Annotated in this window: 56 protein-coding genes (2 of these 56 only partly in view); 32 read left to right on the forward strand and 24 right to left on the reverse strand. The window is 73.8% G+C overall.

The features are described from left to right. Positions 1 to 125, forward strand: the final stretch of a protein-coding gene (gene draG, locus HWY08_RS18380; RefSeq protein ID WP_235969704.1) for an ADP-ribosyl-[dinitrogen reductase] hydrolase. 763 nt of this gene lie to the left of the window's left edge; only the last 125 of its 888 coding nucleotides appear in the window; its start codon lies off the left edge, out of view; the stop codon is at positions 123 to 125. On the opposite strand, the gene HWY08_RS18385 is transcribed toward draG, so the two are convergent. Continuing rightward, positions 100 to 906 carry an NAD(+)--dinitrogen-reductase ADP-D-ribosyltransferase gene (locus tag HWY08_RS18385; RefSeq protein WP_176067906.1) on the reverse strand — a complete coding sequence of 269 codons (807 nt, stop codon included), beginning with the start codon at positions 904 to 906 and terminating at the stop codon, positions 100 to 102. The two genes, draG and HWY08_RS18385, sit on opposite strands and share 26 nt — an antisense overlap. A 10-nt stretch (positions 907 to 916) precedes the next feature. Then, entirely contained in the window at positions 917 to 2404 is a 1488-nt protein-coding gene (nifB, locus tag HWY08_RS18390) for a nitrogenase cofactor biosynthesis protein NifB (RefSeq protein WP_176067908.1), read from the reverse strand. 294 nt (positions 2405 to 2698) lie between these two features. Between nifB and nifH the strand changes: the two genes are divergently transcribed. The 8 genes from nifH to HWY08_RS18430 all read left to right on the forward strand — a co-directional run bounded on the left by nifH (position 2699) and on the right by HWY08_RS18430 (position 10794). Further along, positions 2699 to 3562: a nitrogenase iron protein gene (gene nifH / locus HWY08_RS18395; RefSeq protein WP_176067910.1), complete on the forward strand. Its 864-nt coding sequence runs from the start codon at positions 2699 to 2701 to the stop codon at positions 3560 to 3562. A 40-nt stretch (positions 3563 to 3602) separates the two neighbouring features. Then, a complete protein-coding gene (gene nifD / locus HWY08_RS18400; protein ID WP_176067912.1) occupies positions 3603 to 5048 on the forward strand; it encodes a nitrogenase molybdenum-iron protein alpha chain in 1446 nt (481 codons plus the stop codon). A 68-nt stretch (positions 5049 to 5116) separates the two neighbouring features. Next, positions 5117 to 6586, forward strand: a complete 1470-nt coding sequence (nifK, locus tag HWY08_RS18405; RefSeq protein ID WP_176067914.1) for a nitrogenase molybdenum-iron protein subunit beta — start codon at positions 5117 to 5119, stop codon at positions 6584 to 6586. A 12-nt stretch (positions 6587 to 6598) separates the two neighbouring features. Then, the gene (locus HWY08_RS18410) at positions 6599 to 9352 is read left to right on the forward strand and encodes a bifunctional nitrogenase iron-molybdenum cofactor biosynthesis protein NifEN (protein WP_176067916.1); all 2754 of its coding nucleotides are present in this window, start codon (positions 6599 to 6601) and stop codon (positions 9350 to 9352) included. Position 9353: 1 nt separating this feature from the next. Then, on the forward strand, positions 9354 to 9719 hold the full coding sequence (gene nifX, locus HWY08_RS18415; protein ID WP_176067918.1) for a nitrogen fixation protein NifX: 366 nt from the start codon (positions 9354 to 9356) through the stop codon (positions 9717 to 9719). A 2-nt stretch (positions 9720 to 9721) separates the two neighbouring features. After that, positions 9722 to 9985, forward strand: a complete 264-nt coding sequence (fdxB, locus tag HWY08_RS18420; protein WP_176067920.1) for a ferredoxin III, nif-specific — start codon at positions 9722 to 9724, stop codon at positions 9983 to 9985. 12 nt (positions 9986 to 9997) lie between these two features. Beyond that, positions 9998 to 10336, forward strand: coding sequence for a nitrogenase-stabilizing/protective protein NifW (locus tag HWY08_RS18425; RefSeq protein WP_176067922.1), 339 nt, complete (start codon positions 9998 to 10000; stop codon positions 10334 to 10336). After that, positions 10333 to 10794: a GNAT family N-acetyltransferase gene (locus tag HWY08_RS18430; protein ID WP_176067924.1), complete on the forward strand. Its 462-nt coding sequence runs from the start codon at positions 10333 to 10335 to the stop codon at positions 10792 to 10794. Before HWY08_RS18425 ends, HWY08_RS18430 begins: the two co-directional genes overlap by 4 nt. A gap of 28 nt (positions 10795 to 10822) precedes the next feature. Here HWY08_RS18430 and nifA read toward each other — a convergent pair whose 3' ends face one another. Next, positions 10823 to 12406: a nif-specific transcriptional activator NifA gene (gene nifA, locus HWY08_RS18435; protein ID WP_176067926.1), complete on the reverse strand. Its 1584-nt coding sequence runs from the start codon at positions 12404 to 12406 to the stop codon at positions 10823 to 10825. Positions 12407 to 12619: 213 nt separating this feature from the next. Here nifA and HWY08_RS18440 point away from each other — a divergent pair, with 213 nt between their 5' ends. The 12 genes from HWY08_RS18440 to HWY08_RS18495 all read left to right on the forward strand — a co-directional run bounded on the left by HWY08_RS18440 (position 12620) and on the right by HWY08_RS18495 (position 25058). Continuing rightward, positions 12620 to 13201, forward strand: coding sequence for a DUF4337 domain-containing protein (locus tag HWY08_RS18440; protein WP_176067928.1), 582 nt, complete (start codon positions 12620 to 12622; stop codon positions 13199 to 13201). 52 nt (positions 13202 to 13253) lie between these two features. Beyond that, entirely contained in the window at positions 13254 to 13655 is a 402-nt protein-coding gene (locus tag HWY08_RS18445) for a thiol-disulfide oxidoreductase DCC family protein (RefSeq protein WP_235969700.1), read from the forward strand. 263 nt (positions 13656 to 13918) lie between these two features. Further along, the gene (locus tag HWY08_RS18450) at positions 13919 to 15340 is read left to right on the forward strand and encodes a hypothetical protein (RefSeq protein WP_176067932.1); all 1422 of its coding nucleotides are present in this window, start codon (positions 13919 to 13921) and stop codon (positions 15338 to 15340) included. Between the two features lie 20 nt (positions 15341 to 15360). Further along, positions 15361 to 15957 carry a cupredoxin domain-containing protein gene (locus tag HWY08_RS18455; protein ID WP_176067934.1) on the forward strand — a complete coding sequence of 199 codons (597 nt, stop codon included), beginning with the start codon at positions 15361 to 15363 and terminating at the stop codon, positions 15955 to 15957. Between the two features lie 7 nt (positions 15958 to 15964). After that, the gene (locus HWY08_RS18460) at positions 15965 to 16489 is read left to right on the forward strand and encodes a cytochrome c3 family protein (RefSeq protein ID WP_176067936.1); all 525 of its coding nucleotides are present in this window, start codon (positions 15965 to 15967) and stop codon (positions 16487 to 16489) included. A 7-nt stretch (positions 16490 to 16496) separates the two neighbouring features. Further along, entirely contained in the window at positions 16497 to 19397 is a 2901-nt protein-coding gene (locus tag HWY08_RS18465) for a 4Fe-4S dicluster domain-containing protein (RefSeq protein ID WP_176067937.1), read from the forward strand. After that, positions 19394 to 20755 carry an NrfD/PsrC family molybdoenzyme membrane anchor subunit gene (nrfD, locus tag HWY08_RS18470; protein ID WP_176067939.1) on the forward strand — a complete coding sequence of 454 codons (1362 nt, stop codon included), beginning with the start codon at positions 19394 to 19396 and terminating at the stop codon, positions 20753 to 20755. The genes HWY08_RS18465 and nrfD overlap by 4 nt, the downstream gene beginning before the upstream one ends. Next, complete coding sequence (locus HWY08_RS18475) at positions 20745 to 21236, forward strand: quinol:electron acceptor oxidoreductase subunit ActD (protein ID WP_176067941.1); 492 nt, start codon at positions 20745 to 20747, stop codon at positions 21234 to 21236. The genes nrfD and HWY08_RS18475 overlap by 11 nt, the downstream gene beginning before the upstream one ends. Beyond that, entirely contained in the window at positions 21229 to 21774 is a 546-nt protein-coding gene (locus HWY08_RS18480) for a c-type cytochrome (RefSeq protein WP_176067943.1), read from the forward strand. Before HWY08_RS18475 ends, HWY08_RS18480 begins: the two co-directional genes overlap by 8 nt. After that, positions 21771 to 22862, forward strand: a complete 1092-nt coding sequence (locus HWY08_RS18485; RefSeq protein ID WP_176067945.1) for a hypothetical protein — start codon at positions 21771 to 21773, stop codon at positions 22860 to 22862. Before HWY08_RS18480 ends, HWY08_RS18485 begins: the two co-directional genes overlap by 4 nt. Before the next feature lie 92 nt (positions 22863 to 22954). Further along, the gene (locus HWY08_RS18490) at positions 22955 to 23911 is read left to right on the forward strand and encodes a hypothetical protein (protein ID WP_176067947.1); all 957 of its coding nucleotides are present in this window, start codon (positions 22955 to 22957) and stop codon (positions 23909 to 23911) included. A 115-nt stretch (positions 23912 to 24026) separates the two neighbouring features. Further along, positions 24027 to 25058 carry a sulfate ABC transporter substrate-binding protein gene (locus tag HWY08_RS18495; RefSeq protein WP_176067949.1) on the forward strand — a complete coding sequence of 344 codons (1032 nt, stop codon included), beginning with the start codon at positions 24027 to 24029 and terminating at the stop codon, positions 25056 to 25058. A gap of 47 nt (positions 25059 to 25105) precedes the next feature. Here HWY08_RS18495 and HWY08_RS18500 read toward each other — a convergent pair whose 3' ends face one another. The 7 genes from HWY08_RS18500 to HWY08_RS18530 form a co-directional block, all read right to left on the reverse strand. Next, positions 25106 to 26182 carry a sulfate/molybdate ABC transporter ATP-binding protein gene (locus tag HWY08_RS18500; RefSeq protein ID WP_176067951.1) on the reverse strand — a complete coding sequence of 359 codons (1077 nt, stop codon included), beginning with the start codon at positions 26180 to 26182 and terminating at the stop codon, positions 25106 to 25108. Further along, entirely contained in the window at positions 26179 to 27057 is an 879-nt protein-coding gene (cysW, locus tag HWY08_RS18505; protein ID WP_176068077.1) for a sulfate ABC transporter permease subunit CysW, read from the reverse strand. Before cysW ends, HWY08_RS18500 begins: the two co-directional genes overlap by 4 nt. Positions 27058 to 27116: 59 nt before the next feature. Then, complete coding sequence (gene cysT / locus HWY08_RS18510) at positions 27117 to 27965, reverse strand: sulfate ABC transporter permease subunit CysT (RefSeq protein WP_176067953.1); 849 nt, start codon at positions 27963 to 27965, stop codon at positions 27117 to 27119. Further along, on the reverse strand, positions 27962 to 28672 hold the full coding sequence (locus HWY08_RS18515; protein WP_176067955.1) for a phosphoadenylyl-sulfate reductase: 711 nt from the start codon (positions 28670 to 28672) through the stop codon (positions 27962 to 27964). The genes cysT and HWY08_RS18515 overlap by 4 nt, the downstream gene beginning before the upstream one ends. Continuing rightward, entirely contained in the window at positions 28669 to 29946 is a 1278-nt protein-coding gene (locus HWY08_RS18520) for a sulfate adenylyltransferase subunit 1 (RefSeq protein ID WP_176067957.1), read from the reverse strand. The genes HWY08_RS18515 and HWY08_RS18520 overlap by 4 nt, the downstream gene beginning before the upstream one ends. Continuing rightward, positions 29947 to 30861 (reverse strand): sulfate adenylyltransferase subunit CysD, encoded by a 915-nt coding sequence (gene cysD / locus HWY08_RS18525; protein ID WP_176067959.1) that lies wholly within the window; start codon positions 30859 to 30861, stop codon positions 29947 to 29949. It abuts the gene before it with no gap. A 108-nt stretch (positions 30862 to 30969) separates the two neighbouring features. Then, positions 30970 to 31848, reverse strand: coding sequence for a LysR family transcriptional regulator (locus HWY08_RS18530; RefSeq protein WP_176067962.1), 879 nt, complete (start codon positions 31846 to 31848; stop codon positions 30970 to 30972). Positions 31849 to 31943: 95 nt separating this feature from the next. Here HWY08_RS18530 and HWY08_RS18535 point away from each other — a divergent pair, with 95 nt between their 5' ends. Beyond that, complete coding sequence (locus tag HWY08_RS18535) at positions 31944 to 33221, forward strand: MFS transporter (RefSeq protein WP_176067964.1); 1278 nt, start codon at positions 31944 to 31946, stop codon at positions 33219 to 33221. 19 nt (positions 33222 to 33240) lie between these two features. Here HWY08_RS18535 and HWY08_RS18540 read toward each other — a convergent pair whose 3' ends face one another. Further along, complete coding sequence (locus HWY08_RS18540; RefSeq protein ID WP_176067966.1) at positions 33241 to 34041, reverse strand: prohibitin family protein; 801 nt, start codon at positions 34039 to 34041, stop codon at positions 33241 to 33243. A 213-nt stretch (positions 34042 to 34254) separates the two neighbouring features. Here HWY08_RS18540 and HWY08_RS18545 point away from each other — a divergent pair, with 213 nt between their 5' ends. Both HWY08_RS18545 and HWY08_RS18550 read left to right on the forward strand, forming a co-directional pair. Beyond that, entirely contained in the window at positions 34255 to 34464 is a 210-nt protein-coding gene (locus tag HWY08_RS18545) for a (2Fe-2S)-binding protein (protein WP_176067968.1), read from the forward strand. Between the two features lie 154 nt (positions 34465 to 34618). Continuing rightward, positions 34619 to 36055: a carbohydrate porin gene (locus HWY08_RS18550; RefSeq protein ID WP_176067970.1), complete on the forward strand. Its 1437-nt coding sequence runs from the start codon at positions 34619 to 34621 to the stop codon at positions 36053 to 36055. Between the two features lie 74 nt (positions 36056 to 36129). On the opposite strand, the gene HWY08_RS18555 is transcribed toward HWY08_RS18550, so the two are convergent. After that, positions 36130 to 36966, reverse strand: a complete 837-nt coding sequence (locus HWY08_RS18555) for a 1,4-dihydroxy-6-naphtoate synthase (RefSeq protein ID WP_176067972.1) — start codon at positions 36964 to 36966, stop codon at positions 36130 to 36132. 14 nt (positions 36967 to 36980) lie between these two features. Then, the gene (locus tag HWY08_RS18560) at positions 36981 to 38912 is read right to left on the reverse strand and encodes a multicopper oxidase family protein (protein ID WP_176067974.1); all 1932 of its coding nucleotides are present in this window, start codon (positions 38910 to 38912) and stop codon (positions 36981 to 36983) included. Between the two features lie 182 nt (positions 38913 to 39094). Here HWY08_RS18560 and HWY08_RS18565 point away from each other — a divergent pair, with 182 nt between their 5' ends. From HWY08_RS18565 to HWY08_RS18575, 3 genes are all read left to right on the forward strand, one after another. Continuing rightward, positions 39095 to 39460: a hypothetical protein gene (locus HWY08_RS18565; protein ID WP_176067976.1), complete on the forward strand. Its 366-nt coding sequence runs from the start codon at positions 39095 to 39097 to the stop codon at positions 39458 to 39460. Positions 39461 to 39658: 198 nt separating this feature from the next. Then, positions 39659 to 41029: a tryptophanase gene (locus HWY08_RS18570; protein WP_176067979.1), complete on the forward strand. Its 1371-nt coding sequence runs from the start codon at positions 39659 to 39661 to the stop codon at positions 41027 to 41029. Between the two features lie 110 nt (positions 41030 to 41139). Next, positions 41140 to 42420, forward strand: a complete 1281-nt coding sequence (locus tag HWY08_RS18575; protein ID WP_176067981.1) for a trans-sulfuration enzyme family protein — start codon at positions 41140 to 41142, stop codon at positions 42418 to 42420. On the opposite strand, the gene HWY08_RS18580 is transcribed toward HWY08_RS18575, so the two are convergent. From HWY08_RS18580 to HWY08_RS18610, 7 genes are all read right to left on the reverse strand, one after another. Beyond that, the gene (locus HWY08_RS18580; RefSeq protein ID WP_176067983.1) at positions 42417 to 43889 is read right to left on the reverse strand and encodes a sensor histidine kinase; all 1473 of its coding nucleotides are present in this window, start codon (positions 43887 to 43889) and stop codon (positions 42417 to 42419) included. The two genes, HWY08_RS18575 and HWY08_RS18580, sit on opposite strands and share 4 nt — an antisense overlap. Then, entirely contained in the window at positions 43873 to 44277 is a 405-nt protein-coding gene (locus tag HWY08_RS18585) for an anti-sigma regulatory factor (RefSeq protein WP_176067985.1), read from the reverse strand. The genes HWY08_RS18580 and HWY08_RS18585 overlap by 17 nt, the downstream gene beginning before the upstream one ends. Then, positions 44274 to 44897 carry a SpoIIE family protein phosphatase gene (locus HWY08_RS18590; RefSeq protein WP_176067987.1) on the reverse strand — a complete coding sequence of 208 codons (624 nt, stop codon included), beginning with the start codon at positions 44895 to 44897 and terminating at the stop codon, positions 44274 to 44276. The genes HWY08_RS18585 and HWY08_RS18590 overlap by 4 nt, the downstream gene beginning before the upstream one ends. Further along, positions 44894 to 45298, reverse strand: a complete 405-nt coding sequence (locus tag HWY08_RS18595; protein ID WP_176067990.1) for an anti-sigma regulatory factor — start codon at positions 45296 to 45298, stop codon at positions 44894 to 44896. Before HWY08_RS18595 ends, HWY08_RS18590 begins: the two co-directional genes overlap by 4 nt. Then, entirely contained in the window at positions 45285 to 45662 is a 378-nt protein-coding gene (locus tag HWY08_RS18600) for an STAS domain-containing protein (protein WP_176067992.1), read from the reverse strand. Before HWY08_RS18600 ends, HWY08_RS18595 begins: the two co-directional genes overlap by 14 nt. A gap of 9 nt (positions 45663 to 45671) precedes the next feature. Next, positions 45672 to 46631: a protoglobin domain-containing protein gene (locus HWY08_RS18605; protein ID WP_209005186.1), complete on the reverse strand. Its 960-nt coding sequence runs from the start codon at positions 46629 to 46631 to the stop codon at positions 45672 to 45674. Positions 46632 to 46809: 178 nt separating this feature from the next. Next, on the reverse strand, positions 46810 to 47532 hold the full coding sequence (locus HWY08_RS18610) for a YebC/PmpR family DNA-binding transcriptional regulator (RefSeq protein ID WP_176067994.1): 723 nt from the start codon (positions 47530 to 47532) through the stop codon (positions 46810 to 46812). A gap of 221 nt (positions 47533 to 47753) precedes the next feature. Here HWY08_RS18610 and HWY08_RS18615 point away from each other — a divergent pair, with 221 nt between their 5' ends. The 4 genes from HWY08_RS18615 to HWY08_RS18630 all read left to right on the forward strand — a co-directional run bounded on the left by HWY08_RS18615 (position 47754) and on the right by HWY08_RS18630 (position 51615). After that, entirely contained in the window at positions 47754 to 48062 is a 309-nt protein-coding gene (locus HWY08_RS18615; protein WP_176067996.1) for a hypothetical protein, read from the forward strand. Between the two features lie 107 nt (positions 48063 to 48169). Beyond that, positions 48170 to 48949 carry a ferritin-like domain-containing protein gene (locus HWY08_RS18620; RefSeq protein ID WP_176067998.1) on the forward strand — a complete coding sequence of 260 codons (780 nt, stop codon included), beginning with the start codon at positions 48170 to 48172 and terminating at the stop codon, positions 48947 to 48949. Positions 48950 to 49093: 144 nt separating this feature from the next. Further along, the gene (locus tag HWY08_RS18625; protein WP_176068000.1) at positions 49094 to 49600 is read left to right on the forward strand and encodes a DUF3015 family protein; all 507 of its coding nucleotides are present in this window, start codon (positions 49094 to 49096) and stop codon (positions 49598 to 49600) included. Positions 49601 to 49671: 71 nt separating this feature from the next. Further along, a complete protein-coding gene (locus tag HWY08_RS18630) occupies positions 49672 to 51615 on the forward strand; it encodes an Lnb N-terminal periplasmic domain-containing protein (protein WP_176068003.1) in 1944 nt (647 codons plus the stop codon). Positions 51616 to 51622: 7 nt separating this feature from the next. On the opposite strand, the gene HWY08_RS18635 is transcribed toward HWY08_RS18630, so the two are convergent. Beyond that, on the reverse strand, positions 51623 to 52399 hold the full coding sequence (locus HWY08_RS18635) for an SDR family NAD(P)-dependent oxidoreductase (protein ID WP_176068005.1): 777 nt from the start codon (positions 52397 to 52399) through the stop codon (positions 51623 to 51625). A 29-nt stretch (positions 52400 to 52428) separates the two neighbouring features. Further along, a complete protein-coding gene (locus tag HWY08_RS18640; RefSeq protein WP_176068007.1) occupies positions 52429 to 52590 on the reverse strand; it encodes a hypothetical protein in 162 nt (53 codons plus the stop codon). Between the two features lie 114 nt (positions 52591 to 52704). Here HWY08_RS18640 and HWY08_RS18645 point away from each other — a divergent pair, with 114 nt between their 5' ends. After that, positions 52705 to 53532: a MetQ/NlpA family ABC transporter substrate-binding protein gene (locus HWY08_RS18645; protein WP_176068009.1), complete on the forward strand. Its 828-nt coding sequence runs from the start codon at positions 52705 to 52707 to the stop codon at positions 53530 to 53532. A 26-nt stretch (positions 53533 to 53558) separates the two neighbouring features. Here HWY08_RS18645 and HWY08_RS18650 read toward each other — a convergent pair whose 3' ends face one another. Then, complete coding sequence (locus HWY08_RS18650) at positions 53559 to 54230, reverse strand: methionine ABC transporter permease (RefSeq protein ID WP_176068011.1); 672 nt, start codon at positions 54228 to 54230, stop codon at positions 53559 to 53561. Further along, a protein-coding gene (locus tag HWY08_RS18655) for a methionine ABC transporter ATP-binding protein (RefSeq protein WP_176068081.1) crosses the window boundary here: on the reverse strand, positions 54211 to 54465 show its 3' portion. It continues 789 nt past the right edge of the window; the window shows 255 of its 1044 coding nt (coding positions 790-1044); its start codon lies off the right edge, out of view; it ends in the stop codon at positions 54211 to 54213. Before HWY08_RS18655 ends, HWY08_RS18650 begins: the two co-directional genes overlap by 20 nt.

Genomic DNA, 54465 nt, shown 5'->3' on the forward strand with positions numbered 1-54465 from the left:
CGGGCCTGCCCCCGCGCTGGCTCCGCCGCCTCGACCCGCGGCTCCTGGCCGAGCTGGCGGCGCTGGCGGACGGGCTGGTGGACCTCTCGCCGCTCGCGGTCAGGCAGCGAGCACCTTCACCCTGAGCTCGCCTCCCACGACGAGCACCTCGCGCTCGCCCTTGAGGATGCTGTGCGGGAGGAGCTCGCTCGCGAAGAAGACGCGCGGCACCGGCACCCGCGCCTCGAAGACGGTCGAGCCGAACTCCCACGCCCGCTCGCGATCCTGCGTGAACGACGACAGGTTGTTCATGCGGACGAGCCAGTCGCGGCGGCCGGTCCGCTCCAGCACCTCGTGCTCCTGCACGTCGTGGACGCCGCGCCACAGGGTCAGCCAGCGCTCGCCCGGGCTCCGCCGCCCGAGCTCGTACTGGGTGAACGTGTAGAGGAGGTCGAGCTGGGAGTCGATGGCGTTGGTCCGGGCGTGACCCCGGACGCGGTCGGCGGCGTAGCCCTGGTACGCCTCCGAGTCCGGCCCGTCGATCCGGCCGCGGTGCCAGGTCGGCGGGAGGCCCATCCGGCTCTCCACCCACCCCTTCAGCACCGCCCCCTCCACCGAGCTCGAGTCCACACCCCAGCCGCGCAGGAAGCGCAGGTAGCTGTTCTTGAGGCTGCGCCGCGCGCTGTCGGTCGCCTCCCGCTGCCACTGGTGGAGCTGGAACTTCACCGTGACGAAGCTGTCGAAGCGGCGGGCGCGCTCGTCGGGATCGGCGAGGCCATCGAGCATCTCGAAGAGGAACCGGTTTCCCCCGCGGACGCCCTGGACCTCGATCGGCCGCGGGTCGGCCGCGAACTCCCGCGACGCGATGGCCCACGGCGGCAGGTTGCAGAGGTTGAAGGAGGTGCCCGGGTCGCGCGGCTCGCCCATGGACGGCTCGTCAAGGGGCGCCGAGCGCGCGCTCGCCGCCCACCGCCCGCTCGCGCTCTGCCAGGCCCCCGAACCAGGCCAGCAGGGCCGCCTCGATGGGCTGGAAGGCGTGCTCCACCACCGGGGTGATCCCCGCGCCGGCGAGGCGCTCCCGCGGGCAGCGACCGACCTTCGCCACCAGCACGGCGCGGCAGTCGGAGAGGGCGGCCAGGACCTGCTCCAGCTCCGCGTCGTCGCCGTCGCCGCCCGCGCAGTACTGGCCCACCTTGCGGTGCCCCACCAGGCGCGCGCCCCGGCGATCCACGTCGTAGACGAGGAACTCGCGGGCGTGCCCGAAGTGCTGGTTCACGAGGCCACCGCCCTTGCTGGCGACGGCGACGCGCGCCGCGCGCGCGGGCGCAGCGACCGCCAGCCGGGCCAGCGCCTCCGCGCGCGCCGCGGCCTCCCCGCGGCGCGCCCGCTCCACCGCGCCCCGGTGCGCCGCCCGCGCGGCGCTCGCGTCCGCGGCCGGCGCCGCCGGCAGCGCGGCCAGCGCGAACTCCGCGTGGCGATCCTGCCCGAGGAGCCCCACCGCGTCGGCGCGACACTGCCGGCAGTGCTTCATCACCCTCGCCCCGCCCTCGCAGGCGCGCTGCACCGCCTCCAGCTCGGCCGCCGTCGGCCCGCGCTGGCCGGTGAGCCCGTAGTGCGTACCGTGCTCCGGCGCGGAGAGGAGCGGCATCACGTTGTGGAGGAAGGCCCCGAGCCGCCGGACGGTCCGCCCCACCTCGACCAGGTGCTCGCCGTTCACGCCCGGCACGAGCACCGAGTTCACCTTGCACAGGATGCCCCGGCCGGCGAGCGCCGCCAGCCCCTCGAGCTGCCGCTCCGAGAGGAGCCGCGCCCCGTCCTCCCCCCGCACCTTGCGGCCCCTCCACAGCACCCACGGGTGGATGCGCGCCCCGACCTCCGCGTCGATCATGTTGACCGTGACCGTCACGTGATCGACGCCGAGCGCGGCGAGGCGCTCCACGTGCTCGGGCAGCGCGAGGCCGTTGGTCGAGAGGCAGAGGCGCAGGTCCGGCGCGGCCCGGCGCACGAGCTCCAGCGTCTCGAACGTCGGGCCGGGGTTCGCGAGCGGGTCGCCGGGGCCGGCGATGCCCACCACCGAGAGCTGGGGCACCTCGGCCGCCACCGCCAGCACCTTGCGCAGCGCCTGCTCGGGCGTGAGGCGCTCGCTCACCACCCCCGGGCGGCTCTCGCTGGCGCAGTCGTACCTCCGGTTGCAGTAGTGGCACTGGATGTTGCACGCCGGCGCGACCGCCACGTGCATGCGCGCGAAGTGATGGTGCGCCTCCTCGCTGTAGCAGGGGTGGTTCGCGATCTTCGCCTGCACCTCCGGCGGAAGCGGCGCCGGCTCCCCGCACCCGCCGCCGAACCGGCAGTTGGCGGGCGCCGGCCTGGCCGCTCCTGCGAGGTCCGCGATCGGAAGGGCTGGGCGGGCGCGCGCGATCGTCATGGGGCGCTCCTTTGCAGCGAGCGTTCCAGCGCCGGGCACGCCCGCCCGGCGCGGCGGCACACGCCCGCGCGCCGCGGGCGCGGCGGGCGGGCGCGCTGGGTTTGCGCCGATTGTCCGGTTCCTCACCTGAGCCGTGTCGGGTTCCGGACGCGGCCGGCGGCGCCAGCGCGCGGCGCGCCGCCGGCCACCGCGCTGGAAGCGCTGCGCCCCAGGGCCGGGGGCGCGGTCCTTCGCGGGCGGTACGCCCCTTGCTGAGGGAGCATGGAGTCGAAGCCACGCACTCGAAAGGAAGCCATGCGACAGATCGCGATTTACGGGAAGGGCGGCATCGGCAAGTCGACGACGACGCAGAACACCGTCGCCGGACTCGCCTCGCTCGGGAAGAAGGTGATGATCGTCGGCTGCGACCCGAAGGCCGACTCCACCCGCCTCATCCTGCACGCGAAGGCGCAGGCGACCGTGATGGACCTCGTGCGCGAGCGCGGGACGGTCGAGGACCTCGAGGTCGCCGACGTGATGAAGACCGGCTACGGCGAGGTGAAGTGCGTCGAGTCGGGCGGCCCGGAGCCGGGGGTCGGCTGCGCCGGCCGCGGCGTCATCACCGCCATCAACTTCCTGGAGGAGAACGGGGCCTACACGCCCGACCTCGACTTCGTCTTCTACGACGTCCTCGGCGACGTGGTGTGCGGCGGCTTCGCCATGCCCATCCGCGAGAACAAGGCGGAGGAGATCTACATCGTCTGCTCCGGCGAGATGATGGCCATGTACGCGGCCAACAACATTGCCAAGGGCATCCTCAAGTACGCCACCTCGGGCAAGGTCCGGCTGGCGGGCCTCATCTGCAACTCGCGCAACACGGACCGCGAGGCCGACCTCATCGAGGCGCTCGCGCGCCGGCTCGGGACCCAGATGATCCACTTCGTCCCGCGCGACAACGAGGTGCAGCGCGCCGAGCTGCGCCGGATGACCGTCATCGAGTACGCCCCGAAGCACAAGCAGGCCGAGGAGTACCGGACGCTCGCCCGCAAGATCGCCGAGAACAAGAAGCTGGTCATCCCGACGCCGCTCGCGATGGAGGAGCTCGAGGAGCTGCTGATGGAGTTCGGGATCATGGCGCCCGAGGACGAGGCCACCGTCGGGGTCGCCGCGGCAGGGTAGTCCGCTCGTCGTTCAACGCAGGGAGAGAAGGAGCCGCGGCATGGGACGCGAGGTCAAGAAGGTCGAGGGCATCACCAAGGAGTCGACGCAGCAGATGATCGACGAGGCCCTCCAGGCCTACCCGGAGAAGGGCAAGAAGAAGCGCGCCCCTCACCTGGCCCCCAACGACCCGGCGGGCGCCAGCGCCTGCGTGCGGTCGAACCGAAAGACGGTCCCCGGCGTGATGAGCGCGCGCGGCTGCGCCTACGCCGGGGCCAAGGGGGTGGTGTGGGGGCCCATCCGCGACATGGTCCACGTCTCCCACGGCCCGGTCGGCTGCGGCTGGTACTCGTGGGGCACCCGCCGCAACCTCATGTCCGGCAAGAACGGCGTCACGAACTTCGCGATGCAGTTCACCTCCGACTTCCAGGAGAAGGACATCGTCTACGGCGGGGACAAGAAGCTGGCGGTGCTCCTCAAGGAGGCGAAGGAGCTCTTCCCGCTCGCCAAGGGCATCTCGGTCCTGTCCGAGTGCCCGGTCGGCCTCATCGGCGACGACATCAACGCGGTCGCGAAGAAGATGACGAAGGAGCTCGAGCTGCCGGTCATCCCCTGCAACTGCGAGGGCTTCCGCGGCGTCTCGCAGTCCCTCGGGCACCACATCTCGAACGACACCATCCGCGACTACATCATCGAGACGCGCACCTTCGCCGAGCCCGCCGGCCCGTACGACATCGCGCTCATCGGCGACTACAACATCGGCGGCGACGTGTGGTCCGCCAAGGCGCTCCTCTCGGAGATCGGCCTCAACGTGAAGGCCACCTGGACGGGCGACGGCGAGATGGAGCGGATCGCCGCCACGCACGAGGTGAAGCTCAACCTCATCCACTGCTACCGGTCGATGAACTACATGTGCAAGGTGATGGAGGAGAAGTACGGGATCCCCTGGCTCGAGTTCAACTTCTTCGGACCGACCAAGATCCGCGAGAGCCTCCGCAAGATCGCCGAGCGGTTCGACGATCGCATCCGGGAGAACGTCGAGAAGGTCATCGCCAAGTACGACGTGCAGATGAAGGCCGTCGTCGACCAGTACCGGCCCCGCCTGGAGGGCAAGAAGGTCATGCTGTACGTCGGCGGCCTCCGCCCCCGCCACACCGTCGGCGCCTACGAGGACCTCGGGATGGTGGTGGTGGGCTCCGGCTACGAGTTCGCGCACGGCGACGACTACGAGCGCACCATGCCGGAGATGCCCGAGGCGACCGTCATCTACGACGACGCGTCGGAGCACGAGCTGGAGCGCTTCGTGCACCAGCTCAAGCCGGACCTCATCGGCAGCGGCATCAAGGAGAAGTACGTCTTCCAGAAGATGGGGCTGCCCTTCCGGCAGATGCACAGCTGGGACTACTCCGGCCCGTACCACGCGTACCAGGGCTTCCCGATCTTCGCGCGGGACATCGACATGGCCGTGAACAGCCCCACCTGGAAGCTCGTGAAGCCGCCGTTCTAGCCAGCCTCAGCCTCAGCCTCGCCTCACCACCGTGGGCCAGCTTGGGCCCCGGACAGGAGACGTCCGTCATGTCGAACAACCTCGGCCTCACCGTGAAGCCGGTCACCCCCACCTCGCCGGAGGAGGAGGCGCGCGTCGCCGCCTGGATCGACACCCAGGAGTACCGGGAGAAGAACTTCGCCCGGCAGGCCCTCGTCGTGAACCCGGTGCACTGCTGCCAGCCGCTCGGCGCCGAGCTGGCGGCGCACGGCTTCCAGGGCACCCTCCCCTTCGTCCACGGCTCCCAGGGCTGCGCCTCGTACTACCGGTCGACCCTGAACCGGCACTTCCGGGAGCCGGCGCCGGCCGTCTCCGACGCCATGACCGAGGACGGCGCGGTCTTCGGCGGGCAGGCCAACCTCCACGAGGCGCTCGAGAACGCCTACGCGCTCTACAAGCCCAAGATGATGGCCATCTTCACCTCCTGCATGCCGGAGGTGATCGGCGACGACCTCGGCGCCTTCCTCAAGAACGCCCGGGCGAAGGGGCACATCCCCAAGGACTACCCGCTCCCCTACGCCAACACGCCCAGCTTCAGCGGCTCGCACATCACCGGCTACGACGCGATGGTGCTCGCGATCCTGCAGGTCCTCACCGAGGGCAAGAAGGTGGAGGGGCGCTGCACCGGGAAGCTGAACCTGCTCCCGGGCTTCGACACCAACACCGGCGACTACCGGGAGTACAAGCGCATCCTGGACGCCTTCGGGATCCCGCACACCGTCCTGGCCGACATCTCCGAGACCTTCGACTCGCCCAACGACGGCACCTACCGCCAGTATCCCGGCGGCACGCCGCTCGACGAAGCGGCCGACTCGATCAACGGCAAGGTGACGATCACCGTCGGCCCCTACGCGACGGCGAAGACGTTCGCCTGGGTGAAGGAGAGCTACGCGGGCCGCCACGCCGCGCTGCCCTTGCCCATGGGGATCGCGAAGACCGACGCGTTCCTGATGAAGCTCTCCGAGCTCTTCGAAAAGCCGGTCCCCGCCGCGCTGCGCGCCGAGCGCGGCCGGGCGGTGGACGCGATGACGGACGCCCAGCAGTACCTGCACGGCAAGCGGTTCGCGGTCTACGGCGACCCGGACCTGCTCCTCGGCTACGTCTCGTTCCTGCTGGAGATGGGCGCCACGCCGCACCACGTGCTGTGCAGCAAGGGGTCGAAGAAGCTGGAGAAGGAGCTGCAGGCGCTCCTCGACGGCTCTCCCTACGGCCGCGGCGCGGGCATCTACATGAACCGCGACCTGTGGCACCTGCGCAGCCTGCTCATGACGGACCCCGTCGACGCGATCCTGGGCGACACGCACGGCAAGTTCGCCGCCCGCGACGCGAAGATCCCGCTCTTCCGCTTCGGCTTCCCCATCTTCGACCGGGTGAACAAGCACCGCCTGCCGCTCATCGGGTACCAGGGCGTCATCCACATGCTCACCGAGATCTGCAACCGGTTCCTCGACCTCCGGGACGACACCTGCGAGGACCGCTTCTTCGAGATGATGCGGTAGGCGAGGAGCGCCATGGCTCGCCCCGACTTCTACGACGCCCCCGACTGCGACACCCACGAGCGGGGCGCGCCCAAGTTCTGCAAGAAGTCCGAGCCGGGCGAGGGCGCGGAGCGCAGCTGCGCCTACGACGGGGCGCGGGTGGTGCTCATGCCCGTCACCGACGCCATCCACCTCGTACACGGGCCCATCGCCTGCGCGGGCAACTCCTGGGACAACCGCGGCGCGCGCTCCTCCGGGGCGCAGCTCTTCCGTCGCGGCTTCACCACCGAGATGCTGGAGAACGACGTGGTGTTCGGCGGGGAGAAGAAGCTCCACCGCGCCATCGTCGAGCTCGCCCAGCGCTACCGCGGCGAGGCGAAGGCCATCTTCGTCTATGCCACCTGCGTCACCGCCATGACCGGCGACGACGTGGCGGCGGTGTGCCGGGCCGCCGGGCCGGAGGTGGACATCCCGGTCATCCCGGTCAACACGCCCGGCTTCGTCGGCGACAAGAACATCGGCAACCGGCTGGCGGGCGAGATCCTGCTCGAGCACGTGATCGGCACCGCCGAGCCCGCGACGACCACGCCCTACGACGTGAACCTCATCGGCGAGTACAACATCGCCGGCGACCTGTGGGGCATCCTCCCGCTCTTCGAGCGGCTCGGGATCCGCCTCCTCTCCTGCATCAGCGGCGACGCCAGGTTCGAGGAGCTGCGCTGGGCCCACCGCGCCCGCCTCAACGTCATCATCTGCTCGAAGAGCCTCACCAACCTCGCCCGCAAGCTGCGGAGGCAGTACGGCATCCCGTACCTGGAGGAGTCGTTCTACGGGATGACCGACACCGCCCGGGCGCTGCGCGACATGGCGCGCGAGCTCGACCTCGCGAACGGCGGTCCGCCCGTCATGCAGGAGCGGGTCGAGCGGCTGGTGGAGGAGGAGGAGGCGCGCTGCCGCGCGCGGCTCGCGCCGTACCGGGCGCGCCTCGAGGGCAAGCGGGCGGTGCTCTTCACCGGCGGCGTGAAGACCTGGTCGATGGTGAACGCCCTCCGCGAGCTGGGGGTGGAGATCCTCGCCGCCGGCACCCAGAACTCCACGCTGGAGGACTTCCACCGGATGAAGGCGCTGATGCACCGCGACGCGCGCGTCATCGAGGACACCTCCACCGCCGGACTGCTCGGCGTCATGGCCGAGAAGCAGCCCGACCTCGTCGTCGCCGGCGGCAAGACCAAGTTCCTCGCGCTCAAGACGCTGACGCCCTTCCTCGACATCAACCACGGCCGCGCCCACCCCTACGCCGGGTACGAGGGGATGGTCACCTTCGCCCGGCAGCTCGATCTCACCGTCAACAACCCCATCTGGCCGGCCCTCCACGCCCCGGCGCCCTGGGAGCTCTCACCCGCGGCGCGGGAGGAGGCGCGCGCCGCCGCCGCCGGCCACGCCCGGACCTTCCTCGCCGAGGACCTCTCTCGCTCGCGGGTCAAGGTGCCGGCCAAGGCGGCGACCGTGAACCCGCAGAAGAACTCGCCCGCGCTGGGCGCGACGCTCGCCTACCTCGGCGTCGACGGGATGCTGGCGCTCCTCCACGGCGCGCAGGGCTGCTCCACCTTCATCCGGCTGCAGCTCTCCCGGCACTTCAAGGAGTCGATCGCGCTCAACTCGACCGCGATGAGCGAGGACGCCGCCATCTTCGGCGGCTGGGAGAACCTCCAGGCGGGCGTGAAGCGCGTCATCGAGAAGTTCCACCCCGGCGTCGTGGGCGTCATGACCTCCGGGCTCACCGAGACCATGGGCGACGACGTGCAGAGCGCGATCGCCCACTTCCGGAAGGCGAACCCCGCGCTGGCGGGGACGCCCATCGTCTGGGCCGCAACGCCCGACTACTGCGGCTCGCTGCAGGAGGGGTACGCCGCCGCGGTCGAGGCCCTGGTGGGCACGCTGGCCGAGGGTGGCGCGACCATCCCGGGGCAGGTGAACCTGCTGCCGGGCGCCCACCTCACGCCGGCCGACGTGGAGGAGGTGAAGGGGCTCGTCGAGTCCTTCGGCCTGACCGCCCTCACCATCCCGGACCTGGCCAACGCGCTCGACGGCCACATCGACGAGGAGGTCTCGCCGCTCTCCACCGGCGGCGTGGCGCTCGGCGAGCTCCGCCGGGCCGGGCGGAGCGCCGCCACCTTCTACGTCGGCGACTCCCTCGCCAGGGCGGCGCTGCGGCTCGAGGCGTCGTTCGGGGTCCCGGCCTACGGGTTCGGCTCCCTCACCGGACTCGCCGAGGTGGACCGCTTCGTGGCGACGCTCTCCGCGCTCTCCGGCCGGCCCGTGCCGCCCGCGCAGCGCCGCTGGCGGAGCCGCCTCGCCGACGCGATGGTGGACTGCCATTACCAGTTCGGCGGGAAGAAGGTCGCGCTGGCGCTGGAGGCGGACCACCTCGCGGGGATGACCCGCTTCCTGGCCGGGATGGGGTGCGAGATCCAGGTCGCGCTCGCCGCCACCCGAACCCGCGGCCTCGACGCGCTGCCCTGCGCGACGGTGGCGGTGGGGGACCTCGAGGACCTCGAGTCCGCCGCGTCCGGCGCCGATCTGCTGGTGGCGAACTCGAACGGCCGCCAGGCAGCGGCCCGCCTCGGCGTGAAGGCGCACCTGCGCACCGGGCTGCCCGTCTTCGACCGGCTCGGCGCGCACCACAAGACCTGGGTCGGCTACCGCGGGACGACGAACCTCGTCTTCGAGGTGGCGAACCTGTTCCAGGCGACGTCCTCGGAGGCGCAGAAGCTCGCGCACAACTGAAATGAAGATCGCGTTCACGAGCAGCGACGGCACGCAGGTCGACCAGCACTTCGGCAAGGCCTCGCACTTCGACGTCTGGGAGGTGGGGCCGGCCGAGGCGCGCTTCCTGGAGCGGGTCCCCGCCCCCGTCCTCGTCGGCGACGAGGAGGATCGGACCACCGCCCGCGCCGAGGCGCTCGCCGGCTGCGCCGTCGTCTACACGGTGCAGATCGGCGGCCCGGCCGCGGCGAAGCTCGTCGCGCGGCGCATCCATCCCATGAAGACGCAGACCGAGGTGCCGGTGGCGGACCTCGTCGGCCGGCTCCAGGCGGTGCTGAAGGAGCGGCCACCCCCCTGGCTCAAGAAGGCGATGAACGGAGGAGCATGACCATGGCGTACCTGACCGGCCTCACGCGCGGCAAGCGCGCGTGGACCCCGAAGTTCGTGAAGTCCATCGACGACGAGCGCTGCATCGGCTGCGGCCGCTGCATCAAGATCTGCGCGCACGGCGTCCTCGCACCCAAGGAGGTGGACGAGGAGGAGTCCGCCAAGATGTTCGTCACGGTGGCGAACCCCGAGGACTGCATCGGCTGCGAGGCGTGCGGGCGCACCTGCAAGAAGGACTCGTTCACCTTCGAGGCGCTCGTCGCCTGAGCAGGGGGACCGATGCGACACCCTCCCCAGGAGGACGCGCCGGGGCGCACGCTCGAGCAGCTCGCGCACCTCTCCCGCGCCGAGGACTTCTTCCGCTTCTTCGGGCTCGACTACGACCCGCGGGTGCTGGCGGTGCACCGGCTGCAAGTGCTGAAGCGCTTCGGCCTCGACGTGGCGGCGCTCGAGGAGCAGCGCCCGCTCCCCTCCGAGGAGGAGCGGCTGCGCCTCTACGGTCAGGCGCTGCGGCGCGCGCACGACCTCTTCGCCGGGCCGCCCGCGCCCGCGCAGCGGGTGTTCCGGCTGCTGCAGGGCGGCCTCGTCCAGCTCGGGCCTCCCCGGCCGGCGCGATGACGTCCGGCCTCAACGTCCGCCGCGCCGCGGAGGCGGACCTCGACGCGCTGGTCGCGCTGCTCGGCGCGCTGTTCTCGATCGAGGCCGACTTCCAGCCGGCACCCGAGCGGCAGCGGCGCGGCCTGGCGCTCCTGCTCGGCTGCGGGGCGCGGGCGGCCGTGCTGGTCGCCGAGCGGCAGGGCGCGGTGGTGGGGATGGTCACCGCCCAGCTGGTCGTGTCCACCGCCGAGGGCGGCCTCTCCGCCTGGCTCGAGGACCTGGTGGTCCTCGCGACCGAGCGGGGCCGCGGTGCAGGCCGGGCGCTCGTCGAGGCCGCCCGGGCCTGGGCGGCGGAGCGCGGCGCGGCCCGCCTGCAGCTCCTGGCCGACCGCGAGAACACCCCAGCGCTCGCGTTCTACCGGCGGCTGGGGTGGGCGGGCACGCAGCTCGTCTGCCTGCGGGCACGGGCCCATCCGTAGGCGGAGCTCCTCCCCCGCCGCGGCGCCATCAGAGCCGCTGGAGCTCGATGCCGTACTTCCGCACCCGGTACCCGAGCTGCCGCACCGTCATCCCGAGCAGGCGCGCCGCCTTCGCCTGCACGTAGCCGGCGCGCTCGAGGGCGGCGCGCACGCGCTCCCGCTCTCCCGCCTCGCCCTCCGCCGCGAGCAGCGGACCGGCCGCGGTCGCGGGGGGCGCGCGCTCGGCGAGCCGCGCGAGCTCCGCCTCCGGCGGCGGCGCGGCGCGCTCGAGGAGGCAGGTCGAGCCGCCCGGCCACTGACACGGGAGGTGGACCGGCGCGAGCACGTCCGCGTCCGTCACCACCACCAGCCGCTCGAGGCAGTTGCGGAGCTGGCGCACGTTGCCGGTCCACCGACAGCGGGTGAGGACCTCCAGCGCCGCCGGGGTGAGCTCCGCGCTTCGCGCGTTCTCCTCGTTGAGCACCCGCAGGAAGTGGCCCGCCAGCCGCGGGATGTCGTCGCGGCGCTCCCGGAGCGGCGGCACCACCACCGCCACCACCGAGAGCCGGTGGTAGAGGTCGAGCCGGAACGCGCCCTGCCGCACCATCTCCTCCATGTCGCGGTTGGTCGCCGCCACCAGGCGGACGTCCACCGTCACGGTGCGCTTCCCGCCCACGCGCTCGAACTGCCGCTCCTGGACCGCGCGCAGCAGCTTCGCCTGCGCCGCGGGCGAGAGCTCCCCCACCTCGTCGAGGAAGAGCGTGCCGCCGTCCGCCTGCTCGAACCGGCCGACGTGCGCCTGCGCCGCACCGGTGAACGAGCCCTTCTCGTGGCCGAAGAGCTCGCTCTCGAGGAGCGTCTCGGGGATGGCGGCGCAGTTCACGGTCACGAACGGCCGCTCGGCCCGGGGGCTCGCGTCGTGCACGGCGCGCGCGATGAGCTCCTTACCGGTGCCGCTCTCGCCGCGCAGGAGCACGGTGGCCCGGCTCTGGGCCACCCGCCCGATGAGCTCGAGCATGTCGCGGAAGGGCGCGCTCGCCCCCACGATGCCGGGGAAGCGCTCCGGCGAGGGTGACAGGGCCGGCACGTCCTGCGCCGCGCGGTGGTGCGTGTTCTCGAGGTGCGAGAGCCGCACCCGCACCGCCACCAGGCCCGCCACGATGGTGAGGAAGCGCACGTCACGGCCGAGCTGGGTCGGACCGGTGCGGTAGGGACGGTCGGCGGTGAGTACCCCCAGCACCGCCCGGCCGTCCTGGAGCGGCACCCCCACGAACGCGCGCCGGTCCTCCTCCAGGTTCTGCCAGGTCCCGGTGCGGTTGAGGAAGAGCGGCTCCTCCGCGATGTCCGGCACCACCATGGGCATCCCGGTGGCGAAGATGCGGCCGACGATGCCCTCCCCGGGCCTGAGCCGCCCGAGGATGCGGTCCTCGTCGCGCATGTGCGGCGCCGCCTCGACGAAGACCTCGCCGGTGACCGGGTCGAACAGCGAGATGGTGCCGTTCTCGAGCCCGAGGACGAGGTCGATGAGCGTCAGCGTCGAGGTGAAGGCCTTGTTGAGGTCGGTCGAGAGGGACAGGACCCTGCTGATCTCGTAGAGGGCCTCCGTCTCCAGCTCGGCGCGACTGCCATTCACGGTGAAGGCAGGAGCAAGGCGAGTGCCATCCCGGTGGTGGCGGTCCAGCGCCGCGAAGGCCTCCGGGCGCGCCCCACCCGCCGGCGCCCCGGGTCACCTGCGTCCCCACCCTCCGCGCGTGCACGGGGGCGAGGCACGGCCCTGCCCATTCGATCGGCACGCCCCACCCCGGCCGGGCCCGGGCCGAGGTGCGCCCGTGGTATCTGGAGCCGCATGCCCGAAGGACCCGAGGTCGAGACCGAGAAGCTGCACGAGGCCATCCACGAGGAGCTGGAGCGGGAGGGGGGCGGGTTCCTGCGCAACATCGCGCTCACCACCGCGCTGCTGGCGGCGCTGGCCGCCATCGCCTCGCTGCGCGCGGGCGGCACCGTCAACGAGGCGCTCCGCCTCGAGACGGCCGCCACGCGGCTCCAGGCGGAGGCGTCCGACCAGTGGGCGTACTACCAGGCGAAGGGCGTGAAGGGCGCGGTGGCCGAGGCCGCCCGCGCCGCCTGGCTGGCCGCCGGCAAGGAGCCGCCGGAGGAGCACGGCGCGCGCAAGGACCGCTACGCCGAGGAGCAGCAGGAGATCCAGGACAAGGCTCGCGAGCTGGAGCGGGAGCGCGACGCGAAGGAGCGCGAGGCCGAGCACCTCATGCACCTCCACCACCGCTTCGCCGGGGCGGTGGCGCTGTTCCAGGTGGCCATCGCGCTCGGGGCGGTCGCGGCGCTCACCCGCAAGCGGCTCGTCTGGCTGGCCTCCGTCCTCCTGGGCGCCGGCGGCGCCGTCTACTTCGCGGTGGCGCTGCTGGGCTGAGGCGGCTCGCCCGCGCATGCCTCGCCGGTTATGCGTGGCCGGGGAGGTCCCCGTGGCGAGCGAGATCGAGGTCTTCTACGACGGCGCCTGCCCGGTCTGCTCCCGCGAGATGGCCGCCGTCCGGCGGCGCGACCGCCGCGGGCGCATCCGCTTCGCCGACTTCACCGCCGAGGGGTTCGACCCCGCCGCGGTGGGCGTCACGCGCGAGGCGCTCATGGACCGCATCCACGCCCGCCTGCCCGACGGCTCGCTCGTCGAGGGCGTGGAGGTGTTCCGGCGGATCTACGCCGCGATCGGCTTCGGCCCGCTCGTCGCGCTGACGCGGCTCCCTGGCGTCGCGCACCTCCTCGACGTCGGGTACCGCCTCTTCGCCCGGAACCGGTTGCGCCTCACCGGGCGATGCCACGACGGCGCCTGCGAGCTCCCGCCTCCGCCGGCGTCGCGGCACGCCTGACCCGCTGGTGGGCCAGCGCTCCGTCCCGACCGAGCCCGTCCGGAACCCCCACCCCGACGGCCGACCACGAACCCAACCGGGCGCGCATGCCGGGTTGCGGGTGATCGCGGTCCGGGCGTACGGTCTGACCTGGATCAATTGCTGGTGGACAGGGGAGATCGTTGACTCACCGTCGCAGACGCTCCTGGTCGCGGCACCTCGACTGATTGCACTGATCCGGCTCTCCGCGCCCTGCTGCAGCCCACGAACGGCAGGAGGCGCACATGACTCGCAGGACTCTCCGGGCCGCCGCGGCGCTCGTCGCCGCGTCGGTCCTCGCCGTCGCGCCGCGCGCGCTGGCCATCCCGGCGTTTGCCCGCAAGTACGGCACGAGCTGCGTCACCTGCCACACCGTCTACCCGCGCCTCACGCCCTTCGGAGAGGCCTTCCGCCGGAACGGTTACCTGTTCCCCGGGGTCGACTCCGACTTCATCAAGCAGGAGACGGTCCCCCTCGGCCAGGACGCCGCCAAGAAGGCGTTTCCCAACGCCGTCTGGCCGGCCTGGGTGCCGTCCATCCCCGGCCTCGCCATCGGCGCCAACGGGACCGTCGTCACCCATCCGACCAAGGGCTCCGACGCGGCCAGGGCCGACAGCAACGGTCAGTTCCAGCTCGACAACCTCGTCGCCGAGGGGCACCTGTGGGGCGGCTGGTCCATCGACGACAGCACCACGCTCTGGTTCGAGTTCACGGTCGCCCCCGGCACGGCCGACCTCGAACGCGCGCAGATCCTCTTCAACAGCCTGTTCGGCCCGAAGCACGCGTTCAACCTGGTGGTCGGCCGCGGCATCCCCACCCTCTCCAGCTTCGGCCCCCACTCCTCGTACCTGTCGGACACGCAGTTCGTGTCGTTCGCCGTGAGCGACGTCTACGGCGGGACGGGCGCGAGCTGGCAGCTCGTCGACAACTTCAGCATGGTCGAGCTGAACGGCGTCCTCGCCGGCCGCCTCGAGTACGGGGTGGGCATGAACGCCGGCAGCCACCTCACGCCGCGCGGGACCGAGAACGTCTACGGTCACCTCGGCGTGAAGCTGGGCGGCATGCGCCTCGACGGCGAGGGCTCCACCGGCTCGACCGACACGGCGGCGCCGTGGGCCGAGACGGCGCTCACCGTCCACGGCTTCGCCTCGCACGCCAACTCGCAGTTCAACAACGCCGCCTTCGTCGACGCGGCCGGCGCCCCGCGCAGCCTGCAGGACGTGTCCAACACCTTCGGGGTGGGCGCGCGCGCCCAGTACGGCTCGCTGGAGCTCAACGCCGAGGCCTACTGGGACAAGCACGATCACGCCACGGCGGTGGCCGGCGCCGACGGCCGGCCCGGCGAGGTGAAGGCGACGGTGGTGTGGGGTGAGCTCTCCTACATCCTCTACCCCTGGCTCGTGCCGGCGGTCCGGGTCGAGCACGTCGTCCTCGATCCGACCGGGGGCGTCAGCACGAACTACACCCGCCTCCTCCCGGGCGCCGCCCTCCTGATCCGGCCGAACGTGAAGCTGGTGCTGGTGGCCACCTTCGAGACCGCCAGCGGCGCGCCCGATCAGGGCGGCAGCTGGGCCGGCGTGGGCAGCGCGCTCGTCCCGCCCGACCCCAACACCTCGGAGTCGCTCCAGTTCGCCTCGCTCAACGCCGTGCTCGGCTTCGTCTTCTAGCTCCGCCCACGAGGACTCCCATGCGCGCGCAGCCCACCCGGCAGCTCCGTCTCACCCTCGCGCTGGCCGCGCTCGCCGCGGCCGGCCTCGCCCGCGCCGAGGGCGGCACCATCAAGGGCAAGGTCGACGCCACGCCGCCCAAGTGGCTCGAGGAGACGGTCGTCTACCTGAAGGAGGTGCCCGGCACCTACCCGCCCAAGTCGCACGCGCTCGACCAGAAGGGCATGCGGTTCGTCCCCCACGTCATGACCGTCGTGGTGGGAGACACCGTCAAGTTCCTCAACCACGACAGCCTGGTCCACAACGTGTACTCGCCCGACGGCGAGGGCTACAACCTCGGCTCCTTCAAGCAGGACGAGGAGCGCACCTACACCTTCAGCAAACCGGGGGTCTACTCGCAGCTCTGCAGCATCCACCCCGAGATGCTGGGCTACGTGTTCGTGGGGCAGAACCCGTACGCCTCCCCGGTCGACAAGAAGGGCGCCTACGAGATCAAGGGCGTGCCGCCCGGCACGTACAAGCTCTCGGTGTGGAACTCGCACCTCAAGGCGCCCGACAAGACGGTCGCGGTGGCGGCGGGGAAGACGCTCGACGAGAGCTTCTCGGTCAAGCGCTGAGGCGGAGATGCGCCTCCCGTTCCCCCGCCCGGCCGCGATCGCTGGCGCGGTGGCGGCGCTCGCGCTCGGCTGCGCGGCCGCGGCGCCGCCCGAGCAGCCGTTTCGCTTCAGCCACAAGGTGCACGCGGGGGACGCGCGCATCGGCTGCACCGCGTGCCACGCCTACGCGGAGCGCGGGCCGGTGGCGGGCGTGCCCTCCATGGCGCGCTGCCAGGGCTGTCACAAGTTCGTGAAGGAGGACAAGGAGAACCCCCAGCTCGACCAGGAGCTCAAGGCCCTGCGCAAGGTCCTCGACGAGGGGAAGCCGGTCGCGTGGGCGCGCGTGCACCGCGTGCCCGACCACGTGTTCTTCACGCACCAGCGCCACGTCGTGACGGCCGCGCTCGCCTGCCGGGAGTGCCACGGCGAGGTGGAGAAGATGGAGGTGGTGCGCCAGGTCGCGCCGCTGACGATGGGCTGGTGCCTCCAGTGCCACCAGCTCCCGAAGAACCGGGGCAGGGCGCCCACCGACTGCTGGGCCTGCCACAAGTGAGGACCGCGTGCCCGACCTGAGCCGCCGCACGTTCCTGCGCTTCGCCGCCGCCAGCGTCGCCGGCGCCGCCTGCTCGCCCCGGGCGCTGCCGCAGAAGCTCATCCCGTTCCTCGTCCCGCCGGACGAGATCGTCCCCGGCCGCCCGCTCTTCTACCGCACCGTCTGCCGCGCCTGCCCCGCCGGCTGCGGCGTCACCGCGCGGACGCGCGAGGGCCGGGCCGTGAAGCTGGAGGGGAACCCGGAGGACCCCATCGGCCGGGGCGCCCTCTGCGCGCGCGGCCAGGCCGAGCTCCAGCACCTCTACGCGCCCGACCGCCTCGCCGGACCGCGCCGGCGCGGAGCGGACGGCCAGCTCGCGCCGGTCGGCTGGGACGAGGCCGAGGACGCGCTCGCCGCCGCCCTCTCCGCCGCCGCCGCCAAGGGGCCGGGGCGCATCCGGATGCTCACCCGCGCCGAGCCGGGCAGCGCCGGCGCGGTGCAGAAGGCGCTGCTGCGCGCGCTGGGCGGGCGCGACGAGGACCGCCTGGTGTTCGAGCCGCTCGACCCCATGCCGCTGCGCGCCGCCGAGGAGGCGCTGTTCGGCGCGCCGCAGCTCCCGGTGCACGATCTCTCCGCCGCCCGCACCGTGGTCGCCTTCGGGGCGGACTTCCTCGAGACCTGGCTGTCGCCGGTGGAGCTGACCCGGCAGCTCGCCGAGGGGCGCGGCCGGGCCGGCCCCGAGCGGACGCGCCTGTGGTGGGTGGGGCCGCGGCTCTCCGCCACCGGCATGAGCGCCGACCGCTGGCTGCGCGCCCGGTCCGGGGGCGAGCTCGCGCTGGCGCTGGCGCTCCTGCGCTGGCTGTTCGAGCCGGGGCACCTGGCGGCGCTCCCGCCCGAGCTGGCGCCGCTGGCGGGGCGGGTGGCCGCCCTCGACGCCGCCGCCCTGCTGCGGCGCGCCGGCCTCGCCCGCGAGGACCTCGAGGCCCTCGGCCGCGAGCTCGCCGCCCGGCGCCCGTCGGCGCTGCTCGGGCCCGGCGCCGCGAGCCAGGGGGGCGACGCGACGCAGCTCGCGGCGGTGCTGCTCCTCTGCAACCTCGCCCTCGGCAACCTGGGCCGGACGGTGCTGCACGGCCTCGATCCGCTCGAGGACCCGCCCGCCCCCTTCGCGGAGGTGAACGGGCTGCTCGGCGAGTGCGCCGCCGGCGCGGTGGACGTGCTGCTCCTCCACCACGCCGACCCGGTGGGCGCCCTGCCCGCCGCGCTCCGCGCCGGCGACGCGCTCGCCAGGGTCCCGCTCGTCGTCACCTTCGCCAGCCGCCCGGACGCGAGCGGCGCCCGCGCTCACCTCCACCTCCCGGATCACCACCCGCTGGAGGCGTTCGGCGAGATCACGCCGCGGCGCGGGGTGGTGGCGCTGGGGCAGCCGGCCATGACGCCGGTCGGCGACACGCGGGCCGCGGCGCAGGTGCTGCTCGAGCTCGGCGGCCGCCTCCCCCAGCCGGCGGCGCACTTCCCCTTCGGCGATCTCTGGGAGCTGCTGCAGGCGCGCGCCGAGCTGTTCCTCCGCCCCGTCGCCGCCGGCGCCACCGACCTCGGGCCGGTGCTGCACGCCGCCCAGGAGCGCGGGGGCGTCTACTCCGAGGCGTCGCCCGCCCCGGTGACGCTCGACGCGGCCGCCGCCGCCCGCTTCCTGACCGCGCCGGCCGAGCCGCCGGCCGCCGCCGCGGCGGGCGCAGGCGCGCTCGACCTGGTGCTCTTCCCCACCGCCTTGCGCGGCGACGGGCAGGGGCCGCGGCCGCCCTGGCTCGACGAGGTCTCCGACACCGTCACCACCCTCTCGTGGACGGCCTGGGCCGAGCTCTCGCCGGCCACCGCGGCGAGGCTCGGGCTCGCCGCGGGCGACCTCGTCGCCGTCTCGACCGGCGCCGGCCGCGCGGAGCTGCCGGTCTACCTGTACCCCGGCCTGCGCGACGACGCGGTGGCCGTCCCGCTGGGAGGCGCGGAGGCGCTGGCGCTCCTCCCCGCCGGCGTCGACGCCGCCTCGGGGGCGCTCGCCTTCGCGGGGCAGCGCGCGGCGGTGGCGCGGGCCGGCCGCCGGGTGGCGCTGCCGGTGCTGGAGGGCAGCCCCTACCAGGAGGGCCGCGCCATCGTGAAGAACGTCAGCGCGGCCGCGCCGGCCGTGAAGCGGCCCGACCTCTCGGCGACGATGTACGAGGAGCCGAAGCACCCGGTGCACCGCTGGGCCCTGGCGGTGGACCTCGACAAGTGCACCGGCTGCGACGCCTGCGTGGTGGCCTGCTACGCCGAGAACAACGTGCCGGTCATGGGGCGCGAGGCGGCGGTGATGGGCCGGCAGATGGGCTGGATCCGGATCGAGCGCTACCTGGGCGAGGTGCGCGGCGGCCGGCTCCGCATCGACCTCATGCCCATGATGTGCCAGCAGTGCACCAACGCGCCGTGCGAGCCGGTCTGCCCGGTCTACGCCACCTACCACACGCCCGAGGGCCTCAACGCGCAGGTCTACAACCGCTGCGTGGGGACCCGCTACTGCTCCAACAACTGCCCGTACAAGGTGCGCACCTTCAACTGGCGCGACGCCCAGTTCGCGCGCCCCCTCGACTGGCAGCTCAACCCGGACGTCACCGTCCGCTCCAAGGGCGTGATGGAGAAGTGCACCTTCTGCGTGCAGCGGATCCGCTACGCCGAGGGCGTCGCGAAGGACGAAGGCCGCCCGGTACGCGACGGCGAGATCACGCCCGCCTGCGCCCAGACCTGCCCCGCCCAGGCCATCGTCTTCGGCGACGCGAACGACCCCACCTCGCGGGTCTCGCGGCTGGCGGCGGCGCCGCGCGGCTTCGCGGCGCTGGAGGAGGTGAACACCCTCCCCGCCGTCACCTACCTGGCGCGGGTGCGCGAGGAGGACCTGTGAGCGCCGCTCCCCCCGTCACCATGGGCCGGCTCCAGGAGGCGGTGGCGGCGGTCCCGCGCCGCCTCGGGCGCGGCTACTGGCTCCTCGTCGCGCTGGCCGGCGCCTTCGTCCTCTTCGGCGGCTTCTGCTACACCCTCATCATCCGCAACGGGCTGGTCATGACCGGCCTGCGTCGCCCGGTGATGTGGGGCAACCTCATCACCGACTTCGTCTTCTGGGTCGGCATCGCCCACTCCGGCACGCTCATCAGCGCGGTGCTGTTCCTGTTCCGGGCCCGCTTCCGCACCGCGGTCTACCGGGTGGCGGAGATGATGACCGTGTTCGGCGTGCTGACCGCGGGCCTGTTCCCCATCTTCCACCTCGGGCGGCCCTGGTTCGCCTACTGGCTGTTCCCGTATCCCAACCAGCGTCAGCTCTGGGTCAACTTCCGCTCGCCGCTGGTCTGGGACGTCTTCGCGGTCTCCACCTACCTCACCGTCTCCACCATCTTCCTGCTGGTGGGCATCGCGCCCGACGCGGCCGCCCTGCGCGACGCCGCCAGCGGCTGGCGGCGGCGCGCGCTCTCCCTGCTCTCCCTCGGCTGGCGGGGCACCGACCTCCAGTGGCGCCACTACACCCGCGCCTACCTGTTCTTCGCGGCCTTCGCCACGCCGCTGGTCGTGTCGGTGCACAGCGTGGTGTCCTGGGACTTCGCCGTCTCGATCACGCCCGGCTGGCACTCGACGCTCTTCCCGCCCTACTTCGTGGCGGGCGCCATCCTCTCCGGCGTGGCGATGGTGATCACGCTCGTCATCCCGCTGCGCAAGGCGCTCGGGCTCGAGGCCCTCATCACCCCCCACCACCTCGACATGCTGGCGCGGCTGGTCCTGTTCGTCTCGCTCATCGTGGCCTACGCCTACGCGGCCGAGATCGTCCTCTCCCTGCGCGCCCCGCCCTCCGACCCGGAGCGCTCGACGCTCCTCTGGCGCGCCACCGGCCCGTACGCCCCGCTCTTCTGGACCATGATCACCTGCAACTGCGCCGGGCCCATGCTCCTCGCGCTCCGCCGCGTGCGCGCCTCCGTGCCCGCCCTGCTCGCCATCTGCCTGGCGGTGAACGTGGGCATGTGGCTCGAGCGCTTCAACATCGTGGTCACCTCGCTCGCCCACGATCGGCTCCCCTTCTCCTGGCGCCTCTACGCGCCGACCTGGGTGGAGTGGGGGATGACCTTCGGCTCCTTCGGCTGGTTCTTCTTCTGGTTCCTGCTCTCGCTCAAGCTCTTGCCGGTGGTCTCGGTGGCCGAGATGAAGGAGGAGCTGGCGCACGCGGCGCGCGCCCTGCACGGCGGGCGCGGCGGGGAGGCCGTCCATGCCGGCTGAGGTGCTCGGGACGTTCGCCGATCCGGCCGCCGCGGCGGCCGCCATCCGCGCCCTGCGCGGCGCCGGCTGCCGGGTGCGCGCCGCGATGCCGGCGCCCTTCCCGGAGGTGGTGGCGGCGCTGGGCCTCCGGCGGAGCCGGCTCGGCTTCGCCACCTGGCCCGGCGCGCTCCTGGGCCTGTGCGTCGGGGTGGCGCTGCCGGTGGCCACCTCGCTGGCCTGGCCGCTGGTGGTGGGGGGCAAGCCGGTCGTGTCGCTGCCGGCCTTCGTCGTCATCATCTTCGAGCTGACCGTGCTCGTCGGCTCGCTCACGAACCTGGTGGCCTCGATCGCGCTCGGCTGGACGCGGGGAGGCCTCCGTCCGCTGCCGGGGGGACGCAGCTTCCACGGCGACCGCATCGGCGTGCTCGCCAGCGCGGAGGACGGCGCCCTCGCCGAGCGGCTCCTCGCGGCGGCGGGGGCGGAGGAGGTGTCGCGTGCCTGAAGGCCGCCGCCCTCGGTCGCGCGCTCCGGCCGTGCTCGCCGCCGCGGCTCTCGCCGCGCTCCTCGCCGGCTGCGACAACTCCTGGCGCACGGACATGTGGTACCAGCCGTCGCGGCGGCCGGAGGACCTGCCGCGCCCCGAGCCTGAGCACGCGGTCCCGCTCGGCGCCGCGCCCCGCTACGAGAGCCGCGACGACACCGAGGACCTCCGGAACCCCGTCGCCGCCGCCCCCGCCTCGCTCGAGCGTGGGAAGGCGATCTTCACCGCCCGCTGCGCGCCCTGCCACGGCCCCGAGGGCCACGGCGGCGGTCCGGTCTCGCGGTTCTTCCCGGAGGCGCCCGACTTCGCCTACTCGACCATCCGCCGGCGGAGCGACGGCTTCATCTGGGGCACCATCAGCTACGGCGGGAAGGCCATGCCGCCGCAGCGCGAGGGCCTCACGGCGCAGGAGCGGTGGGACGTCGTGAACCACGTGCGCCGGATCCAGGCCACCTCGCCCGTCATCGAGGCGCCTGGCCAGCCGAAGGGCACCCCATGAGCCCGGAGCTCCTGGATCGCGCCGCCGCCGGGCTGGGCCGCCCTGCCGCCCTCGCCGCCGCGGCCGCGGCCGGCCTGGGCGCGGCCGCGCTCGTCGCCGGTGCGGCCGCCGGCCTCGCCGCGCCCGCCCTGGCGGCGCTGGCCGCGAGCTGGCTCTTCTTCGCCGGCTGCGCCGCGGGCGGCCTCGCGCTGGCGGCCGCGGTGCGCGTCGCGGGCGGGCGGTGGGCCAGCGCGGTGCTGCCCATCGCCGACGCCTCGGCCGGGTTCTTCCTGCCGGCGCTCCTCCTCCTGGCGGTGCTGGTCCTCGCGGCCCGCGGCTTCGTGCCCTGGGTGGCGGAGGGGGAGCACCTCGTCGCGACCGGGCTCGTCCTCCGGCAGCTCGCCGCGACCGCCCTCCTCTTCGGCGCCGGGGCGCGCTTCGTCGGGCGGGTGCGGCGCGGCGAGGCGGGCCTGCGGGTCGGCCGGGCCGGCGTGCTCTACCTGCTCCTGTTCGCGCTCGTCCTCTCGCTGTGGGCCTACGACTTCGCCATCGCGCTCGACGAGGGGCCCGCCATCACGGTGCTCCCGGCCTTCTACTTCATGGGCGCCTTCCTCTCCGGCGTGGCCTGGGTCGGGCTCGTCACCGCCGTGCGCGGCGCCGACGAGCCCGACACCCGCCACGACGTCGGCAAGCTCCTCTTCGGCCTCCTCATCCTGTGGACGTATCTTCTCTGGTCGATCTTCCTGCCCACCTGGTACGGCAACGTGCCGGAGGAGTCGGTCGCGCTGCTCGCCCGCTGGCGCGCGCCGTGGAAGGCGGTCTCGATCGCCGTGCTGGCGCTCGTCTCGGCGGGTCCGTTCTGGCTGCTCTTCGCCGAGCCGCTCAAGCGGCGCCGGGCGACGCTGGCCGCCGGCGCCGGGGCGGTGCTGCTCGGGCTCGCCGCCGAGCGCGTCCTGCTCGTCCTGCCGTCGCTGCGGCTGCCGGGCGGCCCTGCCGCGGTGGCCGTGGGGGCGCTGGTCATGGCGGGCGTGCTGGGGAGCTTCCTCCTGGCGGTGGGGGCGCGCCTGGGCGCGAGCGGCCTCGGCGCCCACCGCGACGCTGCTCCTTGACCGCGGGGCGCGGGGTGAAGCGGTCCTCGACGCCCCAGCCGTCCGGGGCTCGCGGGGTTGCACGGCGGGGCCGCCTCTGGCGTGATGGGCCCGTGCACCTCACGCGCTCCTCTCGCCTGGCCCTGGCCAGCGCCGCCCTCGCGCTCGCCGCCCCGGGGGCCGCCCGGGCCTGCTCCATCTGCGGCTGCGGGGATCCCCTGCTCGCCGCCAGCGACCCGGCCGCCATCAACGGGCAGCTACGGCTCCAGCTCGACACCGAGTACCTGCGGATGGACGCCGGGACCGACGGCCGGCCCGGCTTCACCGACCAGCTCACGCAGTGGTCGTACCGCTTCAACGTCGTCTACCGCCCGCTCGACGCGCTCTCGCTCACCGCCACCGTCCCGCTCCTCTCGAAGTCGATCCATACCGTCGGCGGCGGGACCGACGTCACCGCCTCGAGCCTCACCGGCCTCGGCGACGTCGAGGTGGCCGCCCGGTACGCCGTCTGGACCTCCGTGAACCTCGGGGCGCGCCGGGTGCAGGAGCTCGCCTTCTCGGCCGGGACCTCGGTCCCCACCGGCGCCCACGGTGCGACGGCGCCGGACGGCTCCCTCGTCGATCCGCACGGCCAGCTCGGGACCGGCGGCTGGGGGCCGTTCGCGGGCGTGCACTACCGGTTCGAGCAGGCGGACTGGATGGCGTTCGCGAGCCTCTCCTACCGCCTGCGGACGGAGGCGTCGTACTCCGACGCCAGCCGCTACAAGTTCGGCGACGCGCTCCTGTGGAGCGCGCACGGCCAGTACCGGCCGGCGAGCGCGGTGGCGCTCGACCTCGGGCTCGACGGGCGATACGCGAAGGTCGACCGCGCCACCGCCCCCGGCGGCGTGGCGGCGGACGCCCCGAACACCGGCGGCACCGTGCTCTCGGCCGCGCCGGGGGTCTACTTCAACGCCACCGGTAGCGTCTGGCTGTTCCTCCGCGGCCAGGTGCCGGTCTACCAGCGGCTCTTCGGCGAGCAGGACGTGAAGCCGTCCGTCACCGCGGGCGTCCAGTTCCAGGCGATGTAGCCGGTCGCCGCGGCCGGCCGGGGCGCCGCCCCGCGCCGCGACCTGCTTGACGTAGGGTGCGTCCGTTATATAGGATGCGCTGCTGACCTTAACGGACACTCGATCGGAGACACGCATGTCGCGCACCACGCAGCTCGTCGGGCTCGCTGCCTTGCTGGCCAGCGCCGCGGCCGCAGCGGCCCACCCCGCCCCCGCCCGCGCCGCCGCCGGCGAGGTGAAGCTCCTCAACGTGTCGTACGACCCCACCCGCGAGCTCTACGACGGCGTGAACGCGGCGTTCGCGAAGCGCTGGAAGGAGCGGACCGGCCAGACGGTGCTCGTGAAGCAATCGCACGGCGGCTCCGGCAAGCAGGCCCGCAGCGTCGTCGACGGGCTCGAGGCGGACGTGGTGACGCTCGCCCTGGCCTACGACGTGGACGCGCTGGCGAAGGCGGGCCTGCTCGCGGCGAACTGGCAAGAGCGCCTGCCGCACCACGCCGCGCCCTACACCTCCACCATCGTCTTCCTCGTCCGCAAGGGGAACCCGAAGCACCTCCAGGACTGGGACGACCTCGTGAAGCCCGGCGTCCAGGTGATCACGCCGAACCCCAAGACCTCCGGCGGCGCTCGCTGGAACTACCTCGCGGCCTGGGCCCATGCGGCGAGGAAGCCGGGCGGCGACGAGGCGAAGGCCAAGGCGTTCGTGAAGGCGCTCTACAAGAACGTCCCGGTGCTCGACTCCGGCGCGCGCGGAGCGACCACCACGTTCGTCGAGCGCGGCCTCGGCGACGTCCTGCTCGCCTGGGAGAACGAGGCGTTCCTCGCCGTCGAGCAGCTCGGTCAGGGCCGGTTCGAGATCGTGGTGCCGCGGTCGAGCATCCTGGCCGAGCCGCCCGTCGCCGTGGTCGACCAGCACGTGGACCGCCACGGGACGCGCGCGGTGGCGCAGGCCTACCTCGAGTTCCTCTACACGGCGGAGGGGCAGGAGCTCGCCGCGAAGCACTTCTACCGGCCGCGCGATCCGGCCGTGGCGGCGCGGTACGCAGCCCGCTTCCCCAAGCTCGACCTCGTCACGGTGGACGGCGCCTTCGGCGGCTGGACCCAGGCCCAGGCCAAGCACTTCGCGGACGGCGGCGTGTTCGACCAGATCTTCACGCCGGGCTCCTAGCCCCGCTCCTCTGGCGCGCGCCACCCGCGCGCCCGGCCGGGCCATGGCTACAGGCGGCTCGCCGTGAGGCTGTCGAGGTCGCCCGGCGCCGCCGGGAAGACCCGCACCCGCCGCGGCGAGAGGTGGACGGTGTCGCCCGGGGCGAGCGCCAGCGCCTCCGTCTCCCGCGCGTCGAGCTCCACCTCCAGGGCGCCCGCGTGGCCCGGCGCGCTGAGCTCGACGCGCACCGCGGCGCCGAGCGCCACCACCCGCTCCACGCGCGCCGCGAAGCTCCCCGGCAGCGCCCCGCGGTGGAGGTCGATCTCGTGGGGGCGGACGTACACGTGCGCCGCCGATCGCCCGGGCGCGCCCGGGGCCGCGAACTCGAGGTCGTGCACGTAGGCCCGCCCCCCGTCGACGCGCCCGAGGAAGACGTTCACCGCGCCCAGGAACCGCATCACGAACGGGCTCGCGGGGTTCTCGAACACCTGGGCCGGAGCGCCGGACTGTTCGACCCGGCCGGCGTTCATGAGGACCACCCGGTCGGCGACCTCGAACGCCTCCTCCTGATCGTGCGTGACGAAGATGCTGGTGACGTGCAGCTCGTCGTGCAGCCTGCGCAGCCAGCGCCGCAGCTCCTGCCGGACCCGCGCGTCCAGGGCGCCGAACGGCTCGTCGAGGAGCAGGATGCGCGGCGCGGTCGCCAGCGCCCGGGCGAGCGCCACGCGCTGGCGCTGGCCGCCGGAGAGCTGGTGCGGGTAGCGGTCGCGCAGCCCGTCGAGCTGCACCAGCTGGAGCAGCTCGTCCACCCGGGCGGCGATCTCGGCGCGCGGCGCCTTGCGCACCGCGAGCGCGAACCCGACGTTGCCGGCGACGGTCATCTGCCGGAAGAGCGCGTAGTGCTGGAACACCAGCCCGACGTTCCGCTCCCGCGCGCTGCGCGCGGAGACCTCCTCGCCGCCGTGCCGGACCTCGCCCGCGTCCGCGGTCTCCAGCCCCGCCAGGATGCGCAAGAGGGTGGTCTTCCCGCAGCCCGACGGCCCGAGCAGCGCGACCAGCTCGCCGTCGGGGATGTCGATCGACACGTCGCGCAGTACGGGGTGGCCGCCGAACGCCTTCGACAGCCCGCGGACCTCGATGCTCATGGGGGACTCCGGTGCGCCGCCCCGCGGCGCGAGGCCCGCTGCGTCCACGCGAGGGCCTTCTTCGCGAGGAGCGTCACCAGGGCCAGCAGGAAGAGGAGCGACGCGACCGCGAAGGCTGCCTGGAACGCGTACTGGTCGTACAGGATCTCGACGTGCAGGGGGAGCGTGTTGGTCTCGCCGCGGATGTGGCCGGAGACGACCGACACCGCCCCGAACTCGCCCATCGCCCGCGCGTTGCAGAGGATCACCCCGTAGAGGAGGCTCCACTTCACGTTGGGGAGGGTGACGCGGCTGAAGATCTGCCAGCCGCTCGCGCCCAGCACCAGCGCCGCCTCCTCCTCCTCGGTGCCCTGCGCCTCCATGAACGGGATGAGCTCGCGGGCGACGAAGGGGAAGGTCACGAACACCGTCGCGAGGACGATCCCGGGGACCGCGTACACGACCTTCACGCCGTGGTCCGCCAGCCAGGGGCCGAGCCAGCCGTGCGCCCCGAAGAGGAGGACCGTCACCATGCCCGAGATCACCGGCGAGACGCCGAACGGCAGGTCGATGAGCGCGACGAGCGCCCGCCGCCCCGGGTAGCGGAACCGCGTCACCGACCAGGCCGCGGCCACGCCGAAGGCGGCGTTGAGCGGGACGGCCACCGCCGCCACGAGCAAGGTCAGCCGGAGCGCCGCCCGCGCGTCGGGGTCGGCGACCGCCCTCCACCACAGCGCGACGCCCCCGCGGAGCGCCTCGACCAGCACCGCCGCCGACGGCACGGCCACCAGCGCGGCCAGGAAGAGGAGCGCCCCGGAGATGAGCGCCCATTTCACCTGCGGCGCGTCCTCGGCGGCGCCCGGCGGCCGCCGGCCGGCGGCGCGCGGCGCCGGCACGGCCGAAGCCGCGCCGGGGGCGGCGGCGGCCGCCGGCAGGAGGGAGCGGACCGCGCCGCTCACGCGAGCCCCACGCGCGAGCGGGTCCAGGCCTGCAGCCGGTGGATGAGGAGCAGGAGGAGGAACGAGGTCACGAGGAGCACGTTGGCGATCGCCGCCGCCCCCGCGTAATCGTACGCCTCGAGGCGCGTCATGATGAGCAGCGGCGCGATCTCGGTGCGCAGCGGCATGTTCCCGGAGATGAAGACGACGGAGCCGTACTCGCCCAGGCCGCGCGCGAAGGCGAGCGCGAAGCCGGTGACCGCGGCCGGGGCGACGGCGGGCAGGATCACGCGCCGGAACGTCTGCCAGCGCCCGGCGCCGAGCGTCGCCGCCGCCTCCTCCAGCTCCGGGTCGAGGTCCTCCAGCACGGGCTGCACGGTGCGGATGACGAACGGCAGCCCGATGAAGGTGAGCGCGATGGCGACGCCGAGCGGGCTGAAGGCGGCCTTCAGGCCGAGCGGCTCGAGCCACCGCCCGAGCCAGCCGTTCCGCGAGTACACGGCTGTGAGCGCGATCCCGCTCACCGCCGTCGGCAGCGCGAACGGGAGGTCGACCAGCGCGTCGACGAGCGAGCGCCCCGGGAACGCGTAGCGCGCCAGCACCCAGGCCACGAGCACGCCGCCCACGACGTTCACGCCGGCCGCGGCCAGCGAGGCGCCGAACGAGAGCCGGTAGGAGGCCAGCGCCCGCGGCGAGGCGATGACCGGCCACAGCTCGCGCCAGGAGAGCGCGCTCTGGCGGAGCGCCAGCGTCGAGAGCGGCACCAGCACCACCAGGCCCAGGTAGAGGACGGTGAGCCCCGTCGAGAGCCCGAAGCCGGGGAGCACGCCGCCGACCCGCGGGCGCCGCGCGCGCCTCGCCGTCATGGCCCGGGCCGCTTCGCGAAGCGGTCCACGTGGAGCCCGCACTCGGTCTTCTCCCGGCCCCGCCAGCGCCCCGCGCGCGGGTCCTCGCCCGGGGCGACCGGCGAGGTGCAGGGGGCGCAGCCGATGCTGAGGTACCCCTGCTCGTGCAGCGGGTTCGTCGGCACGGATCGGCGCCGCACGCGCTCCCAGACCTCGGCCTGGGTCCAGGCGGCGAGCGGGTTCACCTTCACGAGCCCGAAGCGCCCGTCCCACTCCACCACCTGCGCCCGGGCGCGCTCGGGGGTCTGCTCGCGCCGGATCCCCGTGACCCAGGCGCCGAGGCCCGCCAGCGCCTCGCGCAGCGGGAGCACCTTGCGCGCGTGGCAGCAGGCGTCGGGGTCCACCCGCCACGGCGGCGCCGCCGCGGGGTCGGCCGGCGCCGCGCCCGCGGACCTGCCCTCGACGGCGATCCCGTAGCGCGCCTCGAGCGCCCTCCAGAGCGCGTAGGTCTCCGGGAACAGGTAGCCCGTGTCGAGCGTGAAGACGCGGACGAGGAGGCGCGCGCGCGCGATCGCGTCGACGAGCAGGCAGTCCTCCGGGCCGAAGCTGCAGGCGAGCGCGGTCGCGCCCGGGAAGCGCTCCGCGGCGGCGGCCAGGATCGCCTCCGGCGGCTGCCCCTCCAGAGCGCGCGCGAGCTCGGCGAGCCCCGCCAGGTCGGGCGCGCTCACAGGATCATCCCCGCGCCGACGGTGTCGTTGGTCGCCTCGTCCACCACGATGAAGGCCCCGGTGGCGCGGTTCTCGGCGTAGCGGTCGGCGGCGATGGGGTGGGCGAGCTTCAGCCGCACCCGCCCGATGTCGTTCGCGCCGAGGGTGCGGGCCTCCACCTGCCGCAGCGCCACGAGGTCGACCCGCGACGCGACCTCCACGAACTGGCCCAGCGTCTCCCGGGTGGTGTGCCGGACGACGTAGCGCCGCGCGGTCGAGAGCGCCCGCTCCGAGAGCCAGCAGACCACCGCCTCGACGGTGCGGCTCACCGGCGGCCCCTCGCCCGCGCCGGCCAGCAGGTCGCCGCGCGAGACGTCGACGTGGTCGTGCAGCACGAGCGTCACCGACTGGCCGCTCACCGCCCGCTCCAGCCGCGCCTCGCCCAGCCAGATCTCCTTCACGCGCGACCGGCGCCCCGAGGGCAGGACCTCGACGGCGTCCCCGGCGGCGATCTCGCCCGACTCGACCCGGCCGGCGAAGCCGCGGAAGTCGTGGTGCGCGACGCCGTGGGGCCGGCAGACCCACTGCACCGGGAAGCGGAAGCGCTGCCGGCGCCCGGCGTTCGCGGCCGGCGCGGCCTCGAGCAGCTCGAGCAACGTCGGGCCGCGGTACCAGCCCAGGTTCGGGCCCCGCTCCACCACCCCATCGCCGGCCAGCGCCGAGATGGGGAGGAAGCGGACGTCCTCGATCCCGAGCCCGTCGGCGAAGGCGCGGTACTCGGCCACGATGGCCTCGAACCGCTCGCGCGACCAGCCGACGAGGTCCATCTTGTTCACCGCCACGACGAGCTGACCGATCCCGACCCGGTGGGCGATGTACGAGTGCCGCAGCGTCTGGGTGAGCACGCCCTTGCGCGCGTCGACCAGGATGATCGCCAGGTCGGCGGTGGAGGCCGCCGTCACCATGTTCCGCGTGTACTGCTCGTGCCCGGGGGCGTCGGCGATGATGTACTTGCGGGTGCCGGTGGAGAAGTAGCGGTAGGCGACGTCGATGGTGATGCCCTGCTCGCGCTCCGCCTGCAGGCCGTCGGTGAGCAGGGACAGGTCCACCGCCTCCAGCCCGCGGCGGCGCGAGGTGCGCTCCAGGGCCTGGAGGGCGTCCGCCAGGATCGACCTCGTGTCGAGGAGGAGCCGCCCGATGAGCGTGCTCTTCCCGTCGTCCACGCTGCCGCAGGTGAGGAACCGCAGGAGCCCGCCTCCGGCGGGCAGCTCGGCGCGCTGCAGGGCGGCGGTCATCTAGAAGTACCCCTCCTTCTTGCGCTGCTCCATCGAGGCGTCGGACGTCTGGTCGTCGAGCCGGGTCGCGCCGCGCTCGGTCTGGGTGGCGGCGGCGGTCTCGGCCACGATCTCCTCGAGGGTCGCGGCCGCCGACTCGACCGGCGCGGTGCAGGTGATGTCCCCGACCGTGCGGAACCGGACCGAGCGCTCCTCGACGCGCTCGCCGGGGCGCGCCGGCGTGAGCGGGGTCACCGGGACGAGCGCGCCGCCGCGGCGGACCACCGGGCGGCGGTGCGCGAAGTAGATCGACGGCAGCTCCAGGCGCTCGCGCGCGATGTACTGCCACACGTCGAGCTCGGTCCAGTTCGAGATGGGGAAGGCGCGGATGTGCTCGCCGCGCCGGATGCGCGCGTTGTACAGGCTCCACAGCTCCGGCCGCTGGTGCTTCGGGTCCCACTGGCCCAGGTCGTCGCGGAAGGAGAAGACGCGCTCCTTCGCGCGCGCCTTCTCCTCGTCGCGCCGCGCGCCGCCGATGCACGCGTCGAAGCCGTGCTCGGCGATCGCGTCGAGGAGCGTGATCGACTGGTACTTGTTGCGCGACTCGAGCGGGTGGGCCAGCACCACCTTGCCGGCGCCGATCGCGTCCTCCACCGAGCGCACGATGAGCCGCTCCCCGAGCTCCGCCGCGCGGCGATCGCGGAAGGCGATCACCTCGGGGTAGTTGTGCCCGGTGTCGACGTGGAGGAGCGGGAACGGGAAGCGCGCCGGCCGGAACGCCTTCTCGGCGAGCCGGAGCAGGCACACCGAGTCCTTGCCGCCCGAGAAGAGCAGGGCGGGCTGGGCGCACTGGCCGGCGACCTCGCGCAGGACGTGGATGGCCTCGGCCTCCAGCCAGTCGAGGTGGGTGAGCGCAGCGGCGGGGCGGGTGGACACGCGGGGGCTCCGGAGGGGTGAGGAGGCGTCCGTGATAACGGACGTACGGCATCCTATATAACGGACGCCTCTCTCGTCAAGCGGAGCCCCGGCGGCCGGGCGGGCGCGTCAGCGGCGGGCGCCGCGCCGGTCGAGGCAGGCCGTGAGGAAGCGCGCCACGGTCCGGACGCGCTCCGCGCTCCGCATCGCGCGCGGGTAGACGAGGAACAGGTCCCGGTGGAGGACGGGACCGGCGCCCAGGGGCCGGAGCTCGGGGTGATCGCCGAGGTAGTCCGGGAGGAGCCCCACCCCCGCGCCCGCCAGGAGCGCGGCCTGCAGGGCGAGCGTCGAGCGGACCCGGACGCGGACGCGCTGCTGCGGCGCGTTCGCCCGCAGCCACGCTCCCTCGGGCGAGCCCTCGAGCGACTCGTGCATCGCCACGAGCTCGTCCCCGGTCACCAGCGCGGCGCCCGGCTCGCGCGGCCGCGCCCGCAGGTACCGCGCCGAGGCGTAGGGCGCGAAGGGGACGCTGGCCAGCCGGCGCATGACGAGCTCCCGCTGGCGCGGGCGCACGAACCGCAGCGCCAGGTCGGCCTCCCGCCGCGACAGGTTCACCACCGCCGTCTCGGCCACCAGCAGGAGGTCGATCCCGGGGTGCTCGCGGGCGAAGGCCTCCAGCTGCGGCGCGATGACGGCCAGCCCCAGCCCCTCGGGCGCGGTCACCCGCACCGCCCCGCCCGGGCGCGCGTCCAGCCGATCGACGCCGCGGAGCGCCGCCAGCACCTCGCGGTCCACCTTCTCCGCGTCGAGGCGGAGGCGCTGGCCGGCCGCGGTCAGGGCGAGGCCACGCGGGCCCTTGTGCAGGAGCTCGACCCCGAGCCCCCGCGCCAGGGCGGCCACGCGGCGGGAGACGGTCGGCTGCGACAGGCCCAGCGCGCGCGCCGCCGCGCTGGCGGAGCCGGCGCGCGCCACCGCCAGGAAGACGCGCAGGTCGTCCCAGGTCGTCATGCACGGATGCATAGCACGTATGCGCAGACGTGCGATGCCGGCGCGCCCCGGCTCGGGCAAGTTGCGGGGTGCCCCGGGCGGGCGAGGAGGCTTCGATGGCGCGGCGCATCCACTACGGCTGGTTCGTGGTCGGCACCACCTTCGTCGTGCTGCTGGTCTCGGCCGCGATCCGCGCCACCCCCGGCGTCCTGATCGTCCCGCTCGAGCACGAGTTCGGGTGGGAGCGCGCGACCATCTCGCTCGCCATCTCGGTGAACCTCCTGCTCTACGGGCTCATGGGCCCGTTCTGCGCCGCCATCGCCGACCGCATCGGCCTGCGGCGCACCATGGCGCTCGCGATGGGCCTGCTGGCGTCGGCCCTCCTCCTCGCCCCGCTCATGAGCCGCCCCTGGCACCTCGTCCTCCTGTGGGGGGTCCTGGTCGGCGCCGGGACCGGCATGGCGGCGATGGTCATCGGCACGGCGGTGGTCACGCGCTGGTTCACCCGCCACCGCGGCGTCGTCCTCGGCGCGCTGACGGCCAGCACCGCGACCGGGCAGCTCCTCTTCCTGCCGCTGCTGGCGCGGGTGGCGGAGGACGACGGCTGGCGGGCAGCGCTCCGCATCGTGGCGGTGGCCGCCGCGGGCGCGGCGGTGATCGCGTTCGCCTTCGTCCGCGAGTCTCCCGCGGCGCTGGGGCTCCGCCCCTACGGCGCCGCCGACGGCGACCCGGTGGTGGGGCGCCGGCCCGGCAACCCGGCCGTGCTGGCGGTGCGGGTGCTCGCGCGCGCCGCCCGCTCCCGCGACTTCTGGCTGCTGGCCGGCACCTTCTTCGTCTGCGGCGCCAGCACGAACGGGCTCATCGGCACCCACCTCATCCCGGCCTGCATGGACCACGGCATGCCCGAGGTCCGGGCGGCCGGCCTCCTCGCCACCATGGGGATCTTCGATCTGTTCGGGACCACCCTCTCCGGCTGGCTCACCGATCGCTGGGACAGCCGCCGCCTGCTCTTCGCGTACTACGGGCTGCGCGGGCTCTCCCTGGTCCTCCTGCCGGACGCGCTCGTGAACGCGGGCACCGAGCTGAACGTGTTCACGGTCTTCTACGGCCTCGACTGGATCGCGACCGTGCCGCCCACGGTGCGCCTCGCCACCGACGCGTTCGGCGCCGAGGACGCGCCCATCGTGTTCGGCTGGGTCTTCGCCGCCCACCAGGTGGGCGCCGGGCTGGCCGCGCTCGGGGCAGGCATCGTCCGCACCCGGCTCGGCGACTACCACCACGCGTTCGTCGCCTCCGGGGTGATCTGCCTGGTGGCGGCGCTGCTGGCGCTGCTCGTCAACCGGCGCGGGGCCCGCGCGGTCGCGCCGGCGCTGGGGGTGCCGTCGGGCGCGTGACGGCGCCGGCGCGGCGGCGCTACTTCTCGGGCTGGAAGATGAGCGGGAGCCCGGACTTCGCGCTCCCCACCACGACGATCTTGGCGTTCTGGCTCGAGGCCAGCCGCTCGGTCGCCTCGATGCCCTTGTAGGCGAGGAAGTCGGCGGTGAGGCCCTGCCGCACGATGTTCTGGTACTTGGCGATGCCCTCGGCCTCGATCTGCTTGCGCTGCGCCTCCTGGCGCTCCTTGTCGAGCGTGAAGCGCATCTTCTGGGAGCGCTGCTCCTCGGCGAGCTTGTCGGCGATCGCGACCTTGATCGCCTCCGGCAGCTCGACGTCGCGGATGAGGATCGCCTCCACGATGACGTGCTTGCCGGCCAGCGCCTTCTGGACCTCCTCGAAGATCTGCCGCTCGATCTCCTCGCGCTTCGTCGAGTAGATCTCCTCCGGGCTGTACCGGCCGAACACCTTGCGCGCCTCGGACCGCACCACCGGCGCGATCAGGATCTCGGCGTAGGCCTGCCCGATCTGCGTCTGCAGCTCGAACAGCTCGTCCGCCTTGGGCCGGAAGCGCACGCTCGCGTCGACGCGGAGCGCGAGCCCGTTGTTGGAGAGGACCGAGAGCGACTCCTTGAACTCGTGCACGCGCAGGTCGTAGGCGATGACGCTGTTCCAGAGCGGCATCACGTGCATGCCCTCGCCGAGCACGGTCCGGCTGGTGCCCTTGCCCAGGCTCTCGAAGACGATCCCCGAGTGCCCCGAATCCACCACCGGGCAGTGGCAGCCGTCGAGGAACGGGGTGGCGAGGAGGCCGGCGTAGAAGAGGGTGCGGAGGCGCATGGGGTCCCTGCTCGGTGGGAGGCGGCGCCGAGTGTACGCCCATCGCGCCCCGCGCCGCCGCCCATCGCGCCGCCCCGGGCCGCGGCCGGCGCCGGCCAGGAGAAGCGCTCCTTCTTGACGACGGTCAAAGACAGCCTCGCACCATTGTTGATATTGAAAATCAACTTCACTTTCACCTCGCGCGCCGCGCCGGCGCGAGGGCCCGGAGGCCCCATGATCGTCTGCTCCTGCCACGCCGTGTCCGACCAGGCGCTCCGCGCCGCGGCGGCCGGTGGCCTCTCGCACCGCGAGGTCGTCGCGGCGACGCGGGCCGGGACCGACTGCGGCCACTGCGCCGAGGCGGTGGCCCGCATCGTCCAGGACCAGGGCCCCTGCCGCGGCGCGAACGCCTGCCCCGGCTGCCCCCGCCGCGCCAGCGCCTAGCCCCGATGACCGGCCACGACCGCGCCACCTCGCGCAGCTGAACGGACGACCCGACGACGCCCCCCGAGGGCGACCACGACCCCTGAGGCCCGCGGTCGAAGGACCCAGCGCCCACGGCGCGAGCCATCGCTCGCGCCTCGCACACCGGAGCGCCATGGCACTTCGACCTCCTCTCCTCGCTCTCCTGCTCCTCCTCCCCTCGGCCTCCGCGGTCGCGAACGAGACCGAGCCCGGCGCGTCGGCGGCCGCGAACGCGCCGGCCGAGGACGCCCTCGCCATGTCCGGGACGACTCCCCTCGCCCCGCGGCCGCCCGCGGTCCCCGGACCGGCGGGTGACCCCGCCGCACCCCCGGCGTGGTGGAGCGCCGGGTTCCAGAGCACGTACGTCCTCCAGCGGAAGGCCGGATTCACCGCGCCGTACACCGGCCCGAACAGCCTGACGACGGCCCCGGAGACCGGGTACACGCTCACCGCGACGGCCTTCCTCGGCGCGCGCCCGTGGGCGGGCGCGGAGCTCTTCTTCAACCCCGAGACCATCCAGTCCCAGAGCATCTCCCACCTCTCCGGGCTGGGCGGGCTGCCGAACGGCGAGAACCAGAAGGGCGGCGGTCCCACGCCGCTCCTCTACCGTGCCCGCGTCTTCCTGCGGCAGACCATCGCCCTGGGCGGCGAGACCTCCACGGCCGAGCCGGGCCCGAACCAGTTCGGCGGCGAGGTCGCGAGCCGCCGGCTGGTGATCACGGCCGGCAACTTCTCCTGGGGCGACGTCTTCGACGGCAACGCCTTCTCGCACGACCCGCGCACGCAGTTCCTCAACTGGTCGTTGATGGGCTACGGCGCGTTCGACTACGCGGCCGACGTGCGCGGCTACACCTGGGGCATCGCCGTGGAGTACGACCACGACGACTGGGCCTTCCGCCTCGGCCGGTTCGCCGAGCCCATCGAGTCGAACGGGCTGGCGCTCGACCTCGACCTCCTCGACCACTACGGCGATACCGTCGAGGTCGAGCACGGGCACGTGCTCTTCGGCCAGCCGGGCAAGGTGCGCGTCGCCGGCTTCCGCAACTACTCCAAGCAGGGGCGCTTCCGCGACGCGCTCCAGTACGCGGCGGGGAACGGCGGCCTCCCGGACGTCGCCCACGTCCGGCGGAACCAGGCCAAGCTCGGGTTCGGCGTGAGCCTCGAGCAGAGCGTGCTGCGAGAGGTCGGGGTCTTCGCCCGCTTCAGCTGGGCGGACGGGCAGACCGAGACCTACAGCTTCGCCGAGATCGAGCGGTCGGTGGCCGCCGGCGTGAGCGTGAAGGGCGGGCGCTGGGGGCGAGCGGGCGACACGCTCGGCGTCGCCTGGGTCGCGAACGCCCTCTCCGACGCGCACCGGGCCTACGCCGCCGCCGGCGGCCTCGGGTTCCTCATCGGGGACGGCCGGCTCGATCGCTACCGGCCCGAGCAGATCGTGGAGGCCTACTACAGCTTCAACGCCTTCCGCGGGCTCTGGATCTCGGTCGACGGGCAGCACATCGAGAACCCCGCGTACAACGCCGACCGTGGGCCGGTGAACATCGTCGGCTGTCGGTTCCACGTCGAGTTCTGAGGCGGGCCCGCCGGCGCTCGCTGCGCCTGGCGCCCCGGTGCGCGAGCGTCGCCCGCACCGGGGCACCGGGCGCATCAGCCTTCGAGGAAGACGTCCTCGCCGGCGAGCGCCGTCGCGGGCCGGGTGCGCGCGTAGACCTCCAGCAGCCGCCGCACGGCCTTCCGTCCGCCCTCGCCCATCTCCACCGAGAAGTCGTTCACGTACAGCTGGATGTGCTGGCGCATGACCGCCTCGTCCATCTCCTGGGCGTGGCGCTGCACGTAGGGCGTGACCAGCGGGTAGGCGGCGAGGGCCTGCTCCGCGCTGCGGCGGATGAGCCGGTCCACCTCGCGCGCGACCGGCGCCCCGAGGCCCCGCCGCGCCACGATGCCGCCGAGCGGGATGGGCGAGCCGGTCTCCGCCTCCCAGTGCTCGCCCAGGTCGAGGAGCTTCACCAGGCCCTTCGCCTGGTAGGTGAAGCGGCCCTCGTGGATGATCACGCCGGCGTCCACCTCGCCCGCCAGCACCGCCCGCTCGATCTCCGAGAAGACCAGGAACCGCTTCTCCGCCACGTGCGGGCAGGCGAGCGAGAAGAGCAGGTGCGCGGTGGTGTGCTCGCCCGGGATGGCCACCGTCGCCCGCTCGGCGTGGAAGTCGGCGCGATCGGGCCGGGCCACCAGCAGCGGGCCGACGCCGCGCCCGAGCGCGCCGCCCGCGCCGAGCAGCACGTAGTCGCGGGTGACGAGGGGGAGCACCCCGTAGCTCACCTTGCTGACGTCGAGGCGGCCCTCGAGCGCCCACCGGTTCAGCGTCTGCACGTCCTCCAGCACCGGCTCGAAGCGGAGCCCGCCGGTGTCGACGCGCCCGTTGACGAGCGCGTCGAAGATGAAGGTGTCGTTCGGGCAGGGCGAGAAGCCGAGGGTCAGGGTCATCGGGGGTTCGCCGCTCAGGGGACGACCCTGAACGGCCGCATCATCGCGTGCTCCTCGTGGGCCAGGATATGGCAGTGCCACATGTACTCGCCAGGCCGATCGAACCGGGCGCGGATCCGGACGTAGCCGCCGGGCGGCACCCTGACCGTGTCCTTCCTGCCGCGCTCGTTCGGCGCGACCGCGTAGGCGGGGTCGAACCCGGGCTGCCCGTCGGCGTGGCCGGCGGGATCGGTGTCCGGGTGGAAGCCGCCGGGGAGCATCGTCCCCATCACCCCGCCCGCCGCCGGCAGGTAGCTGGCCGCGTCGTACGAGCCCTTCTCCACCACCTCGAAGGTGACGAGGTGCAGGTGCATGGGGTGCATGTCGACGGTGGTGTTCACGATCCACCAGTCCTCGACGGTGCCCAGCTTCGGCTGCTCGGTCACCGGGTCGGCGAAGCGCAGCCCGTTGAGGCGCAGCTCGTGGCGCGGAATGACCGACGGTGACTGGGTCGGGTCGAGGATGTCGTAGACGTCCTGCAACTCCTGGAGGTCGACGACGCGCTGGTGATCCGGCGCCGGGAGCGGCGCCACCGGCAGCGGCGCCGCTGGCACCGCGCTCGTGTCGGCGCCGGCGAGCGGCTTCACCACCCGGAACTGCATCACCTTGCCGACCGTGTTGGCGTTGAAGTTGTGGTCGTCGCCGTTCGGGAAGGGCGCCGGGGCGTCGTTGCGGAGCGTGATCGACTTGCCGGCGAAGCCGGAGAAGTCCACCACCACGTCGGCGCGCTCGCCGGGGGCGAGCAGGAGCCCGCCCGGCCCGGGGCCGCCGCCGATGTCCACCGTCTCCGGCAGGAACCCCGCCTCGGCGCCCACCTGCTGCATGAAGAGCCCGGGCAGCGGCCCCACGCCCGCCTCCTCCAGCCACAGGTTGAAGAAGCGGGAGTCGGCGCCGTTCCAGACGCGGAAGCGGTACCGGCGCGGCTCCACCTCGAGGTAGGGCCACACCACCCCGTTCACGATGACCGTGTTCGCGAACGTCTCGGGCCCGGAGGAGTACATGGGCGCGCCGCTCGGGTCGACGAGCGGCAGCTGGGTGTACGGGTTGTAGAGGGGGTAGGTGGCGTAGTCGAGCGAGCCGTCGTCGTTGAACGACTTGTCCTGCACCAGCAGCGGCACCTCGTAGGCGCCGCCGGGGAGACCGAGCGCGTCCTCCGCCGCGTCGCGCACCAGGTAGGCGGCGGCGAGGCCGGCGTAGACGTTGAGCCGGGTGACGCCCATCGCGTGGTCGTGGAACCAGTTGGTCGCCGCGGGCTGGTCGTTCTCGTAGGTGTAGCGGACGCGGTTCCCGGCCGGGCCGCCCATCCCGTTCGCCGCCGCCTTCGGGTCGGCGGTGAACCAGAAGCTCGGGTGGCCGTCCGCCTCGGCGGCGCTGTGGCCGCCGTGCAGGTGGGGCACGGTCCGGACCTGCGGCACGTCGAAGCCTGCTCCGTCGACGGTGGGATCCACCGTGAAGAGGTGCTTCGCGAGCGGCTTCCCGTCCGATCCCACGAGCCCGTTCACGTAGTCGATCACCACCGGCCGATCGCGGCGCGCCACCACCGTGGAGCCGAGGTACGAGAGGTCGTACCCCCAGGAGACGGTGCGCACCGGCTTGCCGCTGGCGGGATCGACGAAGGGCGTCCCGTCGAACCGGCGCAGGCCGAAGTCGTGCTCGCCCTGGATCGCGGTCACCACGTAGTAGTCCTTGCCCGGGAACGTGGCGGTGTCGGGCGTCCGCACCGGGATCGCGGGCAGCGGCACCAGGAACTGGCCGATGGCCTCCGGATCGAGCGGGCGCTTGGCGACGGCGGGGTTCGCCGACGAGGCGGCGCTGGCCTGGGTGGCGGTGCCGCTGCTGCCGCAGGCGAGGGTGAGCGCGGCGAAGCCGGCCGCAAGGAGGGCGGTGAGGCGGGTGCGCGAAGGCATCCGCGCAACGTAGTACGAGCGCGCCTCGCGCCGGTGTACCCACCTCCGGTAAGCGTGCGCTTTTCCCCGGCGCGGCGCTCCGCGGCGGCGCGCGTCCCGTGAGCACGGGATGGACGGCCCGGTGCACGAGCGGACCCCTCCGCCGCCGCGCGACGGGATATCGTGGCAGCCGGAGGAGATCCATGGCGCGCCCGACGGTCATCCTGCTGCTCGCGCTCGGCTGCGGCTCGACCGCGCCCTACACGGCCGCCAGCGCCGCGATCAACACCGGGCTCGCGGCCGGCCTCTCCGCCGCGAGCCGCGCCGGCGGCGGCTGTTACAGTCCGTGCAATCCGGGCTACACGTGCAACCCGGCCACCGGCTTCTGCGAGCAGCTCTCGCCCGTCTGCGTCGGCGAGGCGGCCGACCCGCGCTGCGCGCCGTCCGTCCCCATCCCCATCGGCACGAAGCAGCCGGGGACGCCGCGCGACGGGAGCGCGCCGCCCGTCGGGATCTCCCCCGCGACCGGCCGCGCTCCCCCGGCTCCGGGCGAGCGCCCGGCGCCGTGAGGCTCCCGGCGGCGGCGCCACGGCCCGCCAGCATCCCGAGGGTCGTCATCGCCCCGCCCCGCGGGGGCCTCCCTGACGGGGCAGCCGTCCGCCCGGCGGCTCCGCGCGGCCGGTGGCGCGCCTAGAGTCCCGGCGGCGCTCCCCTCCGCCCGCGCGGGGCGAGCTCCGCTTCACACTGACCTGATCGTGAGCCGCGCCATGCCCCGCACCGTCATCGAGCCGTTCCGGGTGAAGTCGGTCGAGCCCATCCGCCTCACCACGCCCGAGGAGCGCGCGCGCCGCCTGGAGGAGGCGAAGCTCAACCCGTTCCGCCTGCGGGCCGAGGACGTGCTGCTCGACTTCCTCACCGACTCGGGGACGGGGGCCATGTCCGCGCGCCAGTGGGGCGGGATCATGGCGGGCGACGAGAGCTACGCCGGCGCGGCGAGCTTCTTCCGCTTCGAGGCGGCGGTGCGGGACCTCACCGGCTACCCGTTCGTCATCCCCACGCACCAGGGGCGCGCGGCGGAGCGGATCCTGTTCTCGGTGGCGACGAAGCGCGGCGACGTGGTCCCGAGCAACACCCACTTCGACACCACCCGCGCCAACCTGGAATACGGCGGCGTCGAGCCCCTCGACCTCGTGATCCCCGAGGGGCTCGAGCCGCGCGCCCGCCACCCGTTCAAGGGGAACATCGACCTGGCGCGCGTGGAGCGGCTCCTCGCCGAGCAGGGCGGGCGCGTCCCGTTCGGCATGATCACCGTGACGAACAACTCGGGGGGCGGGCAGCCGGTCTCGCTGGAGAACCTGCGGGCCTACCGCGACCTCCTGCGCCGGCACGGGAAGCCGCTCGTCGTCGACGCCTGCCGCTTCGCCGAGAACGCGATGTTCGTGAAGCTGCGCGAGCCGGGGCAGGCGGCCCGGACGCCGAAGGCGATCGCGCGCGAGATGTTCTCGCTGGCGGACGGCTGCACCATGAGCGCGAAGAAGGACGGGCTCGCGAACATCGGGGGCTTCATCGCGCTCCGCGACGAGCGGTGGGTGGAGGCGGCGCGCAACCTGCTCGTCCTGACGGAGGGGTTCCCCACCTACGGCGGCCTGGCCGGCCGCGACCTGGAGGCCATCGCCATCGGCCTCGAGGAGGTGCTCGAGGAGGACTACCTGCGCTACCGCCTCCGGACGGCCGAGTACCTGGGGGAGAAGCTGCTCGCCGGCGGCGTCGCCATCGTCGAGCCCACCGGCGGCCACGCCGTCTACCTCGACGCGCGCGCCTTCCTGCCCCACCTCCGCCGCGAGGAGTACCCGGGCTGGGCGCTCTGCGACGCCCTCTACCTGGCCGGCGGGATCCGCGGGGTCGAGATCGGCTCGGTGATGTTCGGCAAGCGGCTCGACGACGGGACCGAGACCTACCACCACCACGACCTCGTCCGGCTGGCGTTCCCGCGCCGCGTCTACACGCAGAGCCACTTCGACTACGCCGCCGAGGCCATCCTGGAGCTGGCGGCCCGCGCGCGCGAGGTGCGCGGCGTCCGGCTCGTGCGCCAGAGCCGCTACCTCCGCCACTTCACGGCCGAGCTCGCCTGGGCCTGACGGGCGCGCTCGCCCCGCGCGCGCCAGGGGGGCCGTTGTGTTCGCGGGCGACCGCTGCTACCCATCGCAGGCTCCACGCCCACGCGCCACGCGCCTCCCGGAGCCGCACCATGTCCAAGGAAGTCCACCTCGACGCCAACGTCCCGGGCAACCCGGCCTATCACTTCACCATCGTGCCGGCGGGATCGCCGGCGCGCGCCGGCTGGGCCGGCCGGGCGGCGCTGGTCCCCGCCGCCCGCACCGCCACCCAGTGCGTCCACGCCGGCGTGCAGCCCGACCCCGCCTACGGCGCGGTGATGCCGCCCATCTACCAGACCTCCACCTTCGCCTTCCGGGACGTCTGCACCAACGCGGGCTACGACTACACGCGCAGCGGCAACCCCACCCGGGCGGCGCTCGAGGAGGCGCTCACCGTGCTGGAGGGCGGCGCCGGGGCCACCTGCACCAGCACCGGCATGAGCGCGGTGGTGGTGGCGCTCAACCTCCTCCCCCACGGGAGCCACCTCCTCTGCACGGTCGACTGCTACGGCGGCACCTTCCGCGCCCTGGAGCACGCCAAGACCGCCTACGGCCTCGAGGTCACCTACCTCGACCTCTCCGACCTCGAGGCGGTGAAGCGGGCGCTCCAGCCGAACACGCGGATGGTCTGGATCGAGACCCCCTCCAATCCGCTCCTCCGGCTGACGGACATCCGGGCGGTCGCGGCGCTGGCCCACGCCGGCGACGCACTGGTGGTGGTGGACAACACCTTCCTCTCCCCGGTGCTCCAGCGCCCCTTCGAGCACGGCGCCGACCTGGTGGTCCACTCCACCACGAAGTACCTGAACGGCCACAGCGACGTGGTGGGCGGCGCGGTGGTGGCGGCGCCGGGGCGCACGGCGCTCGCGCAGCGCATCCAGAGCATGAACAACCTGCTCGGCACCTCGCAGAGCCCGCACGACTGCTTCCTCGTGCTCCGCGGCCTCAAGACGCTCCTCCTCCGCATGCGGGCGCACGAGGCGGGCGCGCAGGCCGTGGCGGCCTTCCTGGCGGCGCACCCCGCGGTGGCGAAGGTGCACTACCCCGGCCTCTCGACCCACCCGCAGCACGCGCTGGCGCGCGCGCAGCAGCGCGGCTTCGGCGCCATGCTGAGCTTCGAGCTCGCCGACGGCCGGCGCCCCCGGGTGGACCACCTCCTCAAGACCCTGCGCTGGTTCACGCTGGCGGAGAGCCTGGGCGGCGTGGAGAGCCTGGTGGCCCACCCGGCCTCGATGACGCACGCCTCGATGACGCCCGAGGCGCGCCAGCGCGCCGGGATCACCGACGGCGTCATCCGGCTCTCCGTCGGCATCGAGGAGCCCGAGGACCTCCTGGCAGATCTCGCCGAGGCGCTGCGGACGCTCCCCGCCTAGCTCACCCGGTCGAGCGGCAGCTCCACCCGGAACTCCGCCCCGGCGCCCGGCTGGCTGTCGACCGCGATGCGGCCGCCCATCGCCTCGATCGCCTGCCGCGCCACCCACAGCCCCACCCCGAAGCCGCCGTAGTTGCGCTCCGAGACGGCGCGCTCGAACCGCTCGAAGATGCGGCCCTGGTCGGCGAGCGGGACGCCGATCCCGTGGTCGCGCACCGTGAGCACCGCGCGCTCCCCGGTCGTCCCCAGCGCGATCTCGATGGGCTTGCCCTCGCCGAACTTCACCGCGTTCGAGACGAGCTGCGCCACCACCGACTCCAGCAGGGAGCGATCCCAGGTGCCGTGGACCGCCTCGGCGCCGCGCAGCGTCACCTCGGAGCCCGACCGGCGGACCGGCTCCTCGCTGCGCGCCAGCACCACGCGGACGAGCGCCCCCAGCTCGAGCGGCTCGCGCGACAGCTCGAGGTGCCCCGACGAGATCCGGCCGACGTCGATGAGGCCGTTGATGAGCACCTTCAGCCGCTCGACCTGGCGCAGGATCACCTCGCACTTCGACTGGACCCGCTCGTCCGAGACCGGCGGCGCCGCGCTGACCTTCCCCAGCCGGCGCAGGCTCGCCACCTGGAGCTCGAGCGAGGTGAGGGGCGTCTTGAGCTCGTGGGAGGCGATGTCCAGGAAGCGGTCGCGCGCCTCCAGCGCCGCCTTGAGCTGGCGCTCGCGCTGCGCCGCCTCCCGCGCCCGCTGCAGCGCCTCCTCGGCGCGCTTGCGCTCGGTGATGTCGGTCGCGACGCAGCACACCCCGTAGGCGACGCCGCCCGCGTCGAGCAGCGGGAACTTGAGCGAGAGGTAGGCGCGCGCCCCGTCGGCCCCCGCCGGCAGGATCTCCTCCAGCTCCAGCGGCGCGCGGGTGGCCAGGACCTGCGCGTCGTCCTGGCGCAGGATCCCCGCGACCCCCGCCGGGAGGGCCTCCTCGTCGCGCCGCCCGAGCACCTCCTCGGGCCGGAGCGAGAACACCTGCTGGAACTGGCGGTTCACGTACAGGTACCGGCCCTCGGCGTCCTTGAGGTAGATGACGGCGGTGGTGGCGTCGAGGATGGCGCGCAGCTGCTCGCGGGCGCGGTCGATCTCGGTGTTGCGCTCGGCGAGCACCTCGCTCAGGCCCAGCAGCCGCGCGTTGGCCCGGTAGGAGCGCAGCGTCATCTCGAAGGGCGAGAGGCTCTCCGCCAGGAACTGCGCCGCCATCTCGAGCGCGGGCCGCTCGCCCGCGCCGGCCCGCGGCAGGCCGCGCAGCGCGTCGTGGTGGAGCATCGCCAGCTCCAGGATCCCGAGCCCGCCGGCCGCCGCGGCCCGGCCCAGCTCGTAGGCGCTGGTCAGGGCCGCCTCGCTGCCGGTCGAGACGTAGTCGCGGAGCGCGGACGCGTACCCGCCCGCCAGCTCCTGCGCCGTCATGGGCTCATGCGTCCGGGTCATCCGCCCACTTCTTCAAGGTCACCGTGGTCCCCCGGCCCAGGGCCGAGTCGATCGCGAACTCGTCCGAGAGGCGCCGCGCCGAGGGCAAGCCCAGCCCCAGGCCGCCGCGCGTCGAGTGGCCGTCGCGCAGCGCCGCCTCGAGATCAGCGATGCCGGGGTGGCCGTCGCGCGCCACGACCACCACCGCCCGCCGACCGCGCTCCGTCACCACCTCGAGCAGGACCTCCCCCGCGCCGGCGTGGTGGACGATGTTCCAGGCCAGCTCGGAGACGGCGATCGCGACGGCCGCCGCCCGGGCCTCCTGGAAGCCCTCGCGCAAGGCCAGCTCGCGCGCGCGCGTCCGCGCCACCGCCACGTCCGCCTCCTCGCGCACCGGCACCCGGATCACGAGCTCCCCCCCAGGTAGCGCGCCACCAGCACCAGGGCGTCGTCGCTCCCCCTGGCGTAGCCGGCGAAGATGGCGTCCGCCACCTGCTGCGGCTCCCCCCGCACCTCGAGCCCCGCCACGAAGCCGGAGCGGATCCCGTCGGTCGCGAGCACCAGCGTGTCGCCGGCCGTGACCGGGAGCGTCACCGGCCGGAGCGGCGGGAGCTGGTACCCGACCACCCCGCCCCGGGCGACGATGGCCTCCCGCGCCCGCGCCGCGGCCGGGGCGGCGCGCAGGAGGATGCCCTCCACGTTGCCGACCGCCACCCAGGTCATCGCGCCCTCGGCCTCCTGGAAGCAGGCCACGCTCATGACCGCCCCGCGGGTGGGCCGCAGCGCCTCGTGACACCGCTCGACCAGGGCGGCCACCGGCTCGCCGGCGTGCGCGACCAGGACGCGGGCCGCCGCGCGCGAGGCGAGCGCCGCCTCGGGCCCGTGCCCGAGGCCGTCGAGGACGGCCACCAGGGCGCCGCCGGCGAACGCCGCCACCACGTGGGCGTCGCCCGACTCCCGCTCCCCGGCCAGCGGCGCGCCGGCCCAGGCCCAGTCGAGGACCGCGGCATCGCCCGGCGCCTCGCTCATCGCACCCACTTCTTCATCGTGACGGTGGTCCCCTTGCCGACGGCCGTCGAGAGCTCGAATTCGTCCATGAGCCGCTTCGCGCCCGGCAGCCCCATGCCGAGGCTGTTGCCGGTCGTGTAGCCGTCGCGCATGGCGAGGTCGGGGTTCGGGATCCCCGGCCCGGCGTCGCGCGCCACCACCATGAGCCCGCGCCGGCCGCCGTCGTCGACCGGCGCGAGCAGCACCTCCCCGCGCTGCGCGTAGACGACGATGTTGCGGGCGACCTCCGAGATGGCGGTCGCGACCAGCGTCTGCTCGGTGAGCGACAGCCCGCGCGCGGCCGCCAGCTCTCGCCCCTTCTGCCGCGCCGTCACGATGTCCCCCTCGTGCTCGATGGGGACGCGCGTCTCAGCGGGCGCCATCGCGACCGCCTTTCGCGGGGCCCCCGCGGACGAGGGCCAGCCCCTCCTCCAGATCGAGCGCCGTCTCCACCCCCTCGAAGGTGAGCCCGAGCTCGACCATGGCGAAGGCCACCTCGGGCTGGATGCCCACCACCACCGTCCGCGCACCGCGCAGCTTGGCGGTGTAGGCGATGCCGCGGATGGTGCGGGTCGCGAAGGAGTCGAGGACGTCGAGCGCGGTCACGTCGACGATGACGGAGCGGGCCCGGAACCGCCCGACCTGGTCCGAGAGCCGGTCGCGCAGCTCGATGAGCGCGCGATCCGTGAGCGCCTCCTGCATGGAGGCGATGAGCACGTCGCCCTGCTTCAGGATGGGGACGGCCACGGTCCGCTCCTACCCGGGCTGCGCGCCCGCCCCGGTGCGCACGACCTCGTACCCGAGCAGCCGCTCCGCCTCCTCGATCCCCCCCTGCAGATCGCCCACCGTCTCGAGCTTGGCGAGGTCCAGGCCGAGCGCCACCAAGGCCTGCGCCACGTCCGACGAGAGCCCGGTCACGATGACCTTCGCGCCCATGAGCCCGGCCGCCGTGACCGTCTGGATGAGGTGGTTCGCGACCTTGGAGTCGATGGTGGCGACGCCGGTGACGTCCATCACCACCACCTTGGCGCGGTTGGCGCGGATGGCCCGCAGCAGGCTGTCCGTGATGAGGCGGGCCCGGTGCGTGTCGATGACCCCGATGATCGGCAGGAGCAGGAGCCGCTCGCGGATCTGGAGCACCGGCGTGGAGAGCTCGCGGATGGCCTCCTGCTGCTTGCGCATGGTGGCCTCGCGCGCGTGGATGTAGGTGTCGACGGCGAGCCCGACGTCGAGGAAGACGAGCTTCATGAGCGACAGGAAGGCGGTCATCGCCCGGCTGGGCTCGCTCGCGAACGCCTCCTGCAGCCGCCTCGCCACCAGGCGCAGGTAGAAGGCGTACATGCCGAGGTACCACTTGGGCTCGAGGTTCACGTGCTCGTGCGCGGCGCCGATCTTGAGCCGGTTCGCGACGTAGGCCGCGCCGTAGTCCCCCTCCGTCAGCCGGACGAAGTAGTCCTTCTGCAGCTGCTTCACCCGGGCCAGCACCTTCGGGTCGCGGAAGAACGCCTTCGTCTCGTCGAACGAGAGGATGTGCCGGTAGAACTCCTCGATGACCGGGTCGGCATACTTCCGGGCGAGCTCGCGCAGGCCCTTGAGCTGTTCGATGTCCTCGTCCCGGAACTCGAGGAACTCCTTGCGGCGAGCCACCTCCTCCTCGTCCACCGCCAGCTCATGGGGCAGTGCGCGGCTCATCCACGCCAGCTTTCCGTCGGCCATGCGTTCGTCCTCGCCGGCACGACGTAAGGCCCGCCGCGTGCCGCTGCTCGCTCCGGGACCGTTCTTATCGAACGGCCCTCCGGGCTGCCGCACGGCCGGCGCGGGATCCCCGCAGAGGGGGCGCCGCGGAGGGGGCGCTCGCGGCCGGGTCGCCGCCGCGCCGCCCCGCCCGGCGTCGCTAGCGCAGGTTGTGGAACACGCGCTGGACGTCCTCGTCCTGCTCGAGCTGGTCCACCAGCTTCAGCACCTCGGTGGCCTGCTCCTCGGGCAGCTCGACGGGCGTCTGCGCGACGTACTCCGACTCGGCCGACAGGATGGGGAGCTTCCGCTCCTCGAGGGCGGCCTGGAGGTGGCCGAAGTTGTTGAAGGCGCAGCGGATGACGAGCTGCTTCTCGCCGTTCTCGCCCTGCCCCTCGCCCAGCTCCTCCAGGCCGTGGTCGATGAGGTCGAGCTCGAGCGCGTCGGCGTCGAGGCCCTCCGGGGCGAGCCGGAACACGCCCATCTTCTGGAACTGGAAGGCGACGCTGCCGGCCGTCCCCAGGTTGCCGCCGTGGTCCTTGAAGTGCATCCGCACGTTCGCGACGGTGCGCACCACGTTGTCGGTGGCCGTCTCGACCACCATCGCCACCCCGTGCGGACCGTAGCCCTCGTAGAGCACGATCTCGTACGCCTTCTGGTCCTGGCCGCTGGCGCGCTTGATGGCGCCCTCGACCTTGTCCTTCGGCATGTTGGCCGCGCGCGCGTTCTGGAGCGCGCGCCGCAGCGCGGGGTTGTTGGCCGGGTCGGGCCCGCCCGCCTTCACGGAGATGGCGATCTCCTTGCTGATGCGCGTGAAGGCCTTGGCCATCTTGTTCCAGCGCGCGAACATGGTGGCCTTGCGCGTCTCGAAGATCCGTCCCATGGCGCGCATTGTAGCCGGAGCGGCCCCGCGGGACCGCGCGTTTCGCGGCGGGGCCGCGGGCGCTCCGCTGGCGCAGCGGAAAGCGATGTATTAAGCTTCCTCCATCGAGCGGCTGGCCAGGTCTGGCCCCGCTCTGGCGGCCGGACCGGTCGCCCCCTTCACAGACGAGCCGAGACCGTCGAGGCCAGCGCGCCTCCGGTGACGAAGCTGCAGGAGCCACCTTGAACCGATCGCACCACGAACCCCGCAACGACCGCGCCGGCGGGCGGCGGAGCCGCCGCGCGGGCCGCGGCGAGCGCCGCCACCACGTCATCCCGCTCACGCCCGAGGGCGTGCCGGCCGCCACCCCCGACGCGCCGCCGGTCTCCCCGGTGGTGTCCGTCTCCACCGACAGCCGGGCCCGCTACCCCTGGCTCCCGGCCCGCGTCATCGCCGGGAGCGTGTGGCGCGGCCCGGACGCGATGCGGGTCCGCGTCGAGGCGGACGGCAGCGCCACGCCCTGGCGCTGCGGCGCCGCCGCCGCGCGCTGAGCGCGCCGCCCGCGGGCGCGAGAGACCCCGCCCTCCGAGGTTGCCCCGCCCGCGGGAGCCGCTCGGGTGGCGGGGCGAGGCGCCGCCCCGTCGCTAGGTTGGGTGGCATGACGGCACCGCCGGACGCCGACGCGACGAGCTGGGACGGCCTCTCGCGCCTCGCCTTCGCCACCGACTGGGACCCAGAGCGCGCCGTCGACTGGAGCCGGCCCATCGCGCCCGGCGCCGCGCGCGACAGCTGGGTCACCCTCCTCCACTTCTTCTACGAGGGCGAGTGGCAGGGGCTCGAGATCATCCAGCGGCTCATGAACGCCGCCGCGCACCGCTTCGGCGAGCGCGGGATGATCACCTACTACTCCACCCAGTGCTACGACGAGTCGAAGCACCTCTTCGTCTTCCGCCGGTACCTCGAGAAGCTGGGGGCGCCGCCGACGCGCCAGCGCGCGTTCGACCTGCTGGTCGAGCTCGCGACGCGGGGGCCGCTCCCGGTGGAGCGCTGGATCCTCGCCACCTGGCTCACCGAGACGCTGGCGGCCGCCATCTTCCAGCGCGCGCTGCAGCTCGAGGCCGTCGACGCGACCGGCAAGGAGCTCCTGCGGCTCATGCTGAAGGACGAGTCCCGCCACATCGCGGGGACGCGGCTCGCGGTGACCGCCGTGCTCGATCACGCCGGGCCGCTCACCACCGCGCTGCTCCGCGCCTGGTGGTCCGTCTTCTCCCGCCTGGCCCTGGCCGAGGTGCGCAAGCTCGCTCCGCACGGGGCGCGCCTCGGCCTCGACGCCGAGTCGGTGCTCGCGCGCACCTACCGCCAGATGGCGAGCCTGCCCCGCTTCGCCGAGCTGTTCCTGGGCGGGGCCGGGGCCCGGGCGCTCCTCGCCGCGCCCTGAGGTGGGGACCCCGGGGTGTCCGGCCCGGACCGGGCCCCCCCTGGTGGCCTTCGTTTTCCGGATGGTGACTCGGGCGCGAGCCCGGTAGTCTGCCGGTGCGGCGAGGGCTCGACCTCGCCGCAACTTCCAATGGAGGAGGCACCGATGCGCAGAGTCCTCGTCGCGCTGTTCGTCATGGGGCTGTCCATCAGCACGTACGCCGAAGCCAAGTCGACCGAGGCCGCCATCCGCGGCACCAAGGGTCGGTACGGCGACGCCGGCTGCGGGCTCGGCTCGATGGCCTTCGGCGACCAGCAGGGCGCCATCCAGATCCTGGCCGCCACCACCAACGGCACCTTCGGCAACCAGACCTTCGGCATCACCACCGGCACCTCGAACTGCAGCGGCCTCAGCGGCGCCCAGGCGACCCGCCTCTTCATCGAGGTGAACCGCGAGGCGCTGGCGAAGGACATCTCGCGCGGCTCGGGCGAGACCATCGGCACGCTGACCTGGCTCAACGGCTGCACCGACTCGAACAGCGTGGGCGCCACCCTGCAGAAGAACTTCTCCGCCATCTTCCCCTCGGAGAGCGTGTCGACCGACGCGGTCACCGAGGCGGTCATCAAGACGCTGAAGGATGAGAAGATGCTGGCGTGTCAGAACCTCGGCTGAGCCGCCCCCGGATCGCATCCCTGGACCCCGTCCGCCCCGCACAGCGTGGGCGGGCGGGGTCTTCTTCGAAGATGACCCGCCTGGCCGCCCTGCTCCTGGGCGCCGCGCTGGCCTCGACCGCCGCGGCGGCCGAACCGGCGCCGCCTCCCTACCTCTCCGAGCTCCTGGCCGCGGCCCGCGCCCGCCACCTGGCGGACGCGCTCGCCTGGCGCCGCCTCGTGCACTACCGCGCGAAGCTGCTGGGCGGCGTCGAGGCCGCCGCCGACGGCCCGGGCTTCTACCTGGCTCCGGGCGGCAAGACCGACCCGGCGGCGGAGCTGGAGGCCACGCTGACCGGCTTCTTCGCGCCGGCTGCGCCCGCCGCGCCGCCGGCGCCGGCCACCCCGCCGGCCCGGCAGCACCCGCAGTGCCAGTTCCCGGCGCGCCTGGCCTGGCTCTCGGGGGAGCTCGGGATCGACCGGTCCCGCTTGCCGGCGCCGGCCTGCCCGCGGCTGGACGAGTTCCGCGCCCGCGTCCAGGCGCGCTCCGTCACCCTCGTCTTCTCCTCCTACTACCTCAACAACCCCGCCTCGGCGTTCGGCCATACCTTCCTCAGGCTGAACAAGACCGCCGCCCCCGAGGCGGCCAAGCACTTCCAGCTCCTCGACTTCGGGGTGGACTACGCCGCGACCGTCGACACCGGCAACGTCCTCCTCTACGCGGTGAAGGGCCTCACCGGCCTCTTCCACGGGAACTGGAACCACTACCCCTACTTCTACAAGGTGCGCGAGTACGCGGACTACGAGTCGCGCGACCTGTGGGAGTACGACCTCGCGCTCACCCCGGCCGAGACCGAGCTGCTGGTGGCGCACCTGTGGGAGCTCGGCTCGACCTGGTTCGACTACTACTACCTCACCGAGAACTGCTCGCAGGGTGTGCTGGGCGCGCTCGAGGCGGCCGCGCCGCGGCTGGAGCTGCTGCGCCACCTCGGCCTCATCGTGCTGCCGGCCGACACGGTGAAGGCGTTGTTCGAGAACCCGGGCCTCGTCCGCGCGGTGCACTTCCGGCCCTCGATCCGGACCCAGTTCCTGGCCCGCGCCGGCGCCCTCTCCAGCCGGGAGCGCGGCGCGCTGCGCGCGCTCATCGGCTCGCCCGCCGCGCCGACCCCCGGGCTCGCGCCCCCCGAGGAGGCGCGCGCGCTCGACGCGGCGCTCGACTGGGTGGACTTCGTGCACGCGAAGGAGCTGCTCGACGCGCGGGTGACCCCGGCGGCCGACGTGAAGCAGCGGCTCATGGCGCGGCGCAGCACCGTCCCGGTGCAGAGCCAGGAGCTCGTCATCCCACTCGCCGCGTCGCAGCAGCCGCAGCTCGGCCACGGGTCCCTGCGGATGGGAGTCGCGGGCGGCGCCTCCAGCCGCGCCGGGCCGCTCGCCGTGTACGACTTCCGGCTGGCGCTGCACGACCTCGCCGACCCGCCCACCGGCTACCCGGCCCTGGCCCAGATCGAGTTCCTGCCGGTGCGGGTCCGGTACGAGCCGCGCCACGACGCGCTCCACCTCGAGCGCGCGCTGGTGGTGGACGTCTTCTCGCTGAGCGACTTCAGCCGCTTCGACCCCCACGTCACCTGGCGCGCCGGCTTCGGCGCCGACACGATCCGCGACGCCGGCTGCCCCGGCTGCCTGGCCGGCGTGGCGCAGCTCGGGGGCGGGCTCGCGCAGTCCTTCCTGGGCGACGCGGTGACCGCGTACGCGCTCACCGACGCCGAGCTGGCGGCCGCGCCGGACCTGCGCGGCCTCGACGGGCGCGCGGCGCGGCTCGCGCTGGGGCCGTCGGCGGGCCTGCGGCTCCGCGCCGGCGAGCGCGCCTCGCTGCTGGGCGAGGCGGGGTGGCGCTACCTGCCGTGGGCGGCCCCGCGCTCCACCTTCGACCTCCGCCTCACCGGCCGGCTCCACCTCCGCCGGACGTCGCTGTGGCTCGAGATCGCGCGGCGCCCCATCGAGACCGAGGCGCTCCTCGGGGTGTCGCTCTTCCTCTGACGGGCCGTCAGCGCCGGCGCCCGAGCCCCGCGAGCGGCTCGTACAGCGCGCGCGGCAGCGCCCCCAGCGCGCGCACCGCCGCGGCCAGGCCGCGCGGGAAGAAGAGCGCCGGCTCGCCGCGCGCGATCCCCGCCGCCATGACCTCGACCGCGTCGTCGAGCTCCATCAGGAACGGCATGGGGAAGCGGTTCTTGGCGGTCATCTCGGTCTTCACGAAGCCCGGGTACAGGGTGAGCGCGCGCACGCCGCTGCCGCGCAGGTCGACCCGCACGCCCTCCATGAAGGTGTGCAGGGCGGCCTTGCTGGCGCAGTAGGCGGCGCTCCCCGGCAGGCCGCGGAGGGCGGCCAGCGACGCGACCGCCACCACCGTCCCCTCGCCGCGCGCCACCATGGCGGGCAGCGCCGCGGCGACCGTCACGCAGGCGGCCGAGACGTTCACGTCGAGGACGCGCTTCACCCGGCGCCAGTCCATCCGGGTGGCCGGCGTCGGCTCGCCCACCCCGGCGTTCGCCACCACCAGGTCGAGCGCGCCGCCCGCCGCCTCCTCCGCCGCGGCGATCGCCCGCGCCTGCGCCTCGGCGTCGGTCACGTCGAGCGCCACCGGCACGATGAGCCCCGGCAAGGACGCGCGGGCCACCTCGTCGGCCAGCCCCGCCAGCGCCTCCTGCCTGCGCGCGGCGGCGTGGACCGTGGCCCCGGCGCGGGCGTAGTGCAGCGCGAGGCCGCGGCCGAGGCCGCTCGAGGCCCCGGTGATGAAGACGCTCTTCGGCTGGAAGGCGGCCATCGTGAGCTCCCTGCGGGCGGCGCGGCGTCTCAGCGATCGGGCGGCGGCGGCGGCGGCGGACGCTTGTGGTCGCCGTCGTCCTTGAACCAGCGCCAGCCCCACTTCTCGCTCCACAGGCCGGGGCCGGTGAGGAGGAGCGTGAGCGCGACGAGCCCCAGGATGACGAGGATGGTCGGCAGGTTGAGGCCCATGGGGCCATGAGAGCCACGGCTCGGGCCGCGCGTCCAGCGCCCGGGCGCGGCGCGCGGCGACCGAAGGCCGCATCCGCTTGACGGGATGAACGTCCGCTATGTAATACACGCCGCATGAACGACACCCTCAGGAACCAAGCCTCCTCGAAGACGCTCCTCGCGGCCGCCCTCGGCGCCGCCCTGGCGCTGGGCCTCGCGCTCGCGCCCGCCGCCGCGCGCGCCGCGCAGACCATCAAGCTGGGGGTCGAGAACGGCCCGCACGCCGAGATCGCCGAGCACGTGAAGCAGCTCCTGGCGAAGGACGGGATCGAGGTCAAGGTGGTCGAGCTGTCCGACTACGCGCAGCAGAACCCGGCGCTCGCCGCCGGCGACCTCGACGCCAACTCCTTCCAGCACCTGCCCTACCTCGAGGAGCAGGTGAAGGCGCGCGGCTACAAGATCACCTCGGTGGGCAAGACCATCGTCTTCCCCATGGGCGTCTACTCGCAGAAGGTGAAGTCGCTCGCCGACCTGCCGCAGGGGGCGAAGCTCGCCGTCCCCAACGACCCGTCGAACGAGGGCCGCGCCCTCCTGCTCTTCCAGTCGAAGGGCGTGTTCAAGCTGCGCCCCGGCAGCGGCATCACCCCCACCCCGGCGGACATCACCGAGAACCCGAAGAAGGTGAAGATCGTCGAGGTGGACGCGGCGCAGGTGGCCCACTTCCTCCCCGACGTGACGGCCGCCGCCGTCAACACGAACTACGCCATCCAGGGGAAGCTCGACCCGGCCAAGGACGCCATCGCCCGCGAGGCGGCCGACTCGCCGTACGTGAACGTGATCGTCGTGCGCGCCGCGGACGCCCAGAAGCCCTGGGTCCAGAAGCTCGTCGCCGCCTACCACTCGGACGAGGTGCGCAAGCTCATCGCCGCGAAGTGGCCGGGCGTCGTCGTGCCGGGGTTCTGAGCGCCGTCGACCCGCGTCGCTCCCGCTCACGCCCTCGCGCGCAGGTTCCGCTTGTCGAGCCGGCGCACCACCCGGTCGCCGGCCGACTGCACCGCCTGCACGAGGACGACGAGCACCACCACCACCGCCAGCATGACCTCGGGCTGGAAGCGCTGGTAGCCGTAGCGGATGCCGAGGTCCCCGAGGCCCCCGCCCCCGACCGCGCCCGCCATCGCCGAGTAGCCGACCAGGCTCACGACGGTGATGGTGAGGCCGGCGACGATGCCGGGCAGCGCCTCGGGCAGGAGCACCTTCAGCACGATCTGGCGCGGGGTGGCCCCCATCGCCTGCGCCGCCTCGATGAGGCCGGGGTCCACCTCGCGCAGCGACGACTCGACGAGCCGCGCCACGAAGGGGATGGCCGCCAGCGTGAGCGGCACCACCGCCGCCGCCGTCCCGATGGAGGTGCCGACGAGGAGGCGCGTGAGGGGGATGATGGCGACGAGCAGGATGATGAAGGGCGTGGAGCGGGCCGCGTTCACCACCCCGCCCAGCACCCGGCTCGCGAGCGCGTGCTCGAGGACGTGACCGCGGGAGGTCACCACCAGCACCACGCCGAGCGGCACGCCCACGGCGGCCGAGAGCGCGGTCGAGACGCCCACCATGACGAGCGTCTCGAGGAGCGCGTCGAGGAGCAGGCTACCCATCGCGAGCGACATGTCCGAGGATCTCCGCTTGCAGGTCCTGGCCGCGGATCCAGGCGAGCGCGGCCTCCACCGCCGCCGGCGCCCCCTCCGCCTCCACGATGATGTTCCCGTAGGGCTGGCCCTGGATGTAGTCGACGTGGCCCTGGACGATGTTGAGCAGCACGTCGAACCGGCGCACCGCCTGCGCGATGACCGGGGTGGTGGCCGACGGGCCGGTGAAGATGATGCGGACGATGGGGCTCGTGCC

Origin of the sequence: Anaeromyxobacter diazotrophicus, assembly GCF_013340205.1 — a bacterium.
Taxonomy (GTDB): Bacteria; Myxococcota; Myxococcia; order Myxococcales; family Anaeromyxobacteraceae; genus Anaeromyxobacter_A; species Anaeromyxobacter_A diazotrophicus.

Coding starts and splice junctions, on each gene's coding strand:
- HWY08_RS18385 (WP_176067906.1), bottom strand. CDS start 906: ATGGGCGAGCCGCGCGACCCGGGCACCTCCTTCAACCTCTGCAACCTG.
- nifB (WP_176067908.1), bottom strand. CDS start 2,404: ATGACGATCGCGCGCGCCCGCCCAGCCCTTCCGATCGCGGACCTCGCA.
- nifH (WP_176067910.1), top strand. CDS start 2,699: ATGCGACAGATCGCGATTTACGGGAAGGGCGGCATCGGCAAGTCGACG.
- nifD (WP_176067912.1), top strand. CDS start 3,603: ATGGGACGCGAGGTCAAGAAGGTCGAGGGCATCACCAAGGAGTCGACG.
- nifK (WP_176067914.1), top strand. CDS start 5,117: ATGTCGAACAACCTCGGCCTCACCGTGAAGCCGGTCACCCCCACCTCG.
- HWY08_RS18410 (WP_176067916.1), top strand. CDS start 6,599: ATGGCTCGCCCCGACTTCTACGACGCCCCCGACTGCGACACCCACGAG.
- nifX (WP_176067918.1), top strand. CDS start 9,354: ATGAAGATCGCGTTCACGAGCAGCGACGGCACGCAGGTCGACCAGCAC.
- fdxB (WP_176067920.1), top strand. CDS start 9,722: ATGGCGTACCTGACCGGCCTCACGCGCGGCAAGCGCGCGTGGACCCCG.
- HWY08_RS18425 (WP_176067922.1), top strand. CDS start 9,998: ATGCGACACCCTCCCCAGGAGGACGCGCCGGGGCGCACGCTCGAGCAG.
- HWY08_RS18430 (WP_176067924.1), top strand. CDS start 10,333: ATGACGTCCGGCCTCAACGTCCGCCGCGCCGCGGAGGCGGACCTCGAC.
- HWY08_RS18440 (WP_176067928.1), top strand. CDS start 12,620: ATGCCCGAAGGACCCGAGGTCGAGACCGAGAAGCTGCACGAGGCCATC.
- HWY08_RS18450 (WP_176067932.1), top strand. CDS start 13,919: ATGACTCGCAGGACTCTCCGGGCCGCCGCGGCGCTCGTCGCCGCGTCG.
- HWY08_RS18455 (WP_176067934.1), top strand. CDS start 15,361: ATGCGCGCGCAGCCCACCCGGCAGCTCCGTCTCACCCTCGCGCTGGCC.
- HWY08_RS18460 (WP_176067936.1), top strand. CDS start 15,965: ATGCGCCTCCCGTTCCCCCGCCCGGCCGCGATCGCTGGCGCGGTGGCG.
- HWY08_RS18475 (WP_176067941.1), top strand. CDS start 20,745: ATGCCGGCTGAGGTGCTCGGGACGTTCGCCGATCCGGCCGCCGCGGCG.
- HWY08_RS18485 (WP_176067945.1), top strand. CDS start 21,771: ATGAGCCCGGAGCTCCTGGATCGCGCCGCCGCCGGGCTGGGCCGCCCT.
- HWY08_RS18495 (WP_176067949.1), top strand. CDS start 24,027: ATGTCGCGCACCACGCAGCTCGTCGGGCTCGCTGCCTTGCTGGCCAGC.
- HWY08_RS18500 (WP_176067951.1), bottom strand. CDS start 26,182: ATGAGCATCGAGGTCCGCGGGCTGTCGAAGGCGTTCGGCGGCCACCCC.
- cysT (WP_176067953.1), bottom strand. CDS start 27,965: ATGACGGCGAGGCGCGCGCGGCGCCCGCGGGTCGGCGGCGTGCTCCCC.
- HWY08_RS18520 (WP_176067957.1), bottom strand. CDS start 29,946: ATGACCGCCGCCCTGCAGCGCGCCGAGCTGCCCGCCGGAGGCGGGCTC.
- HWY08_RS18530 (WP_176067962.1), bottom strand. CDS start 31,848: ATGACGACCTGGGACGACCTGCGCGTCTTCCTGGCGGTGGCGCGCGCC.
- HWY08_RS18535 (WP_176067964.1), top strand. CDS start 31,944: ATGGCGCGGCGCATCCACTACGGCTGGTTCGTGGTCGGCACCACCTTC.
- HWY08_RS18540 (WP_176067966.1), bottom strand. CDS start 34,041: ATGCGCCTCCGCACCCTCTTCTACGCCGGCCTCCTCGCCACCCCGTTC.
- HWY08_RS18545 (WP_176067968.1), top strand. CDS start 34,255: ATGATCGTCTGCTCCTGCCACGCCGTGTCCGACCAGGCGCTCCGCGCC.
- HWY08_RS18550 (WP_176067970.1), top strand. CDS start 34,619: ATGGCACTTCGACCTCCTCTCCTCGCTCTCCTGCTCCTCCTCCCCTCG.
- HWY08_RS18555 (WP_176067972.1), bottom strand. CDS start 36,966: ATGACCCTGACCCTCGGCTTCTCGCCCTGCCCGAACGACACCTTCATC.
- HWY08_RS18560 (WP_176067974.1), bottom strand. CDS start 38,912: ATGCCTTCGCGCACCCGCCTCACCGCCCTCCTTGCGGCCGGCTTCGCC.
- HWY08_RS18565 (WP_176067976.1), top strand. CDS start 39,095: ATGGCGCGCCCGACGGTCATCCTGCTGCTCGCGCTCGGCTGCGGCTCG.
- HWY08_RS18570 (WP_176067979.1), top strand. CDS start 39,659: ATGCCCCGCACCGTCATCGAGCCGTTCCGGGTGAAGTCGGTCGAGCCC.
- HWY08_RS18575 (WP_176067981.1), top strand. CDS start 41,140: ATGTCCAAGGAAGTCCACCTCGACGCCAACGTCCCGGGCAACCCGGCC.
- HWY08_RS18580 (WP_176067983.1), bottom strand. CDS start 43,889: ATGACCCGGACGCATGAGCCCATGACGGCGCAGGAGCTGGCGGGCGGG.
- HWY08_RS18590 (WP_176067987.1), bottom strand. CDS start 44,897: ATGAGCGAGGCGCCGGGCGATGCCGCGGTCCTCGACTGGGCCTGGGCC.
- HWY08_RS18595 (WP_176067990.1), bottom strand. CDS start 45,298: ATGGCGCCCGCTGAGACGCGCGTCCCCATCGAGCACGAGGGGGACATC.
- HWY08_RS18605 (WP_209005186.1), bottom strand. CDS start 46,631: ATGGCCGACGGAAAGCTGGCGTGGATGAGCCGCGCACTGCCCCATGAG.
- HWY08_RS18610 (WP_176067994.1), bottom strand. CDS start 47,532: ATGGGACGGATCTTCGAGACGCGCAAGGCCACCATGTTCGCGCGCTGG.
- HWY08_RS18620 (WP_176067998.1), top strand. CDS start 48,170: ATGACGGCACCGCCGGACGCCGACGCGACGAGCTGGGACGGCCTCTCG.
- HWY08_RS18625 (WP_176068000.1), top strand. CDS start 49,094: ATGCGCAGAGTCCTCGTCGCGCTGTTCGTCATGGGGCTGTCCATCAGC.
- HWY08_RS18630 (WP_176068003.1), top strand. CDS start 49,672: ATGACCCGCCTGGCCGCCCTGCTCCTGGGCGCCGCGCTGGCCTCGACC.
- HWY08_RS18635 (WP_176068005.1), bottom strand. CDS start 52,399: ATGGCCGCCTTCCAGCCGAAGAGCGTCTTCATCACCGGGGCCTCGAGC.
- HWY08_RS18640 (WP_176068007.1), bottom strand. CDS start 52,590: ATGGGCCTCAACCTGCCGACCATCCTCGTCATCCTGGGGCTCGTCGCG.
- HWY08_RS18645 (WP_176068009.1), top strand. CDS start 52,705: ATGAACGACACCCTCAGGAACCAAGCCTCCTCGAAGACGCTCCTCGCG.
- HWY08_RS18650 (WP_176068011.1), bottom strand. CDS start 54,230: ATGTCGCTCGCGATGGGTAGCCTGCTCCTCGACGCGCTCCTCGAGACG.